Annotated in this window: 60 protein-coding genes; 14 read left to right on the forward strand and 46 right to left on the reverse strand. The window is 29.9% G+C overall.

All coding sequences use genetic code 11. From position 1 onward, the window contains the following. Positions 1–148: 148 nt before the first annotated feature. Positions 149–1,429, reverse strand: a complete 1,281-nt coding sequence (locus BN350_RS04335) for a PTS sugar transporter subunit IIC (protein ID WP_028042485.1) — start codon at positions 1,427–1,429, stop codon at positions 149–151. An 18-nt stretch (positions 1,430–1,447) separates the two neighbouring features. Beyond that, a complete protein-coding gene (locus BN350_RS04340) occupies positions 1,448–2,059 on the reverse strand; it encodes an AAA family ATPase (RefSeq protein ID WP_028042486.1) in 612 nt (203 codons plus the stop codon). Positions 2,060–2,115: 56 nt separating this feature from the next. Between BN350_RS04340 and BN350_RS04345 the strand changes: the two genes are divergently transcribed. Both BN350_RS04345 and BN350_RS04350 read left to right on the forward strand, forming a co-directional pair. After that, on the forward strand, positions 2,116–2,784 hold the full coding sequence (locus tag BN350_RS04345; RefSeq protein ID WP_028042487.1) for a MurR/RpiR family transcriptional regulator: 669 nt from the start codon (positions 2,116–2,118) through the stop codon (positions 2,782–2,784). Between the two features lie 149 nt (positions 2,785–2,933). After that, on the forward strand, positions 2,934–3,587 hold the full coding sequence (locus BN350_RS04350; protein WP_028042488.1) for a putative ABC transporter permease: 654 nt from the start codon (positions 2,934–2,936) through the stop codon (positions 3,585–3,587). Between the two features lie 483 nt (positions 3,588–4,070). Here BN350_RS04350 and BN350_RS04355 read toward each other — a convergent pair whose 3' ends face one another. From BN350_RS04355 to BN350_RS04370, 4 genes are all read right to left on the reverse strand, one after another. After that, entirely contained in the window at positions 4,071–5,273 is a 1,203-nt protein-coding gene (locus BN350_RS04355; RefSeq protein WP_028042489.1) for an Nramp family divalent metal transporter, read from the reverse strand. Positions 5,274–5,292: 19 nt separating this feature from the next. Next, complete coding sequence (locus tag BN350_RS04360; RefSeq protein ID WP_028042490.1) at positions 5,293–5,706, reverse strand: peptide deformylase; 414 nt, start codon at positions 5,704–5,706, stop codon at positions 5,293–5,295. 96 nt (positions 5,707–5,802) lie between these two features. Then, positions 5,803–6,243 (reverse strand): DMT family transporter, encoded by a 441-nt coding sequence (locus BN350_RS04365; RefSeq protein ID WP_028042491.1) that lies wholly within the window; start codon positions 6,241–6,243, stop codon positions 5,803–5,805. Then, positions 6,240–6,659 (reverse strand): DMT family transporter, encoded by a 420-nt coding sequence (locus BN350_RS04370; RefSeq protein ID WP_028042492.1) that lies wholly within the window; start codon positions 6,657–6,659, stop codon positions 6,240–6,242. Before BN350_RS04370 ends, BN350_RS04365 begins: the two co-directional genes overlap by 4 nt. A gap of 80 nt (positions 6,660–6,739) precedes the next feature. Here BN350_RS04370 and BN350_RS04375 point away from each other — a divergent pair, with 80 nt between their 5' ends. Beyond that, positions 6,740–7,414, forward strand: a complete 675-nt coding sequence (locus BN350_RS04375; RefSeq protein ID WP_028042493.1) for a cyclic nucleotide-binding domain-containing protein — start codon at positions 6,740–6,742, stop codon at positions 7,412–7,414. Between the two features lie 143 nt (positions 7,415–7,557). Here the strand turns inward: BN350_RS04375 and BN350_RS04380 are convergent, their stop codons facing one another. The 10 genes from BN350_RS04380 to BN350_RS04425 form a co-directional block, all read right to left on the reverse strand. Further along, the gene (locus tag BN350_RS04380) at positions 7,558–7,941 is read right to left on the reverse strand and encodes a helix-turn-helix domain-containing protein (protein WP_028042494.1); all 384 of its coding nucleotides are present in this window, start codon (positions 7,939–7,941) and stop codon (positions 7,558–7,560) included. A 249-nt stretch (positions 7,942–8,190) separates the two neighbouring features. Further along, positions 8,191–8,730: a hypothetical protein gene (locus BN350_RS04385; RefSeq protein ID WP_028042495.1), complete on the reverse strand. Its 540-nt coding sequence runs from the start codon at positions 8,728–8,730 to the stop codon at positions 8,191–8,193. 59 nt (positions 8,731–8,789) lie between these two features. After that, on the reverse strand, positions 8,790–9,329 hold the full coding sequence (locus tag BN350_RS04390) for a dihydrofolate reductase family protein (protein WP_028042496.1): 540 nt from the start codon (positions 9,327–9,329) through the stop codon (positions 8,790–8,792). Between the two features lie 37 nt (positions 9,330–9,366). After that, positions 9,367–10,344, reverse strand: coding sequence for an aldo/keto reductase (locus tag BN350_RS04395; protein ID WP_028042497.1), 978 nt, complete (start codon positions 10,342–10,344; stop codon positions 9,367–9,369). A gap of 3 nt (positions 10,345–10,347) precedes the next feature. Continuing rightward, positions 10,348–10,920: a histidine phosphatase family protein gene (locus BN350_RS04400; RefSeq protein WP_028042498.1), complete on the reverse strand. Its 573-nt coding sequence runs from the start codon at positions 10,918–10,920 to the stop codon at positions 10,348–10,350. Next, on the reverse strand, positions 10,917–11,723 hold the full coding sequence (locus tag BN350_RS04405) for an MBL fold metallo-hydrolase (RefSeq protein WP_028042499.1): 807 nt from the start codon (positions 11,721–11,723) through the stop codon (positions 10,917–10,919). The genes BN350_RS04400 and BN350_RS04405 overlap by 4 nt, the downstream gene beginning before the upstream one ends. Positions 11,724–11,825: 102 nt before the next feature. Further along, positions 11,826–12,398: a TetR/AcrR family transcriptional regulator C-terminal domain-containing protein gene (locus tag BN350_RS04410; RefSeq protein ID WP_049945510.1), complete on the reverse strand. Its 573-nt coding sequence runs from the start codon at positions 12,396–12,398 to the stop codon at positions 11,826–11,828. A 3-nt stretch (positions 12,399–12,401) separates the two neighbouring features. Beyond that, on the reverse strand, positions 12,402–13,604 hold the full coding sequence (locus BN350_RS04415; RefSeq protein WP_081652841.1) for a GGDEF domain-containing protein: 1,203 nt from the start codon (positions 13,602–13,604) through the stop codon (positions 12,402–12,404). Further along, positions 13,601–14,770, reverse strand: a complete 1,170-nt coding sequence (locus BN350_RS04420) for a GGDEF domain-containing protein (RefSeq protein ID WP_028042502.1) — start codon at positions 14,768–14,770, stop codon at positions 13,601–13,603. The genes BN350_RS04415 and BN350_RS04420 overlap by 4 nt, the downstream gene beginning before the upstream one ends. 103 nt (positions 14,771–14,873) lie before the next feature. After that, positions 14,874–15,509, reverse strand: coding sequence for a GNAT family N-acetyltransferase (locus tag BN350_RS04425; protein WP_028042503.1), 636 nt, complete (start codon positions 15,507–15,509; stop codon positions 14,874–14,876). Between the two features lie 80 nt (positions 15,510–15,589). Here BN350_RS04425 and BN350_RS04430 point away from each other — a divergent pair, with 80 nt between their 5' ends. Next, positions 15,590–16,387 carry a MerR family transcriptional regulator gene (locus BN350_RS04430; protein WP_028042504.1) on the forward strand — a complete coding sequence of 266 codons (798 nt, stop codon included), beginning with the start codon at positions 15,590–15,592 and terminating at the stop codon, positions 16,385–16,387. A 13-nt stretch (positions 16,388–16,400) separates the two neighbouring features. On the opposite strand, the gene BN350_RS04435 is transcribed toward BN350_RS04430, so the two are convergent. The 8 genes from BN350_RS04435 to BN350_RS04475 form a co-directional block, all read right to left on the reverse strand. Further along, entirely contained in the window at positions 16,401–16,754 is a 354-nt protein-coding gene (locus BN350_RS04435) for a hypothetical protein (RefSeq protein WP_028042505.1), read from the reverse strand. Between the two features lie 170 nt (positions 16,755–16,924). Further along, positions 16,925–18,649, reverse strand: coding sequence for a fructose-bisphosphatase class III (locus tag BN350_RS04440; RefSeq protein WP_028042506.1), 1,725 nt, complete (start codon positions 18,647–18,649; stop codon positions 16,925–16,927). 47 nt (positions 18,650–18,696) lie between these two features. Next, positions 18,697–19,947, reverse strand: coding sequence for a zinc-binding dehydrogenase (locus BN350_RS04445; RefSeq protein WP_028042507.1), 1,251 nt, complete (start codon positions 19,945–19,947; stop codon positions 18,697–18,699). Between the two features lie 14 nt (positions 19,948–19,961). Continuing rightward, entirely contained in the window at positions 19,962–20,891 is a 930-nt protein-coding gene (gene pfkB / locus BN350_RS04450) for a 1-phosphofructokinase (RefSeq protein WP_028042508.1), read from the reverse strand. A gap of 2 nt (positions 20,892–20,893) precedes the next feature. Further along, positions 20,894–21,601 carry a PTS sugar transporter subunit IIA gene (locus BN350_RS18480; RefSeq protein WP_049945511.1) on the reverse strand — a complete coding sequence of 236 codons (708 nt, stop codon included), beginning with the start codon at positions 21,599–21,601 and terminating at the stop codon, positions 20,894–20,896. After that, positions 21,588–23,621 (reverse strand): BglG family transcription antiterminator, encoded by a 2,034-nt coding sequence (locus BN350_RS04460; protein WP_028042509.1) that lies wholly within the window; start codon positions 23,619–23,621, stop codon positions 21,588–21,590. The genes BN350_RS18480 and BN350_RS04460 overlap by 14 nt, the downstream gene beginning before the upstream one ends. 12 nt (positions 23,622–23,633) lie before the next feature. Further along, the gene (locus tag BN350_RS04465; protein ID WP_028042510.1) at positions 23,634–24,995 is read right to left on the reverse strand and encodes a PTS mannitol transporter subunit IIBC; all 1,362 of its coding nucleotides are present in this window, start codon (positions 24,993–24,995) and stop codon (positions 23,634–23,636) included. 254 nt (positions 24,996–25,249) lie between these two features. Then, entirely contained in the window at positions 25,250–27,019 is a 1,770-nt protein-coding gene (locus BN350_RS04475) for a hypothetical protein (RefSeq protein ID WP_028042511.1), read from the reverse strand. A 298-nt stretch (positions 27,020–27,317) separates the two neighbouring features. Here BN350_RS04475 and BN350_RS04480 point away from each other — a divergent pair, with 298 nt between their 5' ends. The 3 genes from BN350_RS04480 to BN350_RS04490 all read left to right on the forward strand — a co-directional run bounded on the left by BN350_RS04480 (position 27,318) and on the right by BN350_RS04490 (position 31,482). Beyond that, the gene (locus tag BN350_RS04480; RefSeq protein WP_028042512.1) at positions 27,318–28,034 is read left to right on the forward strand and encodes a LytR/AlgR family response regulator transcription factor; all 717 of its coding nucleotides are present in this window, start codon (positions 27,318–27,320) and stop codon (positions 28,032–28,034) included. Further along, positions 28,034–29,392: a sensor histidine kinase gene (locus BN350_RS04485; protein ID WP_028042513.1), complete on the forward strand. Its 1,359-nt coding sequence runs from the start codon at positions 28,034–28,036 to the stop codon at positions 29,390–29,392. Before BN350_RS04480 ends, BN350_RS04485 begins: the two co-directional genes overlap by 1 nt. An 830-nt stretch (positions 29,393–30,222) precedes the next feature. Next, positions 30,223–31,482 (forward strand): methionine gamma-lyase family protein, encoded by a 1,260-nt coding sequence (locus BN350_RS04490; protein WP_028042514.1) that lies wholly within the window; start codon positions 30,223–30,225, stop codon positions 31,480–31,482. Here the strand turns inward: BN350_RS04490 and BN350_RS04495 are convergent. The 8 genes from BN350_RS04495 to BN350_RS04525 form a co-directional block, all read right to left on the reverse strand. Further along, on the reverse strand, positions 31,479–32,225 hold the full coding sequence (locus tag BN350_RS04495; RefSeq protein WP_028042515.1) for an SDR family NAD(P)-dependent oxidoreductase: 747 nt from the start codon (positions 32,223–32,225) through the stop codon (positions 31,479–31,481). The two genes, BN350_RS04490 and BN350_RS04495, sit on opposite strands and share 4 nt — an antisense overlap. 18 nt (positions 32,226–32,243) lie before the next feature. Beyond that, positions 32,244–32,801 carry an elongation factor P gene (efp, locus tag BN350_RS04500; protein WP_028042516.1) on the reverse strand — a complete coding sequence of 186 codons (558 nt, stop codon included), beginning with the start codon at positions 32,799–32,801 and terminating at the stop codon, positions 32,244–32,246. Positions 32,802–32,875: 74 nt separating this feature from the next. Beyond that, the gene (gene pnuC, locus BN350_RS04505; protein WP_028042517.1) at positions 32,876–34,102 is read right to left on the reverse strand and encodes a nicotinamide riboside transporter PnuC; all 1,227 of its coding nucleotides are present in this window, start codon (positions 34,100–34,102) and stop codon (positions 32,876–32,878) included. A 962-nt stretch (positions 34,103–35,064) separates the two neighbouring features. Next, the gene (locus tag BN350_RS04510; protein WP_028042518.1) at positions 35,065–35,403 is read right to left on the reverse strand and encodes a hypothetical protein; all 339 of its coding nucleotides are present in this window, start codon (positions 35,401–35,403) and stop codon (positions 35,065–35,067) included. Positions 35,404–35,462: 59 nt separating this feature from the next. After that, a complete protein-coding gene (locus tag BN350_RS04515; RefSeq protein WP_028042519.1) occupies positions 35,463–35,963 on the reverse strand; it encodes a hypothetical protein in 501 nt (166 codons plus the stop codon). A gap of 219 nt (positions 35,964–36,182) precedes the next feature. Next, positions 36,183–36,350, reverse strand: coding sequence for a hypothetical protein (locus BN350_RS20555; protein WP_155849093.1), 168 nt, complete (start codon positions 36,348–36,350; stop codon positions 36,183–36,185). A 145-nt stretch (positions 36,351–36,495) separates the two neighbouring features. Next, positions 36,496–37,221: an SMI1/KNR4 family protein gene (locus tag BN350_RS04520; protein ID WP_028042520.1), complete on the reverse strand. Its 726-nt coding sequence runs from the start codon at positions 37,219–37,221 to the stop codon at positions 36,496–36,498. Between the two features lie 16 nt (positions 37,222–37,237). Then, entirely contained in the window at positions 37,238–38,017 is a 780-nt protein-coding gene (locus BN350_RS04525; protein WP_028042521.1) for a helix-turn-helix domain-containing protein, read from the reverse strand. 235 nt (positions 38,018–38,252) lie between these two features. Here BN350_RS04525 and BN350_RS04530 point away from each other — a divergent pair, with 235 nt between their 5' ends. The 5 genes from BN350_RS04530 to BN350_RS04550 all read left to right on the forward strand — a co-directional run bounded on the left by BN350_RS04530 (position 38,253) and on the right by BN350_RS04550 (position 41,237). After that, entirely contained in the window at positions 38,253–38,732 is a 480-nt protein-coding gene (locus BN350_RS04530) for an MGMT family protein (protein ID WP_028042522.1), read from the forward strand. A 213-nt stretch (positions 38,733–38,945) separates the two neighbouring features. Further along, positions 38,946–39,356, forward strand: coding sequence for a DUF3788 family protein (locus BN350_RS04535; protein WP_028042523.1), 411 nt, complete (start codon positions 38,946–38,948; stop codon positions 39,354–39,356). A 66-nt stretch (positions 39,357–39,422) separates the two neighbouring features. Further along, entirely contained in the window at positions 39,423–40,007 is a 585-nt protein-coding gene (locus tag BN350_RS04540; protein ID WP_028042524.1) for a GNAT family N-acetyltransferase, read from the forward strand. 44 nt (positions 40,008–40,051) lie between these two features. After that, positions 40,052–40,495: a PH domain-containing protein gene (locus tag BN350_RS04545; RefSeq protein ID WP_028042525.1), complete on the forward strand. Its 444-nt coding sequence runs from the start codon at positions 40,052–40,054 to the stop codon at positions 40,493–40,495. Next, on the forward strand, positions 40,485–41,237 hold the full coding sequence (locus tag BN350_RS04550) for a GNAT family N-acetyltransferase (protein ID WP_028042526.1): 753 nt from the start codon (positions 40,485–40,487) through the stop codon (positions 41,235–41,237). The genes BN350_RS04545 and BN350_RS04550 overlap by 11 nt, the downstream gene beginning before the upstream one ends. Positions 41,238–41,536: 299 nt before the next feature. On the opposite strand, the gene BN350_RS04555 is transcribed toward BN350_RS04550, so the two are convergent. Next, complete coding sequence (locus tag BN350_RS04555) at positions 41,537–42,994, reverse strand: glycoside hydrolase family 1 protein (RefSeq protein WP_028042527.1); 1,458 nt, start codon at positions 42,992–42,994, stop codon at positions 41,537–41,539. Positions 42,995–43,061: 67 nt separating this feature from the next. On the opposite strand from BN350_RS04555, the gene BN350_RS04560 reads away from it, so the two are divergent. Then, positions 43,062–44,255: a helix-turn-helix domain-containing protein gene (locus BN350_RS04560; protein ID WP_028042528.1), complete on the forward strand. Its 1,194-nt coding sequence runs from the start codon at positions 43,062–43,064 to the stop codon at positions 44,253–44,255. A 12-nt stretch (positions 44,256–44,267) separates the two neighbouring features. Here BN350_RS04560 and BN350_RS04565 read toward each other — a convergent pair whose 3' ends face one another. The 6 genes from BN350_RS04565 to BN350_RS04590 all read right to left on the reverse strand — a co-directional run bounded on the left by BN350_RS04565 (position 44,268) and on the right by BN350_RS04590 (position 50,315). After that, entirely contained in the window at positions 44,268–45,149 is an 882-nt protein-coding gene (locus tag BN350_RS04565) for an ROK family protein (RefSeq protein ID WP_028042529.1), read from the reverse strand. Continuing rightward, the gene (locus BN350_RS04570) at positions 45,146–46,558 is read right to left on the reverse strand and encodes a 6-phospho-beta-glucosidase (RefSeq protein ID WP_028042530.1); all 1,413 of its coding nucleotides are present in this window, start codon (positions 46,556–46,558) and stop codon (positions 45,146–45,148) included. The genes BN350_RS04565 and BN350_RS04570 overlap by 4 nt, the downstream gene beginning before the upstream one ends. After that, positions 46,542–47,840 (reverse strand): PTS sugar transporter subunit IIC, encoded by a 1,299-nt coding sequence (locus BN350_RS04575; RefSeq protein ID WP_028042531.1) that lies wholly within the window; start codon positions 47,838–47,840, stop codon positions 46,542–46,544. Before BN350_RS04575 ends, BN350_RS04570 begins: the two co-directional genes overlap by 17 nt. A 235-nt stretch (positions 47,841–48,075) precedes the next feature. Next, on the reverse strand, positions 48,076–48,852 hold the full coding sequence (locus tag BN350_RS04580; protein ID WP_028042532.1) for a protein-ADP-ribose hydrolase: 777 nt from the start codon (positions 48,850–48,852) through the stop codon (positions 48,076–48,078). Further along, entirely contained in the window at positions 48,849–49,691 is an 843-nt protein-coding gene (locus BN350_RS04585; RefSeq protein ID WP_028042533.1) for an SIR2 family NAD-dependent protein deacylase, read from the reverse strand. Before BN350_RS04585 ends, BN350_RS04580 begins: the two co-directional genes overlap by 4 nt. 15 nt (positions 49,692–49,706) lie before the next feature. After that, positions 49,707–50,315, reverse strand: a complete 609-nt coding sequence (locus BN350_RS04590; RefSeq protein WP_028042534.1) for a pyridoxamine 5'-phosphate oxidase family protein — start codon at positions 50,313–50,315, stop codon at positions 49,707–49,709. A 166-nt stretch (positions 50,316–50,481) separates the two neighbouring features. Here BN350_RS04590 and BN350_RS04595 point away from each other — a divergent pair, with 166 nt between their 5' ends. Next, positions 50,482–50,805: a winged helix-turn-helix transcriptional regulator gene (locus tag BN350_RS04595; protein ID WP_028042535.1), complete on the forward strand. Its 324-nt coding sequence runs from the start codon at positions 50,482–50,484 to the stop codon at positions 50,803–50,805. Here BN350_RS04595 and BN350_RS04600 read toward each other — a convergent pair. The 7 genes from BN350_RS04600 to BN350_RS04635 form a co-directional block, all read right to left on the reverse strand. Then, complete coding sequence (locus BN350_RS04600) at positions 50,802–51,368, reverse strand: flavin reductase family protein (protein ID WP_028042536.1); 567 nt, start codon at positions 51,366–51,368, stop codon at positions 50,802–50,804. The two genes, BN350_RS04595 and BN350_RS04600, sit on opposite strands and share 4 nt — an antisense overlap. 274 nt (positions 51,369–51,642) lie before the next feature. Then, positions 51,643–52,581 carry an AEC family transporter gene (locus BN350_RS04605; protein ID WP_028042537.1) on the reverse strand — a complete coding sequence of 313 codons (939 nt, stop codon included), beginning with the start codon at positions 52,579–52,581 and terminating at the stop codon, positions 51,643–51,645. Between the two features lie 197 nt (positions 52,582–52,778). Beyond that, the gene (locus tag BN350_RS04610; RefSeq protein WP_028042538.1) at positions 52,779–53,489 is read right to left on the reverse strand and encodes a DNA alkylation repair protein; all 711 of its coding nucleotides are present in this window, start codon (positions 53,487–53,489) and stop codon (positions 52,779–52,781) included. Continuing rightward, the gene (locus tag BN350_RS04615) at positions 53,486–53,887 is read right to left on the reverse strand and encodes a polyketide cyclase (protein WP_028042539.1); all 402 of its coding nucleotides are present in this window, start codon (positions 53,885–53,887) and stop codon (positions 53,486–53,488) included. The genes BN350_RS04610 and BN350_RS04615 overlap by 4 nt, the downstream gene beginning before the upstream one ends. A gap of 11 nt (positions 53,888–53,898) precedes the next feature. Beyond that, positions 53,899–54,741: an AraC family transcriptional regulator gene (locus BN350_RS04620; RefSeq protein ID WP_028042540.1), complete on the reverse strand. Its 843-nt coding sequence runs from the start codon at positions 54,739–54,741 to the stop codon at positions 53,899–53,901. A gap of 182 nt (positions 54,742–54,923) precedes the next feature. Further along, entirely contained in the window at positions 54,924–56,582 is a 1,659-nt protein-coding gene (locus BN350_RS04625; RefSeq protein ID WP_081652843.1) for a glycoside hydrolase family 13 protein, read from the reverse strand. 424 nt (positions 56,583–57,006) lie between these two features. Further along, positions 57,007–57,480: a pyridoxamine 5'-phosphate oxidase family protein gene (locus BN350_RS04635; RefSeq protein ID WP_028042542.1), complete on the reverse strand. Its 474-nt coding sequence runs from the start codon at positions 57,478–57,480 to the stop codon at positions 57,007–57,009. Between the last annotated feature and the right edge of the window lie 191 nt (positions 57,481–57,671).

The following is a 57,671-nucleotide window of genomic DNA, read 5'->3' on the forward strand; positions in this document are numbered from 1 at the left end:
CATTATACAATAATTGCTTATAGAAAACAATTATAAATTCTAAAAATACCCTCCTACTTCTATATACGCAAAAAATTATCATTTTTCTTTTTTTATTTTCAAAAAAGTTAAAAAAATAGAGATTTCTGAATAGAAATCTCTCTTAACCTTATTCAACACCCTCTTTTTCAGCTAGTGACTTCTCATAAACTTTAAAGAACGGATAATAAACAGCAACACTAATCGCAATTAATACACACATAAAGATAACATTTCTAAAATCCAATGCTGACAAGAACCCTTGTGCAAAGAATGGTGTAAATGAAGGATCGATAATATACCCCATATTTACAAGACCAATACTTTGAACAAATGCACCTAAGCCAATTGAGATACATGGCATTAATACAAAAGGAATTGCTAAAATTGGATTTAAGACAATTGGACCACCAAAAATAACTGGTTCATTTATACCACAAATTCCTGGAACAACACTTAATCTTCCGATTGATCTTAAATGTTTAACATGTGAAAAACACATTAATAAAACTAATCCTAATGTATTTCCTCCTCCACCAAGAACAGCATAACGATACATCTGTAAGTTCATAACATGAGTTGCACTTTGTCCAGCATTTACCAATTCAGCGTTTAGTCCAGAATTCGTTATTCCTAGAGTAAAGACAATTGGGAAAATAATTGAAGAACCATTAATTCCAAATAACCATAGAATATTAGAAAAAGCAAAGATTCCCATAAATGCCCATACATTATCAACTCCAGAAATAGCTGGAGTTAAAATACTCATAATCAATTCAGGTAACGCTTTTCCAGATGCTCCCATAACAATTAAATTTAATCCATAAATGATAATAATATTAGCTGCTAGTGGTAATAATGAATTGACGAAGTTTGTTACTGCAGTTGGAACACTTTCTGGAAAAGTAAAGACAACTTTATTCCCAACAATACGACAAATTTCAACTGATAATAAACCAATAATCAAAGCAACAAATAAACCATCTGCACCTAAGTAAGTCATTGATAATTGACCCTCTTTAACTGGTGCTGCAATCATTAAAAATACACACATAGAAATAATTCCATTAATGGCTGCTTTCATTTTATAACTTTCAGCCAAACAATAACTCACCCCAAAGGATGTGACTAACCCAATCAGTCCCATTGTCATTGTATATGGAATTGTAATCATATCATAATTAGCAATTGCCCATTGTTTCCAACCAATCAAAGCTTTTAAGAAAATATTTCCAGTATTCAAATCAACAAGATCCAAATTAATTGGTGGATTGGCTACAATCAAAAATATAGATCCCACAACAATTAAAGCTAATGACATCATCATCCCATTAGAAATAGCTTGAAGATGTCTTTGATTCCCTAATTTATTAGCAAGTGGTGCTAATAATTTCTCTAAACCATTAATCATTTTCTTTCTCTCCCTATCTTAAAATTGCCATCCGTTAAACTTAAATGCTGAATCCACAACATTTTCTGGATCATATTCTTCTAATATTTCTGCATATCTTTCTTTATAATCATTGTCAATTTCCTTTTGGGGAATCACTTTACTTGCTTCATTTAAGAAATGGAAAGAATCTCTACCCATTGCTTGTCCTCGTTGAGTGTGCTTATCTAAAGCGTAATCAGGTACTTCTGGGAATTTACCCATCGCAAAAGATTTAATACAAATATTCTTCAATAAATCACTAGATCTGTCTTTTTCGCATTGACACATATAACGAATTGCATGAATAAAATAAATTGGTCTATCACCATCTGCATATTCAAATTCTCTACTCATACGATATAAATTATTTACCATAATTGCAGCCATTGGATTACCCATACCAATATCTTCAACTGAGATTGTTAATAATCTTCTCCATAACTTTTCTTCTAATTGTGGAGATGAAACATAAAGTTCATAAGCAAACATACATGCCTGTTCTTCTAACCCTCTACGAATAGATTTTTGTAATGCTGAGATGACTTCATCGCCAGCATACCCATTTCTTGTTGTGATTTTTGACCATGGATCATACATTGTTTTTGCCATAATTTCTTGCCCCTTTCTTTTTTATATGACATAATTGTGCTAGGAGGTGAATTCTCATGAATATTGTACATTTATCAGAGAAATATGAATTAAATGACTTAGAACTTCAAATTGTTTCTTATATGAAAGATCATATGAACGAACTTAAATCAATTGGTATACGTCAAATGGCAAAAGATAACTATACAAGTACATCAACCATTTATAAACTTTGTAATAAGTTTGGATTTGAGGGGTATAGTGATATGATTTATCATCTGACATCTACCAAAGATACATCTCATGATTTTCATCATCGTTATCATGAATATCAATCCCAATTTTCTCAATTACTACAAGATACTTCGAAACGTATTGTTGTTTTTGGATTAGGTTTTTCAGCACCTATTGCAGAATATATGCAACAGCGACTCACACTACTCAATTATCAAGCTATGTGCGTTGTCCATATGGAAATGTTTAGCCAAATCTTCAATAAAGATACAATTTTAATAGTTATCTCATATTCTGGTAAAACACCACGCTTAAATGAAATAGTAGAAACTGCTTATCAAAATCAAGTTCCCATTATCAGTTTCATTGGTAATCAAGATTCACCTATTTTTAATTATTCTTCATTACCTGTACTCATTGGTCAATATGATTCTTTTTCTCATGATTTAAATCGAAAAAATACGTTCTTTGGTGAATCCATTATTGCCTTTGAAACATTACTATTTTCTTAAGCCATCCTCATTATACAAATAACGACAAACAAATTATATTGGTTTTATCAATAAAAAAACATGTTATGAAATTTATAACATGTTTTCTTATACCATTGCGTTCAAGCTCTTATATATGATATGATAATCTTAAAGAAAAGAGGGGTATCATGGAGGAAAAAATTTTTGCTAGGGGATATTGTTTTGCTAAAATATTTATATTCTTTGTACTAGGGTGTTTAATTGGTACATATTATGAAGAAATATTATGGTTTGTCAGATTTGGAGAATGGGTTAATCGTCAAGGAATGATTTATGGTCCGTTTAGTCCTATTTATGGGGTTGGTGTTGCCATATTTGTAGTCATATTAGGTAAGCATAATGATGAAAGAAGTTGGTTAAAAACTTGGATTTATGCTGCTCTTATTGGTGGTGGTACGGAATTTATGACAAGCTGGATTGCTGATGTATGTTTTGGAGTTATCTTTTGGGATTATTCACATATGTTTTTAAATATTATGGGACGTACAACATTACCTTTCATGGTAGGATGGGGTGTTGGTGGTATGATTCTTATGAAAGTCATCTATCCCTTTGTTTCAAAATGGGTTGAAAAGATTCCATATAAGATTGCTCATCCAATCTATATAATTTCAGTTATCTTTATTACCTTTGATCTCATTGTAACATATAGTGCATTTGGAAGAATGGCTTTTAGAGATCAAGGTAAAAAACCTTTTACATTTATTGGAGAAATATATGATAAAATTTATGATGATGAATTTATGTATAAGAAATTTCCTGTTATGAGTCCAAAAGAATAAATAAAAACATATATAAACTATATAAGGTTTTTTCTTACTTAAAGTAATGATATTTAAAAGAGATTTCAAAATCTATTGTATTCTTCAATATATTTTGAAATCTTTTATTTTTATTTATTCATAATAGAGCAAGAACCTACTTTTTTACTTAATACAAAATTCTTATCACTTATTTATTATTATAAACTTATAGTATAAGCGAGAAAAAACAATGAATAAAAGGTTATGCCTTCAATTTATAATTAGCAAAATAACTATATCTCACAGTTTACCAAATATATAAGACGTTTTTCTCGCTTTAAATTCCTTATTGATAATATTTCCAAAGAGAGTTACCTTCTGTCTCACTATCAAGGATAAATGCTTGCCACTATTGTTGTTGTGTTTGTAAATATATCATTTACTTCTCTATTTCACAAACTTCTATCAATTATTTCTTGATAATTTGTTGCTAAGTACCTTAAATATCCTTAAAATACTCATTTATCCTATCACTTCCATGATATTTTTGATACAGATAGCAATAGTTATCATCAAAATAACAACTCCCATACCATTACTTAACTTTCCATTACGATACTTACCTAGTTTCTTATCATTCATACATATCATTAAGAAAATAGCCATAATAGGCAATATAATAGCATTAGCACCTTGTGCAATTAATATTAATTCTGTAGGTGTAGAATGATTGAATGCGGTTAAAATCATACCAAATCCAATCACTACTAACCAAATGAATTGAAATCTCTTAGATTTCATATCCTGCTGTATACCTAATATACCACTTGTTGCATAAGCAGCTGCAAGTGGTGCTGTAATTGTTGATGTCAATCCTGCAGCAAATAATCCAATACTCACTAAGATAGTTGCAAAGTCTCCTAATATTGGCTGTAATGCTTTGGCTAAGTCACCACCACTTTGAATTTGTAATCCCGCACAGTTCGTAGCAGCAACAGTTACAATACACATTGAAACAATACCACCTAATCCAATTGATAGAAAAGTATCTATTCTAGCATCTTGAATATCTTCTTTATTCTTCCAACGTTGAGCAGCACTAGATGAATGAAGAAATAAATTATAAGGAACTACAGTTGTTCCAATTAACCCTACTACACTTAACCAATCAACATTATGAAAACTTGGAATAAATCCTTTCAAAACCTCTCCCATATCTGGTTTTGAAAGAATTGTAGTGAGAATAAATGCAAATGCCATCACAAATACCAATCCAGTTAAAAACTTCTCTATGTAATAATAACTACCTGAAAACAAAAGTACAATAGCAATGACTCCAATAATCAAAGCAATAGTTTTCATTGAAATTTGAGGTACTAGACTTTGAAAACCCATTGCTCCTCCAGTTAGGTTACCAGTTTCATAAGCAATATTTCCAATGAAAATAGCACTCACAACAATCATTGTCATAATCGTTCTGATACCTTTATGATGAATACGTTCTCTAATGTTTTCTCCTAATCCTTGACCCGTTACAATACCCAATCTTGCTGCCATTTCTTGAAACATGATAGTCGCTATAGTTGAAAACATAACCACCCATAATAAAGTATAACCATAACTTGCGCCTGAATTAGAACACACTGTAATTGTTCCCGGTCCTATAAATGCAGCTGCAACTAATGCTCCAGGTCCAATATTCTTTAATCTATTGATTAACTTCATTTATATCATTCCCTTTTCTTTAAATCAGAATTCCATTACAATGATCTATCTCATGTTGAATAATTTGTGCAGTCACATCACTAAAAGTCTTGATTTTTATTTTAAAATTCTCATCATAATACTGTACTTTAATTTTCTCATATCTCTTTGTTTTCTTTGTCCCTTGATGACATAAACAAGCTTCTTCTGCTTCGTAATGACGTCCACTTGTTTTCATAACAATAGGATTAATCATAACAAGTTCTTTACTATTATCCATAACAATAATAATTCTTTTATGTTCATTAATCATATTTGCAGCCATTCCTACACAAAATTCCTGACGGGAATGCATTGTATCTTTTAAATCTTGAACAATATATAGATCATCTTTTGTAGCTTCAGTTGATTGACCACTTAATAAAAATTGATCAGTAATTATTTCTCTTAACATAACTTTCTCCTTTATTATATCCATGAATATCTATTATTAAAATTCATGAATACTTATTATCTCTTTTTTCTTTATTATAACATATAATTTAATTTCTCATAAACTTTCTTCATCTTTATCACTATACTGATACATCAATAATCCTAAAACAACAATTAAACATCCTATCAATTTATACATAGAAAACATATAATATATGAAATAATCTAATACAATACTAGTTGATAATTGAGCAATAAATGTAATAAGTGTTAATTTCACTGGTGAAATTTTTACTACTATAATATTTAAGATAAAGATATTGAAAACTCCAATAATTCCTCCAGTTAATAAGATAGGCTGATCATATATATATGAGAAATCTATATTCAATTCTACTCCAACCCCTAACACAATAAGCAGACTTGTGATCAATCCAGTCAGATAATTAAAAAATGTACTTTGATACACCCCTACTCTTTGAGATAAATAACTATTAACAGAACGACTCAAGACGATCGTTATACCTGTTAACATCGCACATAGAACTGATATCATAACATCATCACCCCTATACCTATCATCACAACAATAAGACTCATCATTTTAGATAGAGTCAACTTCTTTTTAATTGTTCCTAACCATCCTTGTTGTTCTAATATGAGGGATATTATCATTTGTCCTAATAAACCTAGCGCAGTTAATAATGCTGCCCCTAACTCTCCTACTGTCATCACATTAAAAACAACAGTCAAAACACCAATCACTCCTCCACTATATAAAATCAATGGAATATGTTTTTGAAAAGAAATCTTCTCCTTTTTAATAACCATCATAACAACAAAAGTACATAATCCAATAAAATGAATAACAACAGTAGATACATAGACACCATAATAATCAGATAAATGTCCATTAAAAATGTTCATAACAGTAATAATCATTCCACTGATTAACGCTAATAATATAATCATATTCTATCCTCCCATTGCATTATAAGCGTTATCTATTGATTTCTAATAGGACATATGTCATATTAGATATGGTGATATTAATGAAAACAAAAGAACTCTATATAAATCTGTTAAGAGATAATCATATCATGAATGAATCAAGCTATCAATATTTTGAATTATATCAATTTCATAAAGGTGAATATCTTCTCATGCAAGGTCAAAGATTAGATTATTTATATATATTAGTTGAAGGTAAACTTAAAATTAGTCATACAACAGCTAATGGTTTAACTATTTTAAATTGTTTTGCTTATCCTATTTACATTCTAGGTGAGGTTGAGTTTTTAAATCACAAAGATGTCATTAACAATATTTATGCGTTAGAAGATACATATTGTCTACGTCTTTCTATTGAACTTTATCAGGAAATCTTATTTCATGATTCTATTTTTATGTGTTATCTAGCTAAATCCATTGCTTATAAATTATATAATACAAACCATAATTCTTCTATTTCTTTAAATTATCCTGTTGAAAACAGATTAGCTTCTTATTTGGTGGCTTGTGAAAAAGAGGGAGTCATAGAAGATAACTTTGTTTTAGTTGCTGAGATGATTGGTTGTAGTTATCGACAGTTGCAAAGAGTTTTAAATAGTTTTTGTCAAAAGAAATATGTTAAAAAAATAAAAAGAAGTTGTTATGAAATACTTGATGAAAGTATTTTAAAACAACTTAGTAAGGATTTGTATTTATTGCAAAACAAATGGGAGTAGGCTCCTCAAACATAACAATTATACATTTGAGTTTCTTTGCTTGCGAGAGTGGGAAACTCAAAAGAATCAGTTCTTATAAAACCCACTATATTTATATAAAAACTTATAGTCTATATTCTAGATATATCTATTTTTGATATTGGTTACATTTTAAGAAAAATGATAATGCTCATCATTATAGCAATAACAAAAATAAATATACCAGTTCCAATCAAATACCTTTTAATTGTAGTCATTTGATGAACATTCTCCAAAATCTCACTAACTTCTATTGACATATCTGCACCAGCTTTAGAACTATGTTGTGAATAGATGTCCATAGGGTCACTTTCTTTTCCTTTTAACAAATAGTCTGTTGTTACACCAAATATCTCACTTAAACGGATAATCTTATCACTATCTGGCAAAGACTGATCAGTTTCCCACTTTGATACAGCTTGTCTTGTGACGCTCATTAAAGAAGCAAGTTCTTCTTGAGAAATACCTTTTACATTTCGTAAATGAATAAGTTGTTTTGATACGCTCATGTTTATCCTCCTTATAATTCAGCCATTCTTGACTGTACCCCAATAATAGCGTTTTATGTAGTTGCAATCCACCTACTAGACCCACTCAATTAGACAACTTATAGTTACATAAAGCATAATTATTAGTCAAATTCCAGTTAGTAACTCGTCTTCTAAATCATATTATAGTTTCTACTAATCTGTCTATAAACTATATATTTATAAGTCTATTCATCTATAACACCTGTATTTATTCTCATGATAATTATTTCATGCATTTCTTTTATCTAATGAATTAATATAATTGTTAAATTGCTGAAAAGTTAAACCTGGCTCCACTTCATAGAATTCAGTTGTTGGACTTGCTTGACCACCTCTTATTTTAACATAATAATCAGTTAAAAATTGAACGGCTGCTTCTTCACTTTCATATTCATGAATACCTACTCGATTTTGATTTGGATGTTCTAACTGAAATGTTTTTCCTTGATATTGATATAAGAGAAAACAATGCATATGTTCATCTTCTTCTAGATTTCCATAATCGTCTGGTTCATAGATACGACAACAAAACATTTTATGTGGAATATGAATTTGATTAAATAGTTCATTCATAATAGCAACTTGATCTATACATGTCCCTAATCCATAGTACAGGCATTCCTGAACAGTGCGTGTAACATATTTTCTTCTAAAGCCTTTCATTTCATCTAAATGTTTCTTTCCATCTATATCAACCCATCCATAATGAATATGCTCCTGCATAAATATTAAGATATCTTTTGGTGTCATTATTTCTTTAATTTCCATACCATCCCTCTTTTCTTTTATAAATTATAGCATAATACAGAAAAAAGATATAATTTTCATTATACCTTTTCTCTAAATTCATAGACTAAATCTGTTATTCCATTATAGCTTTTTGTCTTGATTAACTTTAATTTAATTTCAGAATCATTTTCTGGAAACAACCGAATACCACTACCTAATAATGTAGGTATAACTGATATATATAAACAATCAATCAGTTGGTGGTGCAAACACTGCTTCACAATATTTGCACCACCACAAATCCATATGTCTTTTCCATCTTGATGTTTTAAATATTGAATAAAATCATATAAATCTGATTGGATAAAATGAATGTTATGAATATCTTCTTTCTTTTGATGAGTCATTACATAACTCATCAATGAATCATATATCCAAATATCTGGTGATAGTTGTGTAATAATTTGATGATATGTATTCCATCCCATAACTACAGTATCTATCCCTTGAATGAACTCCTGATAACTTTGCATATCATCTAATTCTGGGCTTTCACCTGCAAGCCAATCTACATTTCCATCTTTATCAGCAATATAGCCATCTAAACTCATCGCAATAAATAATATTGTTCTACGCATCATTGAACCTCCTTAGGTCTATTCTACCCAGATTCTTTTATTGATGTCCAACAATTTGATGAGGCACATAGTATTCTTCTAACAAAGTCATATCTTCATCAGTTAATTTAACATCTAATGCCCCTACAAAATCATCCAAGTATTTTTCTTTAGTAATTCCTACAATTGGTGCAGTGACTCCTTTTTTCCATAACCATGCTACAGCGATCTGTGATCTTGTTGCCTGATGCTTATCAGCAATTTTTGTGACTGCTTCAACAATCTTTTTATCAGTATCTTCAGTGCTATCATATTTGTTTTTTGCGATTTGATCTTCTTTAGCACGTTTGGAATCTGCATTCCAGTCACGTGTTAAACGACCAGCTGCTAATGGACTATAAGGCACTAAAGCGACACCTGAATCAAAACAGAATGGATTCATCTCTCTTTCTTCTTCACGATAAAGTAAATTATAATGTCCCTGCATAACTGAAAACTTTGTCCAATTATTCTTTTCAGCAATATATTGAGTTTTTTGAAATTGCCATGCAAACATAGAAGAAGCCCCAATATAATGAACCTTTCCATTTCTAACAAGATCATTTAATACACACATTGTTTCTTCAATTGGTGTCGTATAATCCCAGCGATGAATATATAATAAATCTATATAATCTGTTTGCAATCTTTTTAAACATTGATCAACCTCATGAAGAATAGATTTTCTAGACAATCCACTACCATTAGGACCATCATGCATTTTCCCACTAACTTTGGTTGCTATAACAATCTCCTCTCGTTTTGCATAATCTTTTAAGGCTTTACCTAATATTTCTTCACTTGCTCCTAAGCCATAAACATTAGCAGTATCAAAGAAATTAATACCTAAATCTAATGCCTTTTTAATGATTTTACGAGAATCTTCTTCATTTAATACCCATGAGTGAATCCATCTTTCAGGATCACCAAAACTCATACACCCTAAACATATTTTAGAAACATCTAATCCTGTTTGTCCTAATTTTACATATTCCATCATTTAATTCTCCTGTCTTATGACTTCTTTTAAAGTAAATTTATGATTGTCATATTCATATACAAATATACAGCAATTTCCAAATCCTTTTTTTAATTCTTCCATTGGATCCTGCCACGCTCTTAAAAAGTTAAAACATGCCCCACTATGAGAAACCACTAGTACACTTTGATGGTCTTCCTTTTTCATAACATCTATTAAAGTTTTTTTCATACGATCCCTAACATCATTGGAAGATTCACCACCGAATTGCAAATAGTATGTGATACATTCTTCAGGTGTTTGACAATTTAATCTTTCACTTTCACCCTCTAATTCTCCATAAAACATTTCTTTTAAACCTTTTAATCTGATATAGGGCATACCTGTTATTATTTCTAGTGTATCACTACATCTTTCACTGGTAGAACAATATGCATGATCAAAAATAATATGATGATCTTCAAAATATTTCTTGGCAGTTATAGCCTGCTGCTTTCCAAGTTCAGTAAGTGGTGAATCACACCATCCCTGAATCTTTTTTTGAACATTAAACAATGTTTGACCATGTCTCATTAAATAGAGAGTTTTTTTCATAACGTATAAACTTCTCCTGGAGCTAGGACTTGAATTCTTTGAGGATTAATAACTCTACCCATCAGTGTTTCTGGATTTCCATTAAATGGAGACATCTGTGGAGCATCTACACTTCCCCAATGAATACAAATTAAATCTGCATTTGGATAAGTATTGGCTAATTTGATAGCTCCCTCCAAAGTAATATGCCATTCATTATCAGCAAAATCAAAAAGTATAACATCTGGCTGTGGCATCTTTAAATGTTCTTCCAAGAGTCTTGAATCACCTGGCAACCAGATTGTTCCATCAGCTGTTTCAAACCAATAACCACAATAATCTTCTTCTTTCCATTCTCTATAATGATATTTGGAAGATTCATTTTGCCAGTTATGTTTAGCGGGTGTTAAAGTGACTCTAACATCATCTACTGTAAATGTTTCATGAATATTATGCCCTGTTCCTGGTATACCTTCTTCATTCATTACTTTAGCAACATAATGAGGAGCATGATAAGATTCACAAACCGATAACAAATCTTTACATGTTAGTCTACTAAAATGATCATTATCTATATGTGTAACAAGCAATGCATCAAGTGTTGATACATTTTCAGGAAGAATAGGCATATCAATCAATAGTGGCATATCAAACCCTTCTAACAATGGATCAATCATAATATTTGTTCCATGGCTATTCATCATAATTCCTGCTCCACCCAACCAACGAATTTCTGTTGCATTCATTTTTTCAAATGCTTCTTGTCCAAACTTCTGAGTCTGAGGGGCAACCGCCTGTCCTTTTTCATTTTTTAAGATTTCCATAAAAAGACCTCCCTTTTCACCTTTATTTTAGTCCATAATATAGGGAGGTACAATATACAATATATTTTTTATGTCCATATCTTGACAATTGCCTTTTTTTGTCTACTTTTTATAAGGATTTTTTATTGTTCGAGAATGTTCAAACAATTTCTCCATTCCAATACTTCTCATCTGTGTAATTAATTGTGCCATTTCTTCACAACTTGCTGGCATATCAGATAATATCCAAGATAATGTCATGTTACTAGAGGCTGTTGCATGATATTCCGTCGCAAAACGTAAAGCTTCTGGCATAGGTTCTTTACCATAAAGTTTTTGATGTAATTCCAAATCAAACTGTTTACAGTGCTCAAACATATAATCTTTTAAACAATTTTGATCATCTATCAAACATGCTTGTTTCATAAAGATATGATATGTCTTCATTCTTTGAAATGTATCAAGCAATGATTCATAGAAGTTCATTTGCGTATCTGCTTCATTATATAGAGGAATAATTTTATGAAGATATATATATTGAATGAGGTCATTTTTATCTTTAAAATGATTATAAAATGTTTGTCTGCTAACACCTGTATAAGTCAATATTTGTTGAATTGTTATTGTTTCAAGAGAATAAGTTTCACACAATTTTAATAAGCCTTCAGCTAATATTTCTTTTACATTGATAGCCATATTTTATAATCCTCTACTTTCATAATATTTCAGTTTATATTGATACATCTTTTGATCAGCTAATTGAATCAATTCTTTATAAGAATCACTGTTTCCTTGTACAACTCCATAACTAATTGATTTTTGACATGAATCTATATTATCCTTTTGAATAATTTGATTGGCTTTCTCTAATGACTGAGACATTTCTTCAACACTTAGTGAATAACTTAATAAGATAAATTCATCTCCACCATAACGAAACAAATCCACTTTAAATTCCTGAAACACATCCAAAATCAAATCAACTGCTCTCTTTAAATAAATATCTCCCTCTGAATGTCCTGATTGATCATTAATAACCTTTAAACCATTTAAATCAATAAAAGCTAATGTAATCTCTCCACCATAACTTGCATATTCTTCTAATCTTTGATCTAATAACTGACGATTATAACATCCTGTTAACATATCCACATAAGCAAGTCTCCATAATTTACCAATATCTTCTTTATCTTCTATTAACTGGTGTCTAATATCATGCTGTTTATCCATATATTCATTTAACGACGCAACGCGTAACGTATAAATATTAACAATCAATAAAATTATAATTGAAAATAATCCTACCTTAACTCCCCATATTTTCACTCCAATCAATCCTTCCATTTGACTATATGTTAATAACTGTATAATCAAAAAAACATATATACTAAACTCAATCCAAAAATAAAAACGTAAACTCTTTTTGTTTTCTATTATCGTTTTTATTTTTTCGGAAAAATGAATACGTCTTAAAATCCAAAATAATAAACCCATAAATAAAAAACCAAAAATAATTGGATAAGCTTTAAAAGAATTCAAGGTATTATCAAATTGACTTAATGGAACATTCATAATTATTGCAAAAAGACTTCTAAAAAAGATATTAGTTGCTAATCCCATAATGATACAAAACATCGATAATGTATAAGAGGTAAGAAGATTAAAAGATAAAACTTTATAAACTTCCATACCCAATATTATCATAAAAATAAGCCAATTAATAATAAGTGGTAATTCTAAAACACTTGCACAATAAAACCAAGCATAAACAATAATAAAACATAAAATGGATGACATATGAGATATCTTCTTATGATCAATTTCACTTGAAAACATAAAGAACTCATGACTAAATAAATAGTAACTGCTTATTGTTAAAATAAGTTGTAGTAAATTTGTCATTTATTATCACGTCGCTTTCTATGTTTATCATCATACATTTTTTGATCTGCAATCATAATATAATCTTCAACACTTTTTTCTTGATAAGAAATTCCATAACTAAAAGAAATATGATTTTCTCCATTTTGCAAAGATGTTTGTAAACTTCTCATACGTTCTTTAATATAGTCTAATTTCTGATTAAAAAAGACCAATAAAAATTCATCACCACCAATACGTGCTACATAACCAATATCTAAAAAGCTTTCTATACATGCATTTGCAAATCGCATAAGAACTAAATCTCCAAAACTATGTCCATAAGTATCGTTCAGTATCTTTAAACCATCTAGATCTATAAAAACACAAATTAATTCATCACCTTTTTGTATTCTTTCTTCCATAATAGAACAAACCTCTCTTCTACTATAGGCTTTTGTCAGAGTATCATGTTCACTCAAATGTTTAAGCTTTTGTTTTTCAAAATACTGTTGAGCCATTAATATTTCACTTTGTTCGTAATCTTTTCTGATAATCTCACTTTTTATAAAAACATAATTATAATTAGACAAATAATACATTAAAAACAATATTAGTAAATCTCCACTCAATAATAATAAGTACTCAATCTGTTGCATTTGATAATATTCTAATACAAATGCATCTATAATATTATAAAGAATACAAATCATCAAAAATCGTGTATAAATTATAACTTTAAAATGATCGTATCCATTATCCCATAAGAATTCAGGATAATATTTTAATAATATAAAGCAAACAAAATTATAAAATATAAATGATAAATTTAAAACAAGAATGCGTAAAAATGAATTATCTAAAGAATATGATAAATCTATACCTACCATTCCTAACAAACCAATACTTAACATTAATAAAGATATGTATAATAGATAAAGAAATATTGTTATATTTTTAATTGCAACATCATGATTATGATAAGGTACCACATTAAGTAACAACAAAACTAATAAACCAATCAAAAAAATTGGCAATTGAATCATTAACCATGCGCATAAAGAAATCCATATAATACGTAATACAGAACAAACAGTATGATAAAAATAATATTTTTTATCATATATTTTTATATTTATCATAATTTCATATAATTGAAATTCAGTTAATATACTTAATAGTATTAATGCTATTAATAGAAATATCATCTTTATCACACCACCTTTCATTTATTTTATTATACTATAGATTCATATTATTGATAATAAATTACACTTTTTTTCAAAAATTAAAACAAATCACAGAAATATATTATTTCTGTGACATATCATAATCATATAAGAAGAAATTCATTGTTGCAGTAATTTTTCCAATTATAAATTGGTGAGACTTTTCTTGACATCTTTTCATACCCTGATGTTCATAAAACTGATAGTTACAGCTTGTATCAGTGTAAAGGTAAAAATATTTGACATTATTAAGCTTCATATAATCTACCAAACGCGAAAACAATTCCTTGCCAATTCCTAGTCCCCTACACTCCTGGCTAATCGCAAAAAAAGATAATTCTCCTTGATAATCCATTTGACTTTCTCTTATAAGTTCTTGATCAATAATATTCACATTTTTAAATATAGATGAAATTCTTCTTCCCTCTTGATCACATAATAACTTTAAAATAGAAACAATTTGTTTCCATCGATAACGAAGTGGACATCTATGTTTTTGAATATTCTTACCCATAATAATTCCTATCGGACAATCTTTTATCGTAGCAACCTGTGTAAACGTTTGATTAGCTAAACAACTTGCTAAAAAGGCTTTAGCCATTTTTTTAGCAGTTTTTGGTCTACACATTTCATCATAGTGCCATGCTTCTCTAATAATATTTTCAATAAATATTTCATCACTTTTTTTAAACTCTCTAAATTTTATTTTTTCTTTCATAAATCATTCGCTCCTTTTCTTTTCCTTGTGTATAATAAGTATAAAGTATACAGTTACTGTAGAGTCAAGGAGGTTATTTTATGTTTCATAATTCCATTCCATTAACAACATCCCAATTTGCTAAACTACATCACGTTAATAAAAGAACATTGCATTATTATGATGAAATAGGGCTATTTTCTCCATTATATAAAGGTGATAATAACTATCGATATTATGATTATTCGCAAAGTATTGAATTTGAATATATTCGTATGTTAAAAGATTTACATATGAGTTTAGAAGAAATTAAAGTATATTTAGAACATCCTCACATTGATGATTTTATAGAAATTGCTGATGAAAAGATTGAAACAATTAATCAAGAAATAAAAAAACTGAAGGCTACAAAGACTGCCTTACAAAAGCGAAAACAGATGTTAGAGATATGTCCAAATATAAAAGATGGTGATATTCTTATAAAAGAACATCACCAGGATTATGTATTTATAACTCCAACGACTTTCCAGACAGAAAGCATAACAATTTTCAATCAATTAAAGGAATTACAAGACATTTCACCTTATCAAGAAAGTTTTGGAAGTTTTATATCTGTAGATAAGATTATGAATCATGTTTATGATGACTATGATGGGTTATTTATACCAACAAAAGGTAAGAAACCAAATATAATGACAAGACCATCTGGACAATATCTTTTCGCTTACTCAATTGGAGATTGGAAGAAGATACCACAATTATATGAAAAGATTCATCATTATATCAAAGTACATCATATTGAGCTCACTGGCTATGCTTATGAAATAGGACTCAATGAAATTGCAATTAAGCATATGAATGATTATATCACTGAAATTATGATTCCAATTAAGAAGTAATCATAATAACCATTTATTTTTCATGTTTCATTGTGTTATCTCTTTCTAAATACTCTACAAATGCAAATATAATAGAAATGACTGTAAGAACTGACACGATAAGTTCTGCCATATTATTTGCATAATCTGTGTCTTCTGGAACAAATGCACCTAAAGCTAAAAAGTATATACACCATATAAGACCCAATGCAAGGAAAAGAAATGTTATATATTTAAGAAAAATTGACAAGATATTAATAATTTTTCGTACTCTAATCTGTTGTTTTAGTGAATATTCTTTTTTCACTATCATCTTAATACCACCACACAAAAAACCAATGATGACTCCTACAGATGCTGCTCTACAAATTAAATAAAATAAGTTCATATGTACTCCCCTTTTATCTTGCTTTTAATTATTCCATTATATCAAGAAAAGTAAAAATAAGCACCATCGATTTCACTATTTCTCATAAATACGATATAACCACTTACTACAAATAAAATTCCCTGAATAACGTCTACTCATTAGGGGATTCATTATACTTATTAAGTGTTTTATTTTCTAAGTTTTAATAATTGTTTTAAATCATCTATCTGTTCTTGAATATGTTCACCATTTTTCGTATTTTTTACCAGTTCCTGATGAGCTCGAGTATAAATGATTTGTGAGTCATACTCAGTATCACAATCAGTATATGCACCTTCATGAATATGATGTGTTTTTAAACGCATGCCATGACTATTACTAATAAGAGTATACCCTGCGACTCCTGTCTTTTTTTGATTTTGTATACAAAATCCCCCATCAATAACAACTTGTTTCTTATGTTCTTGCAATGGTGATTCTCCATCTTTAACACGAACAGGTGTATGCCCATTAATAATCATACATTCCTCATCATATAAATGAAACTCATAAAGTATTTTCTCACATATTTCTTTTTGATATATATAATGATAATAATAGTCTTTGGTTTCTGTTTCTTTATGATCTAAGACAATTCTTCTACCACATATTGGTGATTTATCACCACACCACAAATACCATAAATAATCTACTGACTCTAGGTCTTTATATAGAAATGCTTTCTTAATATGTTCATTCACAAAATCAAAATAAGTTTTACCTTTTACTTTTTTTCCAAAACAAGTATGTTCATAAAATTGTCCATTTTCATCTAATGGAATACACCCATGTAATAATAGATTATGGTTCGTTCGTAAATATAATGATCCTTTTTGATATAAGAATTGAATATGTTTTTTTAAACGTGAACTATTCATAAAACTCCTTTTTAAATCAAACAGAATTTTTATCTCTTCTTCACTTAATAATTCTTCATGATTATATTTTAACCGATAATCCATATGAAGATGAGGATACTTATTGATAAGCTTTCTTTCTAATTTGATTTGTAAATCTAAACAATACTTTTCCATTGCTAGAGCCTGTTTATCTGCTGCATATTTTTGCATTGCTGCAATCATTAACTGTCTTAATGGAATCCCATATCCTTTCTCTAATAAATCAGTATTATGATAATGGATACAGTTTTTAACAACAGTAATAATACAAGCACTTTGACCAATACATGCACCCATCCATAATATATCATGATTACCCCATTGAATATCAACTCTTTGATATTTTATTAGAGCATCTATAATTTTATCTGGAGCTTTTCCACGATCATATATATCACCAAGTATATGTAATTGATCTATAGCAAAATATTTTATCAGTTTTGTTAAAATATCAATAAAGTCATCTTGTTCACCTAACTCAATAATTGAATCTATAATCTGTAAATGATAAACATATTGTTGATCTAGTTCATCTAATTGAGCATGTAATAATTCATCAATGATATCAGCATATTCACTTTCAATATGTCTTCTGACTCTGGTTCTTGTATATTTTGATGTCACATATCTAGATAAACGAATTATTCTTAGGATTTGTTGTTGATACCATATTTTTTCATGCGACTTTTTCAATTCTTTTTGAGGATAATATATTAAATAACAAAAGTCATTGATTTCTTGATAACTCATCTCATTATGAAATAAGAATATAGTTTTTTCTTTTATAACACCTGAACAATTATTCATTAAATGTTTAAAAGCATCATATTCCCCATGTAAATCAGATATATAATGTTCTGTTCCTTTAGGCAAATTTAAAATAGCTTTTAAATGAATAATCTCACGACAGATTGATTGAATTGTTGGATATTCTTTAGCTAGAATATCAAAATATTTTTGATTTATATTTCTCATACTATCACCTACTAAAAGAGGCTTATGTTACCATAAGCCCATGTATTTTATTGATAATAATTTAATAAGATTTTTTCTGCTTCACTATTCCATAAACCATTTGTTTTTTGAATAGATTCAGCTAATTGCTTAAACAAATCATTTGTTTTACCTAATTCTTCGAAATCATCAATAGCTGTTAATGGCATATTAATATGTGTATAAATAAGTTTTTTTCCACCTGGAATCTGTGGTAAATTCTTTGTGGTATCAACAACTGCATCTAATCCTCCAATATGTGTAATCATAACAGCTGTTTGAATTAATCCTTGTGCATCTTTATCAATAGCTTCTTTCATGTCATCAATTGTTCCACCTGTACTTCCTAAAATTCTATGTCTAGAATAATGACAGTTATAAAGATTCATTGATGCTGAGAATTCTGAATCAGTAGGTCCTGCAAATAAGTTTAAGTTACCATCGTATGCTAATAACTGATCACCCATTTCAGATACACCTTTTAATGGAACATAAACAAAGACATCATCATAACCTTGACCATCAGTTAAGTCCATTAATTCTTTGACTTGATCATCCATCTTTGCTGTATTCACATAATGTAGTTCTACTCCATGTTTTGCAGCCTCTGCTTCTGAAATCACTTCTCTAGCACGAGCAATTTTAGCATCATCTATATCAGTCACAACAACTCTTTTAGGTTTGTTTTCATATGTTAATGAATAACTTACAGCGCCTAATCCCATTGGACCACAGCCACCTAAAATAATAATATTTCCATTCATTTTTGTTCCCATAACATGGTCATAGCAACCTGGTACAGTATGATAATGTGTATGGAATCCAGAAATGACACAACACATTGGTTCAGCAACTGAAGCTGCAAAGTAACTATCTCCTTCAAATGTCCATAAACATCCTGCTTCAATGATATCATTAGGGAAAATACAATATTCACTGTCTCCTCCACACCATTTGTATGAATAACCTGGTGATTCCATTTGTCCTGGAATAGCTGGCTGTTGTGCAAATTTTTGTCCTGGTTTGAACTGATCTATCCATTTTTTACCTACTTTAACAATATCTCCAGCAAATTCATGACCTATAATAATAGGATTATCATAAACATCATTTGGAACTCTTTTATGGTTCGCTCCTTGTTTAACAGTCTTGTATGTTGACATACAAATACTATCAGAAACTACTTTTACTAAAATTTCATCATCTTTAATTTCTGGTAATTCAAATTCATCTAATCTTATATCATCAACGCCATATAAGCGTACTGCTCTTGTTTTCATATTTTTAATCTCCTCTACTTAAATTCAATATTGACTTCATTGATTAATTTCTCAACCATGGCTAAACATGGTGCCTTAGTTCCTTTTGTCATAACAGCGCCAGCCGAAGTAGCTACTGCTAATTTAATCAGTCGTACAAGTTCATAATTCTGTTCTATTCCATAAGCTAATGCCCCAACCATTGAATCACCTGCACCGACTGCAGAATGAGCAATAATTTCTAGTCCTGGTATACGTGCAACTTCATCATGAGTTATAAAAATAGCTCCTTTCGATCCTAACGAAATTACAACTGTTTCTATTCCCTTGTACAAAAGTTTTTTAGCATTTTCAATCAAATCAAGTTCACTTATATTTTCATCCAACCCAAAGTATTTACATAATTCATACTTATTAGGTTTGACTAAGTGAGGGCCGGCTTCAATACCATGAGTGAATAAATCACCATCAGCATCTAATATAACTTTAGCCCCTTTATCTTTAAGCAAAGTAATCAATTCTTTATAGATATCTCTTGGAACACCTAATGGAACACTTCCTGCTAATACAACAATATCACCAGCAAATGTCATTGCTAACAAATCACTTTTAAATTTCTGCAAATCATCAACATTAATTTCATCTCCTACTTCATTCAATTCAGTAAGATTCATATTTTCATCTAAAACCTTTAAATTCATACGAGTATTCCCTTTAACATGCATAAACTTATATTCAAGTCCCATATTATCAAGTTTTCTCTCAATCCATTCACCATTATCCCCAGCTATAAAGCCAGTACAAATAGATTGTCCTCCTAATTCTTTAATTGCTTTAGAAACATTAATACCTTTCCCACCAACATCAAGCATCACATGGTCTAAACGATTTAACCCATTACATACCATTTGTTTCACCTGTGCTGTTTTATCAATTGCAGGATTTAAAGTCACTGTTATAATCATCATTATTCTCCTTTTGTTAAGACCTCATAGATAAAGTCAATATCACGAGAAGAAACAATTTTTTCTACAGTATCCATATCACTCAGTTTTAATGCAATATTTGTTAAGATTTCCATATGGTCATTACCTTTTGCAGCAATCCCAATAACAATTCGTGTCAAATTTCCATTCCAATCTATTCCCTGTGGATAAATCATGACAGCAATTCCTGTCTGTTTCACATAATCCTTAACATCATATTCGCCATGAGGAATAGCTAAATCATTTCCAATATAAGTTGTTAAATCATGATCACGATTTAACATCCCTTGTATATAAGGTTCTTCAATATAACCTTTATCTTGTAGCAGTTTACCAACTGCAATGATTGCCTCATCACTACTGCAAGATGCACAGTCCAAGACAATTGATTCTTTTGCAAGAATACTATCATTATTAATCATCTTCATTATCTCCTTCGAAATGTCTTGAAGTCTCTTTTCATCTAGGAAATAGTCAATAGCAAATACTTTTAAATATCGATAAGCATGTTTTATTTGAGGAAGTAGTGCTCGCTGTGCAATAATAACATTACAATTCTTAGGTATTTCATATATTGAACAATTAGAAACATAGATTTGATCATTTATAAAATGTTTCATTAAACTTGCACCTAAGGCACTTGATCCCATGCCTGCATCACAGGCAAAATATACATTAATACGTGCCATTTGTTTCCTCCTTAATCATTTGAATAATCCAAGTCTGGAGGACTTCATGAAATTCATTTTGAATTTCCTCTTGAGTTCCAACCAATAACTTATCAAAAAATACTTTGTTTTCAATCAGCTGTGCTGATAGAAATGACATCATTCTTTTTTGTGCACTCGTCGCATGTTCAGGTATTAACATAAATAAGATAATTTTAATATTTTCAATATTTTCACCTGTAAAAATACTTTCATTTGATCTAATAATATGCACTAAACATTGTTCTACTAAATGTGTAGATGTATGAAGCAAAGCAAAACCAAAGTCTGGATATATATTACTTCCTTTTTCTTCTCTTTGTAGTATTTGAGTTTTTAAGAGAGGATTACTATTTATTGTTTGACATACTCTTTCTATGACTTTCTGTTTATTATAGTTATATGGAAAAGTGTATAATTGTATATCTTGAATCAATAATTTGACCATGTCTATTAATGCTATTAAATCATAGTGAGTTGATTGGAATTGACTGGTTAAATTGATTTGTCTACGTTCTTCAATAGCTTTTAAAACATGTATAACATCATTTTGACTCAAAAGAGGAGTCACGAATACTGCGCTTTTTATGTCAAAAGTTGAGATTAATAGTTCACACTGGTGGTGTCCTATATCAGAGATAGAAAGTGGAATAAGATGGACAAATTGATCAACAACACGTTTTAATCTAGCGATTAATAATGCTGATAGACCAATTCCACTACTGCATACGACACCTACTTGAATAGGTCTTAAATGAGAAACTTTATAACGTTCTATCGCAGCAGCAAAGTGTAATGCTAAATATCCAATTTCATCATTATTTAATTTATATCCATATGTTTCATCAAAAATAGTGCATGCTTTTTTTGTTATTTCAAATATTTCTAAGAAGTTTTCTTGTATTTGTGTAAGCATTGGATTATAGATAGGAAGATGATATTCTAAACGAACCAATGCTGGTTTTAAGTGCGCAGCTAAGCTTTGATATAGTTCATAATCATTGAAGAGATTATAACCATTTTCTTTAAATACATTAAGCATTTTAATAATGACATCATTATATTCTTCTACTGATGTATCTTGACTTAACATTGCTGATTTTGCACTTTGAAGATGAATGGCTATAAAAGCACATTCTGTTTCTTCAATATCAATATCAAATGCACGAGATAAATATTTAACAATGAGTTTTGCTTTTTGATAAGCTTTCTGATTTTCAATTAATGCAAATATTTCATGATTATCAAGTAATTGTTCTCCTATTTGTATACGACTCACTGCAATCATTAAATGGATGAGTAAGCCCATATAAGAACTTTTTGCTATAGAATCTAATTCTAATTCTTGACGATGTATTTTAAAGACTTCTACTATAGTTGTTAATATATTTGTATCTAATAATTTTTTCATATTAGAATTTTGTGTTGTTAATATTTGTTCCATCACATCTTTAACGTTATATCGATCAAAGTCAACATTAGCAATATGATGCTGGACAGTACTATTAATAATTGAAGATATAGCCTGTCTTCTATTTGTTTCGTTGGCTTCAATGCCAACACCATATCCTGGTTTTCTTATCAGATTTATTTGGAATTCTTGGAAAAATGATTCTAAGTCATCTAAATCATGTGAGATTGTGGCTTCAGAAACTTGAAATTTATTGCTGTAATAAAAGAGTTTTTGTATCTCCTTCATTCTGAGTAATTCTAGACAGAGAAGTTCTTGTCTTTCTTCTTTATCCATGTAGTCAATTTTAGATCCTTGAATGTCCATGATTAGATTTTGTTTATCTTCATCATGACCTATAATACGAATACCCTTTCCTTTTTTAGAAAGAATATCTAAATTGAAACTTTGTAAAGAGTCCTTGATTTGAGGAAGTTCACGCATAATCGTACGAGAACTCATTTGTAACTGTTCTGATATTTCATGATAAGTGATATAATCATCCCTTAACAAACATATAGATAAAATTTTTGCTTGACGAGATGAATACATACCCCTATCCTCCTATTTTAATTTTTCTACAATTTCATCATACTCATTACCACCCATAAAATTAGTAATTGGAAATACCACAACATTTGGTAAACCATCTTTTACTCTCCCTACAAGTGAAGTATGTGTCACAACAACTTCTGTATCTTTTGGAATATCATTAATTGCATAATGTGGAACTTCAATATCAATACCTGCTGCTTTTAATTTCTTTGTGAGTAACGCAGCTCCCATAGCACTTGATCCCATCCCAGCATCACAGGCAAATACAATCTTACGTAATTGATTATACTGAATTGCTTTTTCTTTTTCATCAATATTTTTCATGTTTTTAACTTGAGTCTGTGCTTCTTCTAAATTATCATCAGTATTTTTAGAAGCTTTTAAAATAACCGATGCTATAAACATTGTCACTGCTGTCGCAACAATGACACTTAATATAACACCAATGTAACTTGATTGATTACACATACCAAGTATTGCAATAATACTTCCCGGTGATGCAGGAGCATTTAATCCTGAATTAAATAATACATTAACGAAAATTCCTGAAGCTCCACCACCAATAACAGCCAATAACAATAATGGATTCATTAAGATGTATGGGAAGTAAATTTCATGAATTCCTCCTACAAAATGAATAATTGCAGCTCCAGGTGCTGAAGCTTTTGCAGAACCCTTTCCAAAGAAGCTGTATGCTAATAAAATTCCAAGCCCTGGCCCAGGATTTGCTTCCAATAAGAAGAAAATTGATTTTCCCTGTTCTAGAACTTCCTGCATGCCAATTGGTGAGAAAATCCCATGATTAATCGCATTATTTAAGAATAATACTTTTGCAGGTTCTACAATGATTGATACAAATGGTAATAAACTATTATCAACAAAGAACTGTACTCCTGCTTTTAAAATATCATTCAAAAATAAGCAAGCCGGATTAATTGCTAGACATCCGATAACTGCTAAGACAAAACCTAAAATACCAGCCGAGAAATTATTCACTAGCATTTCAAATCCTTGTGGAGTGTGATTTTTTAATAATTCATCTAATTTCTTAATCAGATATGCTCCTAATGGCCCAGCAACCATTGCTCCAATAAACATTGGAATTGGTGCACCAACTAAAACCCCCATTGTCATAATAGCACCAACTGTAGCCCCACGTTGTCCATAAACATTTTTACCACCAGTATAACCAATAAGAATTGGAAGTAAATACTTGTTCATAGGCTCTACTAAAGCTGCAAGAGTTTCATTAGGGAACCAACCATCTGCAATAAACAATGAAGTAATAATACCCCAAGCAATAAATACTGCAATGTTTGGCATGACCATAGCACTAAGTGCTCGTCCAAATTTTTGTAACTTTTCTTTCATAAATTGCCCTTTCCTTTCTGTAAATTTATCTTTACAACTCTTACTATACAAGCCCTTACAACAATTCTCAATTCATTGAATTTGAAGTTTGTCACTTGCCAAAATAGACAAAATTTAAGAGTCTTGCCCACCATAGCTTTTCACCAAATTTAGCCAATTAAAACTTTTTTCTATTATAATATATTTTCGCCAAATGAACTACTACAAAAAAATCGCTCTTTGTATAAGAGCGATGAAATCTAATATTTATTTTACTAGTTAACTTTCTTTTTATAGTTATATATCCCAATCAGCAATCCTACAAAAGCAGTTCCACTTAATATTATCCATTGATTGAATTTATTATTATCTCCTGTCTTTGGTATATCACTATTTTCTTGATTCTTTTTATTAATTTCGATTGGTGCTTTCTTATATCCACAAATTTCACATTCCTCATGCTTTAAACCTTTTTCGGTTATGGTTGCTTCTTTATCAACAACCCATTTGTAAGTATGAGGTGCTATACTTAATTTTTCAGCACAAATATTACATTCTTGCCAGTGATTGTTTTCATCTAATTTCCATGCACCTGTATCACATTGATGTCCCAATGCTGGTATAACCGTTGGTTGATCAATATGGATTTCACCATATTCATCAGAAAACAAATCGTCACATATTTCACATTTCCAATATTCTTCATGACCCACCTCTGTGCATGTTGCAGGTTTTTTTTCAACTTTTACTATACGATGTCTTAAAGCCTGCACTTCTCTTACGTCTGTTGCATTGTCACCACGTTCACAAACTGCAGTTTCTGTTCCGTTTTCTGTACAAGATACGTTATTATCACTCACATAATTAACAAACTTGTGAACTATATTTGGTTCATTTCCTTGATCTACTTTAATAGCATCTATCTCATTACAAATCACATGAATAATTCCATCGTTTATAATTTTGGCACTACCATTTTTAGTAACTTTAACACCACTTGCTAATGTGAGTTCTACATTTGGCATGATATTTAAATTTCTTCCGTCTGAAACTTGAAGATCAGTTTCCAATGTATAATTAGTTGCGTAAATCATATCTTTAGAATTTTTTAAAATATAACCTTGTAAATCAGCATTATTAGCTAAATTGAGAATTAAATTATCAGTACCCACACGCAAAATTTCAATATTCTTTGGTGTTATAAACTGAACATTTCCTACAAGTTCAGCTTGAGATGCATAAATTGGCATATCAGTATGAATGATAGAGTTTTCAATATAAAGTTTTCCATTATTTTGAGTCATTTGTTTTCCTTTAATGTATCCTGAATATCCAACACTATTTCCATAAGTCGTTATATCACTATTAATGAATTTCATAATAGGATCTGAACTATTTGAACTAATCCCTGTTACAAATAGTCCTCCACCACCTGCCTTACCAGGATAAACAATAATACGACTATCATAAACTTCAATCGATGCTCCTGCATATATAGGATTAAACGGATCACTAACTTCATTTGTTAATTTTAGTTCAACCTCTGCTCCATTTTTAGCAATAAAACTACTATTAATAACAAAGCCTTGTTTCCCGCTTCCATATAATCTTGTACCATCTACAATCAACGTATTTAAATTACCTGGACTCATACATATTGCATCTTTAATTGTCAAAGATCCAGCCCCAGTAAGTGTTATAGAATCAGTTAAAACAACACCATATGTATTTGGTTGCGAAAAAACACTTCCACATTTATCAAATACATTATCACCAACCAAATCCACTGTGATTTTGCCATTTGGTAATTTAACAGCTGAACCTCCTCCTTGTGTACCATGGATAGTTAAATCTGTTAATGTTAATTTTTTAGCCTTTGCATCCCATGTATATCCTGGTCCATCTGCATTCGTATCAGAATAATTTGTTAAATCAATTTCAGAGTCTAAACTGTTAGATGCAAATACAGGTATTGGCATGAGCATAAGACCTAAACAAAGTATTACGGCAAGCAACTGATTAAAATAAACAATTTTTCTTTTCATAACTCTTCCCTCCTTTTATCGTTTTTATTTAATGTTCATGGCATTGAAATAATTTAAAAGAGAGGGTGGTATGTTTTGTATGACCTATACTATAGGTCATACAAAGGGATCCCTTTGTTCAATGTTTGACATTAATTTGAAAACGATTTATTCCTTAAGAATATTTTGACAACTATCAGTCACATAATCAATAGACTTGGCTTAAACCGTTCTTTTATGTCTTAAGCCGTTATTTTTATGAGTTATTTTAGAAATATTCATGTTATAATAAATTATATAAATGGAAGGAGAGATACCCATGCTCATTATAATTTGTGATGACATTATATCTGATAGAGAAATCTTGCATAATTATTGTAATCACTATGCAAAAGAGAATAGAGTCCCTATGACTGTCATGGAATTTGAAAATGCTGGGACACTCCTTCAATGTCAAGATGCTCGATCAGCTGATGTCATGCTTCTAGATATTTATATGGATGGAATGTCTGGAATAGATGCAGCACATATATTACGCCAGAAAGGTTATCGTGGTGCATTGATATTGACAACAACAAGTCAAGATTATTATGCAGATGGCTATGATGTAGAAGCTATACATTATCTTTTAAAACCAATATCATATCAGGCTTTTTGCGAATCTATGCGTAGAGTCTATGAACGCATGAACACGATAACCAAAAAAATAAGAGTAACTTCAACCCGTAATACTTTTGATATTGATATTTCAGGTATTCAATATATTGAGGTCTATGGGCATAAAACATTTATACATACGATTAAAGGTGATATAAAAGTTAATCATTCTCTTGTTTCTTTAGAAGAACGTCTTGGAGGTGATCCATTCCTTAGATGTTATCGCTATTATATTATTAATATGGATTTTGTAAAAAGGATGAACGATGATAGTTTTCTGATGAAAGACAATAAAGAAATTCCACTTTCACGAGATGGTCGTACTGCCTTGAAAAATCGTTATATGTCTTATATATTTAAACGTATGGAGGCAAAATAATGGAATCAATATATCCAGAATACATAATTTCTGTCATTGAAGCTACTATGACTATGTTTTTCTGTCTCTACATAACACGTTATCAACTCAATAAAAAAAGATCTACTCTTCTTATTATTCTAATAAGTCTAGCAATTGTTGGCACTGCAGTAAGCATGTTTATTTCAATATTATTGGATAGTATATTATCAATTACTTTAGATTTCAGTACATTATCTCTGCCACTATGGCTTTTGATTGGTTATTTTCTATTACGTTGGGCAACTGGTGAACCCTCAACTGGTATACTTCTCATTTTGTTATTATCAATACAAGTCCTTCATTTATGTCGAAGTACAACGCTTTTAATTTATGGATTATTTTTTCCATCATTAGCTCAAGGCTCTTTTTGTTGGGTTGATATTTTAGGTTTTGGTATTCCTTCTATCTTATTTACTCAATTATTAGCTATTTTCTTTTCTAAACTATATAATAAGATTCGAGTATTGAACATTAAAAAATATATTCGCTTATGGATAATTCCTTTGTTTTTTGTTCTTCTTTATTTGCTTCAAACCAATTTTTATGCAATTGATGACTTTGTTTTAAGTAATGTTTTTCGTATCACGATTATCTTATGCGCCTTTATGACCTATTCGCAAATGATTGCTGCTGTTTTTCAGGCTTCAGAGACAGCCAAAGAAGCTGAGATGCATATTCAACTTGCTCATCAACTAGATTTGCAACAAGCACAAATGGAAGACATTGAAAATCACGCCAAAGAAATGAAACGTATTCGTCATGATTATCGGCAGCATGTATTGGTATTACGTGGCATGTTAGAAAAGGGCGCTATTGAAGAAGCCCTTCAATATCTTACCCATTATGAAAACACCCTTATTCAAGTCACTCAACCTCCATTATGTGACAATCTTACTGTTGATACACTATGTCGCCATTATGAAAAACTAGCACAACAAGCGAATATTCATGTTTCTATGATTATCTCACTCCCTAAAAAATCGAATATTGCGGATAGTGATTTTTCTATTATTTTAGGAAATCTTTGGGAGAATGCTGTAACTGCAGCTATCAATTCAAAATATTCAAAACGTTTTATTAAACTACAGATACAAACACAGCAAGAACAAGTTCTTATTCATATGGAGAATAGTTTTGATGGTATTATTTATGAAAAAGATAAACAATTTTTATCTAGTAAACCTCATCGAAATAAATCCGAAGGTGTAGGTATTACAAGTATTCAAGCTATAGCAACAAAATATGGTGGTTGGACTCATTTCTCTTATACATCAGATACTTTTATTGCTTCTATACTTTTATATTTTCAAGATAAAAACTCCTCCATACAAGACTGACAGTTGTCACTGCATCTGATACATAATATTGACAAATAGTTAAAACTGTAGACAATATTATTTTAAAGAGTCTAAAACTGAATAGATTCTGAATTGAATCCGGAGAAGTGAAAAATGCTATTAATTTTTGTCTGCAATTAAAATCATTATTATCTTTGGACAGGATAGAATTCGCTGTAGTAAGTGAGTTCTATCCTTTTTATTTCTATATAGGATGGGTATATAATTATTGTATAGGTAAGCTGTAAAGAGATTTTTAGAAGAAGACAGAAGAGCCACAACCACCTGTTTTTTAGCCCATCAATCACCCCACAGATTTTTTATTATCATACTGAATTGAATGCACAGTCTCATTTTCTGCAAAGGGTTTTGCAATTGCAGCAGTACTCTTCTCTTTGTTTTTTAAGACTTATGTATCATTAAATTGTAGAAACACCTCTAGCTTTAAATCCCAATCAGCTATTGTCATTGGGATATGCCATCTAGCCTTCCTTGTAGCATAGTCTAGTGTTTCTCCACACTTTTATTTTCATTAAAAATTCATAATGCAATAATCCAAAGGGTATGAATTTTGTTGTCATTAACCATAATCATAGCAACTAGTGGTAATTTTTTATTTGAGTTATACCTAACTTCTGATAAGACACCTTGAATCATGTTGTCAGGAATAATTTAACAATAAAATGATTTAATATCACTTATTTCAATCTTTAGTCTTTGCTTTATACTTGATGTTTTTTATTTCCTTCACTTATTTATATTTCTTCAATAGATATCAATACAAAAAATGTGTATAATAAACAATGTATTATTTAAAGAGGAGGTTTTGCATGATACTTGAACAAATAAATCCAGATCTACTTACTTTAGCTAAAGAATCTGATACAGTTTTACATGATATTTACGAAAAAATTGATTCCATTTGTCTAATAAATTCTAATCGAATCTTATCTGCTTTTATTGAAAATAAAGTTTCTTACTCAGATTTTAGTGATATCAATGGTTATGGAAACTATGATGAAGGAAGAAATAAGATTGAAAAGATTTTTGCAACTGTCCTTGGTTGTCAGGATGCTTTAGTACGGCCTCAAATTATGAGTGGAACAAATGCTTTATACATCACTCTTTCTGCCTTGTTAAAATATGGTGATACAATGATTTCATTGTCTGGTGCTCCTTACGATTCACTTCAAGAAATGATTGGCATAAGCGGAAATTCAAGTCAGTCACTAAAAGCTGCTGGAGTGAAGTATGAACAAATTGAATTAATTAATGATGATTTTGATGATCAAATGATTATTGAACGCTTAAAAGAAAAAAATATTAAATTAGTGGAAATTCAAAGATCTAGGGGTTATTCGCATCGTAAGTCGTTATCAATAGCAAAGATTGAAAGGATTATTAAAAAGATTCGTGAAGTCAATGAAAAAGTCATTATTATGGTAGATAATTGTTATGGCGAGTTAGTAGAAACCAAGGAACCAGGGCATGTTGGTGCTGATATTGTTGTTGGATCTTTAATGAAGAATCTTGGTGGTGGGATTGCTCCAACTGGAGGATATATAGCCGGTAATCAAGATTTAGTTTATATGGTAGCTGAAAGATTAACAGCTCCAGGAATTGGAAAAGATTTAGGAGCAAATTTCAATTTAAACAATGCTTTTTTTAAAGGAATTTTTATGGCCCCTAATGCTGTAAAAAACGCGTTAAAGACAGCTATATTTACATCTTATATGTTAGAAAAACTAGAATATTCTAATGTATCTCCTCGCTATGATGAACCACGAACTGACATTATTCAAACATTAGAACTTAAATCTAAAGAGAATTTAGTAAGCTTTACTCAAGGCATTCAACAAACTAGCCCGATTGATTCATTTGTCCATGTTTTACCGGCTCCAATGCCAGGATATCCTTTTGATGAAGTTATGGCTGCTGGTAGTTTTACTCAAGGCAGTACAATCGAATTAAGTGCTGATGCCCCAGTTATTGAACCATATACCTTATATATGCAGGGTGGTTTAACATTTGAGTATGGAAAATTATCTATTTTATTAGCATTATCAAATATGAAAAGGAAGTTGGATTAGCAACTTCCTTTTTGTCCACCATCAATTCGAATGACAGTATTATTAATAAAATCAGCTTCTTTGCTTACTAAAAACTTTACTAAATAAGCAACTTCTTGAGGATTTCCATAGCGATTAACCATGATTTTTTCAACTTCTTCTTTTAAAAATTGCTCATCATAACCATCCAGTTCACTTTCCGTACCAATGAAACCTGGAGCAATGCAATTGACATTAACAAAAGGTGCAAATTCAAAGGCAAGATTATGTGTCATAGAAATCAACGCCGCTTTTGATGCATCATAATCAATACACATTGGATAATAGGTATTGATGCCATTAGTCGAAGCGATATTAATAATTTTTCCATATTCTTGATCAATCATATGACGATAAACACGTTTACTACAATTGAATGCTCCTACTACATTGACATCTAATGTTTTTCTAAATTCTTCAGCATTTTTTAAATGGAATAAATTTGATAAATCTATAGCTGCGTTATTAATCAGAATATCAACACCACCAAGTTTTTCCTCAATCAAAGATACCATTTCATCTACTTTATCTTCCTTAGAAACATCTCCTGCAATAGCCAAACAACGTACTTCATAATTATCAACAATCATATCTTTTAATGCCTCAGCTTCTTTTTGAGATGTTAAATAATTAATGACAATATCATATCCTTGTTTTGCTAATTCTAAAGCAATAGCTTTGCCAATTCCTCTAGCCCCTCCAGTAATCAATACAATTTTATTCATAATTTTAAAAAGAGCTTATTAAGCTCTTCCAGCATACTTTCCATCAGTTGTAAACACAACGATTTTTTCTCCAGTATTAATGAACTGAGGAACACGCAATGTTAACCCTGTATCAGTAACGGCATCTTTTGTTTGGTTAGATGGTGCACCCTTGATGGCAGGATCGGTTTCAGCCACCGTTAATTCTACTTTTTCAGGAACAGATACTGATAACAATAATCCATCAAAGAACATTAATGAAACTGTTGAACCTTCAATAATATAATATTTATTATCCCCTACTTGATCCTCAGCTAATTCATATGTTTCATATGTTTCTAGATCCATAAAATAAAAAGTAGAATCTGCTTTATATGAATATTGCGCATCTTTTCTTGAAATATTTGCTGCTTCAAACTTAGTCGATGCATTAAAGTTTCTCTCTTGAATCGATCCAGTTTTTAAGTTTCTCATCTTTGTTTTTAAGATGGCTGCTCCTTTCCCTGGTTTTACATGTTGAAAATCCATAACTTGACAAGGATCACCATCAATAATCAAAGTTAATCCTGTTTTAAAATCACCTGCTAATATAGCCATATTTTCACTCCTCATCTTGCACATATTAATACATACTTTATTCTATCAATTTTAACATCATTACTCAAGACACATTACGATATTTGTGATTGTTTCTCTGTTGTATGTTCCTTAATATACCTATTCCACTTGATATAACCATATGTTGTATTCGTAAAATAGCCTAATTTTAGAACTAATAAAACATATTGTCCCGAAATAATATTGATAATAGCTTCAAGAAATGCACAAATATACCATGCAATCCACTGTTCTTGCAACCTAAAGAAAATAAATAATCCATTTGCAATCCCTACCGCTGAAGCGCAAGCATCAATATAGATAATAAATGTTTCTAATAATTCATTGTTGTAGAAATCCGTTGCAATATTTAAACCACTAATAAGATATCCAATGACAAACGTCCAAATAATGATTCCGATGATAACTAAAACTTCCTGATATCCTTTTAGTTTTCTGACTACTGTTAATTCATTTTCTTCATCATCCTTGTGTTTTGACCAATTTATGTAACTTATAATATCAATTGGCAGCCAGAAAAATAATGTTGTTGCCATTGTCGCAAATCGATACATTAATACTATGCATGTCACAATTTCAACAATTTCAACTAATACCGAAACAAGGAAATTATATCGTGATTGTTTAGAAATCAATAATTCACAAAGAATATTTAAGAATGTATCCAATAAATAGAGCAGCATAATGATAATTCCATTGACCCCATTAGCACTTTCTTCTGGGAAAAATACGGAAAAAATCGTTGCTAGAACCATAATTGAAATAAACCATGATTTTTCATATGTTGTAAATTGTTTTGCAAATAACATCATAATTAAAATAGATAACATCAAGATTAAAGAAGCAATTCCAAAGTTAAATAATGGAGCTAATTCATTAGCTCTTACTTGTTTGTAGGAATACTGCACTTCTTGATTGTTTATATTTTGGTGATCAAAATATAATTTTGTACCGTTTTCTGTTTCATATTCATATGCTGTCATTGTCATATCATCTAATTTAACATAATCTTCATATGAATAAGATATGATTAACTGTTTATCACCATTTATATAGGTAACATCACAAATCGTATTATCTTCACTATAGTCTTCTAAGCTCGTATCTCTTGTCATTTGGATACTTTGTTTAAACTGCATATTTTCAACCTTAGCATTAATATCAAACAAGCCATATCCAATTGATATAATCGAAGCAATACATAATCCTATTGAAAATATGACTTCTATCATTCTTAACCTTTTTTTAGGTTCTATGTTTATTTTTAAAAATTTAATCATACCAAACCTTCTTCCCCCTATATATTTACATTTTTAATACATTTACAACAACCTACCTTTGGGCATTGCATATAAATCTCCTTTAGACATTTGCAATAGGATATTTGAAAACATTGTGATTACAATATTAAGAGTATTTGTTCATAAGAATCTTGTATACCCTAATTCTTGACATATCCTTTAATTGTTTTCTCACTCGTATCCTTCCCTCAACTCAAAACAAAACATCCGCCACTCAAAAACTTCCACCCTATAATTCCTTTTCAAGTTCAGGATGTTCAGTAAATATGCATTTTGTCGTTATAATTTTTGTTGAACTATATTCAGATACTGATTGAATTAGAAAATGAACATGCTCTTGATTCGTTCTTATTTCTAGAAATGTAATCCAATCACCTTTCTATTCCCTTGCATATTTGCTTTAAACTCCTGTCCACATCTTGTGTTATCTCTACGTGACAATATTTTGTCGGGCATGCGAAATAGTAAACAAGATTTGAAACATTATGTGAGTTGTGTATAAATATACTATCTGACATTTATAATCACCCAAAGTTATTATATAACTTTGGGCACTACGCTGCAAGCAACGGAAAAAGACCCAGAAGTTAAAATATTGTTCAGAGCAACTTTTATCAACATACAGGAAAAGAATTAACTTCATTATTCCACTAACCTACTATCTCAATAACCCAACTCCAATTGGTTCCTTGCCCTCTAGATAATGTTATAGTCTCTACTGATCTGTCTATAAACTAATATTCATTTCATCCTCTAAAACATCTATACCATTATTATATTATAATTAGTAAGCCTATCAATTTAATAAGCAAATATATTTCATAAAAAAGTACCTACATAATTGGATTGAATTATTAACTATAACAAAACAACAAACTCAAAATAATATATGAAAAGACTTGCTCTGTAAATCTTTAACTAAAATGATTGAACGAATTTGTTCAATCATTTTTTCTTTTAATAAATTCAACAAATGCAAATATAATAGAAATCACAGTGAGAACAGAAACAATGAGTTCTGCCATATTATTAGCATACTCTATTTGACTAGGTACACATGCGCCTAATATTAAAAAATAAGTGCACCAGACTAATCCTAATATCAAACAAAGGGAAGTTATGTATTTCAACACAAATGATAAAGCACTTACAAATTTTTGATTTGCTATTGATCTTTCATTTGAATAATCTTTCTTCTTAAAAAACTTTAAACTTCCTACTAAAAATCCACCTATTACACCTACAGATAACGCTCTACATATCATATATAAAATATCCATATATTTTCCATCCTTTATATTCATAGTATATATAATAATAAGAGTTACTACAAACAAAATCAATTAAATAATGAATTTATCCATCGCTCTATAAATTCATCTATCAACTCTTTTTCTGAGATTTCATCATCATTAAAACCTAATCCATTGATAATACAACTGCTACTTATATATTTCTTTAGATTGGTTTCATATGTTTGATTACTCATTGCCCCAATCCAATATGTAGAAACTCTTTGATTTATAAAATCATACTGTTGTAAAAAGGTTACCATTTCTTTTGTAGGTTCATCATTAATTGGCGTATCATTAATCAAAATTATATCATAATGATGGATGTCTATAGATTCTATTGCTTGAAGATTCACAATATCTGCAAATATTTTTTGACTTATATATTCTGTTAATATGCTTTGACTTCCATAAAGATTGTGGGTTATTATCAAAACTCTTTTTTCTGTATTCGTATTTTGAATTTGAAAATCTCTTTGCCATTTTTGTAGAGTACAACCAGATAATATAAATATTGTTAAAATGAACAATCCAAACTTTGCTTTCATAATTTCCTCCATTTTATAATCATAATTTTATTATAAAATGAATCACAAATATATTTTGTCAGAAAATATAAATTAATATTATGATATAGTTCTATCTTATTATCGCTAAAACAATTAACCTATTATAGGGAACTACCCTTACATTTTCCTTTATACTCTTTATAACTATTAGATCCTTTATCTTTAAAATCCATCAATTTTATTGACTCTCTATTATATTTATATATAATCATCACAATCTAGTTTTGGCCGACTTCCTTGATTGACTTCGATTGCATCTGTTTCATTACAATTCACATTAATAGTTCCCTTATTTATAATTTTTTCATTAGAATCATTAGTAACTTTGACGCTACCAGATCCCGTTAATGATAAAACCAATAACATATCATGGTCTATGCGTAGAGCATATAAGCGAATGAATAAGATTCCTAAAAAATAAAAATAACTTCAAATCGTGATACTTTTGCTGCCTCTATTCTTTTGTATTTGTAAGAGAAAGATGAGATTGATTAATCAATCCCATCTATATTTATAGTTTCATTTGCTTGTACTCTTTCCAACGATCTTCCCAGTAAGATTCACAAAAATCCATATTGGATAGTTTTTCAAAATTCAATTTAACTTGATTATTTTTTTCAAATTCCTCTTCCAAAGTTCCTATAAAGTACCATTCTAATAAAGTTTCAAAATCCGGTGCTGCACATCTTCCATGAAGTAATCCATCATCTTCTAAATAACACTTTTGCCAATCAAATTCTTCATGATCAAACCAGACAATAGACCATGTTGATTGATCACTATAATCCACTTCTTGTTTAGCTAATTCTAAATCGATACAAAGCGGTCCCCATCCAGCACCCCAATCACCAATAGGAATAAGATGTAAATATGAACCTTGTGGTGCTTCACAACAGTCAACTGCAATCTCTCTAAATTCATCTATTCTTGCACTTAATGATGAGATATCTTTTATTGCATCAAGTATCAGCCATAGGATGTCAGGTTCTTCTTCAAATTCCTGATAAACAATACCATTGATTTCAAGTGAATTTTGACTTACAGTAGAACAAGGTAATTGATATGTTGTAAGAAATGCTTTGTAAAGGTTAGGTAACTGGATATTATATTTTTTCTCTAAATCATTTAAATCTTCTTCTGTTATATGAGCGCATTTTAACTCTCCTTTTATCCATCCTCGTTCCATGAGTTTTAAAAATGCTTTTTCTATAAATTCTTGTTCTAGTGATTTATTCATTTTTTCTCCTTTTTTATTAAAACTTATTTCTTATTTTATTTAGCAGCTTTGTTGTTATTTTATTCATGTGTTCTTCATTATAAACAAGCAATTCATAAGCATCTATCATTGCAATAGCATAAATAAACATAAAGAAACCTAATGATATAATAGGTAAAAATAAAGCAATCAACGTATTTTCATTCATATGATAAAAATCAGTCCCAATACGTACAAAGAAACCACATAACAAAGTTGAGGCAGGAAAGAAAATAAACATACAAATATATTTCTTTTTTACATGTCTATATTTTTCTTTCAATTCAATAATATACTTTTTATCAAAGATGAGTTTATAATGTTTTAAGGATTTATATTCAAAACCACTGTCAGTCAGTACAGCATATAAAATCATACTGATTCCAATAACAATCAAAACAACTGCTCCAAATAAACCATATATAGATTTTTCACCCAATAATAGAAATGGTATTCCTGATAAAATGATTAATGAAATTCCCAAAGCAATTGTCTTTGTAGATTGACTTTCATACATAAGCCATGATTCTGCTTTTTCTCTACTCACATAATAACCACCAGATGATACTTCTTCTATACATTCCTCTTCTTTTAATAAATAATCAATAGAAACATCAAACAAACGACCTAGAACTAATAATTTTTCTGTTTCAGGATATCCTTGATTATTTTCCCACTTACTAATAGCTTGTCTTGTTGTATTAATCTCATCAGCCAATGCTTCTTGTGACAAGCCTTTTTCTTTTCTTAATTGAAACAATTTTTCTCCGAAATTCATTATTCTCTCCTCCTTTATCTTGGTACTCAAATCTTAGCACAACAAGATCATTTCCTCTATATCTGTACAAAGGCAATTTGTTAACTTGAAGTTGCAATTGTGTTATTGAATATATTTGTTATCATTTTACTATGAATTTTATACTTTCACAACATCATAAAATAGTAAAAAATAAAAACCGTCTCATTGCATAACAATATAAATAACGCTATGATGATAGTAGGAGGTAATCATTATGGCTAATGAAGATAAGAAGGATTTTAATGCAATGTTACATAACAGCAAAGATATGCCAAAGTTCCAAATCATAACAGATGAAAAAAGTATTGAGAAATATGGTGGTGATAAAATGTACTTTGCCCCACCTATTGCGTATGATAAAATTATGAAACAAATTCCTTTTGGAAAAGTAACAACTGTTGGAGAAATACGTGAATACTTTGCTAAGTTAAATAATGCTGATTTTACTGAACCTATTACTGCTGGTATATTTGTTTCTATTGCTGCTTGGGCAAGTTATCAGCGTACAGAGGATATCACACCTTATTGGAGAACCTTAAAAGCCAATGGGGAATTAAATCCCAAATATCCCGGTGGTGTAGATGCACAAAAAAAGATACTAGAAGAGGAAGGACATACAATTATTCAAAAAGGTAGAAAAAATATTAAATATTATGTTAAGGATTATGAACAATTTTTATTGAAACTGAACTAAGGATCACTGCTCCTTAGTTTTTATCTATAAAGAATGCTATGACCTGTTTCATTCTGTCAACAAATAATGTTTATAACATGAATCTAAATAAGCAGACTTTTTCATTTATCGATGATATAATATCGTTATAGAAAATGACTTATTTTATTAAGAAGTTTAACAATGTTAATGGTTTTTTCTACCTTTATATTGGTAAATTAAGGAGATTATTTTATGTATGAAAGAATGTTGAATAAGCAAGTTGTACCAACACTGGAGGAAATGGTTGTGTATTGTGGAGAAAATGGTGAACGTTTTTCTATGATCAATGATTGGCTAACACAAATTTTTCATACTCAACAGAAAATTGTTTTTCCTTATGGAAATAAATATGGTTGGGGAATAGGACACTATAAAAATAAAAAACTTGTTTGTAATATATTTGCTGAGTCTGGATCATTTACAGTTATGATAAGATTATTAAATAAACAATACACTATGATTTATAATGACTTAAAAAAATACACCCAAGAATATATTGATAATAAATATTCTTGTGGTGATGGTGGTTGGATACATTATCGAATAACATGTCAAGATCATTATGAAGATATAAAAAAACTTCTAGAAATGAAGTGTTTATAATAATAATATATCTTACAGATGTCATATATATTTTAATAGTAATAAGTGTTGAGGAGAGAAAATAATATGAATACACCTACATTAGAAACAGAACGTTTAATTTTAAGAAGATTTACAAAAGAAGATATAGAAGCTCTTTTTCTTATCCTAAAGGATAAAGAAGTGAATCGGTTTTTACCTTGGCATCCTATAAAAAGCATAGAGGAAACAAAAAGATTCTATGAGGAAAGATATGCAGTAAAATATGTGGAGCCACAAGGTTATGCATATGCTATTTGTCTTAAAACAGATAATTTTCCTATAGGGTACATAAAGGTTGATATGGAGGAGCATCATGATTTTGGTTATGCTCTTCGTAAGGAGTTTTGGCATCAGGGTATTGTAACAGAGGCAGGAAAAGCTTTAATTGAACAAGTGAGAAAAGATGGGATTCCATATATCACAGCAACACATGATAAAAATAATCCAAGAAGTGGCAATGTCATGAAAAGACTTGGTATGAAATATTGTTATTCCTATGAAGAACAATGGCAACCCAAAAATATGACAGTTATATTTAGAATGTATCAACTCAATTTTGATAATAATGATGATTTTGTATACAAAAAGTATTGGAATGTGTATAGCCATCATTTTATTGAAGAATTCTAGTTGAAGTGAATGAGTCTCAACTTATTGAATTGGAGAGAAAAGATATGAAATTTAAAGGAAAAGTATCCTGGTGGTTTTATGCGATTATGATAAGTGTTGCTGTTATTTTAATACCTATTATCATTATGTCGCTTCTTGATACAGATATTATAGTATTTTTGATTAATTTTATTGTCTTGTTAGCTTTGGAATTATTTTGTATTCCCATTGTATTTCATAATTATATAGAATTACAAAATGAATCACTTCTTATTGTTTTTGGATTAACAAAAGTAAAGATTTCATATAATGATATCATCGCACTTACACCAACTCACAATCCATTATCTTCATTGGCTGCCTCTTTTGATAGAATCGAAATACAATGTAGAAAAAAGACTTGTTTAATGATTGCTGTTATTGATAAAGATACATTCTTAGATGAGATGAAGAGAAGAAATCCACATATAATTATTTATAGAAAGGAAGAACTAAAAAATGAATACTGAATTTATAAATTTAACTGAGGAAAATATTTCAAATGAGCATTTGTGTTGTATTATTCGTATGAAAAAACTTCATCCCGGTGTTGAAGCAAAACGCCAATGGCTTAAAGAAAGATTAAAAGAAGGACATACTTTTAGAAAATTGAATGTTAAAGGGACCGTCTTTATTGAATATGCACCATTAGAAACAGCATGGGTTCCAATAAGTGGTGAGAATTACTACTATATTTATTGTTTATGGGTTGTTGGTGAGTATCGAGGAAAAGGATATGCTAAAGAACTTATTGAATATTGTATTGCTGATGCAAAAGAAAAAGGAAAATCTGGAATATGTATGTTAGGAGCTAAAAAACAAAAGGCGTGGTTATCTGATCAATCTTTTGTGAAGTCATATGGATTTGAAATTGTTGATACAACTGATACTGGATATGAGTTACTTGCTCTCTCTTTTGATGGAACAGCCCCATTATTTAATCAAAAGGCAAAAGCATGTCAAATTGAAAATCAAGAATTAACTATTTATTATGATATGCAATGTCCCTTTATTTATCAATATATTGAAGTATTAAAAGAATATTGTGCAACACATGATATTCCTTCTTCCTTTATTCAAATTAATACATTACAAGAAGCAAAACAATTACCTTGCGTTTTTAATAACTGGGCATTGTTTTATAAAGGGCAATTTAAAACAGTGAATTTGTTATCTGTTGAACAAGTAAAAAAAATATTAGAAAAACATTGATATAAAAATTAAATAGCTCTATTCTTAGCAATAGTTATACTTGTTCATTATAAACAAGATAAATTTATGAAATATAGAAGAACATAGTCTTGTAGATGCTGAAAATAAGCCATAGATTAAAGAACTGCGTTCTAAGAAATAATAGAAAATTTCTATTTTATTATGGAGTTCCTAGCAAAGATGATAGTATATTTTTAAATGGAAAATCATTCATCAAACATCTTAAGTTGATGAATACAAATTCTGTATACAAAATGAAAGGATTACATCATTTAAAGTGTAATCCTTTTGACATATTATTATAAATCTTCTCCATGAGAAAGAATAACTTTTTTATACCAATAGAATGAATCTTTTTTAGATCTTTCTAATGTTCCATTCCCTTCATCATCCATATCTACATAAATCATACCATATCTTTTCTTCATCTCACCAGTACCTGCTGAAACCAAATCAATACATCCCCATGGTGTATATCCCATTAAATTAACACCATCTTCTTCTACAGCTTTCTTCATTTCAATAATATGGTCTCTCATATAATCAATACGATAATCATCATGAATAGATCCATCTTTCTCAACTTTATCATCTGCACCTAAACCATTCTCAACAATAAATAAAGGTTTTTGATATCTATCCCATAAAATATTTAAAGAAATTCTAAGCCCAGTAGGGTCAATAGGCCATTTCCATTCACTTTCTTTAAGATATGGATTCTGTGCCATATTAATTCCATTACCAAGTGACATGCCTGCATCTTTACGTGTTGTAACAACACCTGAGTTATAATAACTGAATCCAATATAATCAACACAACCATCTTTTAAGATTTGATCATCATTCTCTTCTTTAATGATTTGAATATTTTCTCTTTCTAAGAGTTTCAAAACATAACTTGGATAATATCCACGACATTGAACATCGCTGAAGAAATATTTTAAACGTCTTGACACATTTAACTCTAATTCAACATCTTTTGGATTACATGTTTCTGAATATGTTAGAATATTTGCTAACATCATACCAATTTGATTATTAGGATCAATCTCATGTCCTAATTGAACAGCCTTTGCACTAGCAATGAAAAGATGATGAAGCGCCTGATAATATTTTTGTGTATTCATTTCATGAATGCCTAATGTTGCATATCCACGTAATAGATTGATTTCATTAAATGTCATCCAATATTTGACTTTTCCTTTATAACGTTCAAAGACTGTTTGACAATATTTTAAGAAACATTCAATTGTGTTTCTTGATAACCAACCATCCTGATGTTGTGCCAAATATACTGGCATATCAAAATGATTAAGAGTAACAACTGGTTGTATTCCATACTTTAAACATTCATCAAAAACATTTTCGTAAAACTTTAATCCTTCTTCATTTGGCTCATCTTCATTTCCATTAGGGAAGATTCTTGTCCAAGATAAAGACATTCTATAACATTTAAATCCCATCTCTGCCATTAAAGCAATATCTTCACGATAATGGTGATAAAAGTCAACTGCTTTATGACTAGGATAATACATATTTGGGTCCAATGTTGCCTGATAATCGTGAGAAATAAACTCACTTTCATGTAAATAAATGATTTCATTATTATCATTAAGAAAACTATGTTTTCTTTTACGTGTTAAAGATCCATTTGTCTTTGTATCAGAAGTGGCTAACCCTCTACCACCTTCCTGATATCCACCTTCAAATTGGTTAGCAGCAGTTGCTCCACCCCATAAAAAATCTTTTTTTAACATATTTCTACCTCTTTTCTTTTCAATTTATTTCTTTTCATTGTAAAATAATAATGAAAGGATGATTTCTATGATACAAACAAAACATGAACTTATTCAATTGCTCAATCCTATTTATAATCATTTTCAATTACCTCTCTTTTTATTGTCAAAAGAACTCCTCATTATGGAATCACCTGACTCATTCTTTAAATTAGAAAATCACTATTTTCAAGAAATGATTCAAGAAAATCATATTAATGACTATAAAACATATATGCATTTTTATCATAATGCATCATTTCTTTTCTTTCCTTATGCTTTAGAAAATATATCATATATTTGTATTGGACCAATCTTTAATAAAAAACTCACACCTCAAGACAAACCATCAGAGTATTCATTTTTAAATCATGTGATTTCTCAATATACAATTAATGATTTTTTAAACTTACCTTATGTCCACCATAAAACTGTTGATTTCCTACTTTTTGTTTATCAAATTATTACAGGAGAGGTATTGGATGCTAATGTGCTTAAAAAGAATTATAAACAATCAAGTTCTCTACCTTTAAAACAAGAAGAATCTATGCAAAATGAAATCTTTGTGATTAGAGAAAATCCTTTACATGATTTTAGTTATTCTTATGAAAAAAAGATTATGAATTCTATTCAACAAGAGAATAGTACTCAAGCACGTATTTTAATGAATGAACTCATGCAAATTAAAGATGGACGTGAACTTGCCCCTAATCATCTTGTCTCAATGAAATATAAATTAGTTGCAGCAGTGACCTTGTTTACTCGATGTGTGATTGATGTTGGTGTTCCAATTGCTAAAGCATACACATTAAGTGATGTTTACATTAATAAACTTGATCAATGTCATACTGGTCAAGAACTCCATAAGATGATAAGTGATGCTATTGTTGATTTTACAAACTTAGTCAAACGATATAAGCATATTCAAAATCCTTATTGGGTAAAGTCTTGTAAAAATTATATTTCTCAACATCTACATATGACAATTACATTAAATGATTTAAGTGAATTAACAGGGATGAACCCAAGTTATCTCTCAACACAGTTTAAAAAAGTAACTGGTCAATCTATTAAACAATATGTTAATGAAAAGAAAATTCAAGAAGCACAGTTTTTAATTAAAAATTCTTCTTATACATTAGCTGAAATTTCTGATATTTTACAGTTTTCTAGCCAAAGTCATTTCAATAAAGTTTTTAAAAACCAAACAGGAAAAAGTCCTACTCAATATAAGAATACTTAAACGATGAAAGGGTTATCTTTCATCGTTGTTTTTATAATGATAATAAGCACCTAGCATATTGGCATCATTGCAATATTGACATTTCACAAGTTCTGCATGTGGAAAAGCAATAGGTAATCCTTTATAAAATTCATCCGATGCTTTTTGTAGTCCTTCAATAAACAATGGATTTTCACTGATACCTCCGCCTATACAAATACGTTCTGGATCTAATAGACACTGGATATTATGAAGTTCTAAAACGACTTCATCGCAATAATCCTTGAAGATTTTCTGACTTATCTCATCACCATCAGCAATCCAACTAAACACTTCTTTCCCATCACGTATATGACTGTTTTTAGCTATTGCTATTTTTTCTACTAAATTATTGACACTACCAATAGCTCCAAATAATCCTTGAGAATGATAGGTTTTAGGATTCTTACTGAAGATAACACTGACTTCACCGGCAATCAAATGACGTCCTTTATAAATTTCACCATTCATAATAATACCACCGCCAACACCAGTTCCAAATGTCAATACAAGTCCCTGTTTTATACCTCGCATATTTCCTGATACCATTTCTGCAATAGCTGCACATCTTGCATCATTTTCTATCTCAATAGGTAATTGAAATCTTTTTTCCCACTCTTTGACATCTGTATGATTATTATAAGTTAAGCTACCCCCTGCATGAATATATTTAGATTTAACATCTATGACACCAGGTAAGGAGAAGGCAATACCTTCTACCTCTCCCATTCCTTGAAGTTTCTTTTCAATTGTCTTTAAGAAATTTTCCTGTGTATCACGTGGTGTTGGAACTTTCCCTTGGGAGGTCATCACATCATCAATCATCAATGAGTGCTTGATGAAAGTTCCGCCAACATCAAATACCGCTATTCTCATAAATCCTCACCTTGGCTTGCAATCACTTGTTTATACCAGTCAAAAGATTTCTTCTTGCTTCTTTTTAATGATCCATTTCCTAAATCATCACGATCTACATAAATGAAACCATAACGTTTACTCATTTCACCAGTTCCTGCTGAAACCAAATCAATACATCCCCATGGTGTATAACCTATTAATTCAACACCATCTTCTAGCACTGCTTTTTTCATTTCTATGATATGTTGTCTCAGATACTCAATACGATAATCATCTTTAACATAACCATTTTCATCAATCTGGTCATTATAACCCAAACCATTTTCGACAATAAACATGGGAATTTCATAACGTTCATAGAAACGATTTAAAATATAACGTAATCCTTTAGCATCAATTTGCCATCCCCATTCACTTGTTGGTAAATAAGGATTTTTCACACCAGAGACAAGATTTCCACCTGTTGTTTCTACATGAGGATCTGTTGTTGCAGCTGATGATGAATAATATGAGAATCCAATATAATCGACACAACCTTTTTTCATTTCTTCTAAATCACCAGGTTTTATATCAACTTTAATTCCCTGTCTCTCTACATACTTTTGGATATAACGTGGATAATGTCCTCTTACTTGAATATCAGTAAAAGCAAATGTTCCATAACGCATTTTCTCTTCTGCCAATAAAACATCTTCTGGTTTTGCAGTTAATGGATATTTCACAAGTGTTAAAACCATACATCCAATTTTATTCTCGGGATCAATTGCATGGCCTAATTGTACTGCCTTGGCACTTGCTAAAAACTGGTGATGAGCAGCCTGGTAACTTCTTTGTTTAAAATCATCTTGAGTACGATCTAAGACACCAGCAATTTCTGGCATAAAAACAACAGAATTAATTTCATTAAATGTCATCCAGTATTTGACTTTGCCTTTATATCTTTTAAAAATCACTTCGCAGAAGTTTAAGTAGAAATCAATTAGTTGACGATTCGCCCACCCTCCATATTTTTGCGCTAAATATAAAGGCATTTCATAGTGAGAAATCGTTACAACTGGTTCCATTCCTCTTTTGATCATTTCATCAAATAAATCATCATAGTATTTTAAACCTTCTTCATTAGGTTCATCTTCATCTCCATGAGGAAAGATTCTTGTCCATGCAATTGATGTTCTAAAACATTTAAATCCCATTTCCTCAAATAGAGCTAAATCTTCTTTATATTGGTGGTAGAAATCAATGCCTTCATGATTAGGATAGTAAACATCATCTTGAATACCATCTGTAATATGACGAGATACTCCCTTTTTTCCAGCAGTCGCAACATCCATTAGAGATAAACCTTTTCCACCTTCTAAATATGCGCCTTCTGCCTGGTTTGCTGCAATGGCTCCACCCCATAAAAAATCTTTATCCAACTGACTCAAGAGATTCACCAGCCTTTGCTAACTGTTCTTCTTCATATGCTTTCTTATCAGCAATTCTAAAGAATGGATAATACATCAATGTATTAACTACTAATAAAAGTAGAACCATAATAAGTAGTGAAATTCCTCCTGCCATAAATGCTTTGACAAAGAACGGTGTTGTCCATGGCAATAATGACATTGCTGGATTATAAGTAAATGTAAAGATTTGTGTAGCAAGTAAGCCCAACAATCCCATTACTACATTACAGAAAACCATAGGAATAAAGAAAATAGGATTTAACATAACTGGCATACCAAATATTAATGGTTCATTAATATTAAATAGGTTAGGAATAAAAGCTAATTTTAACATCTTTTTATATCTTTCACTCTTAGCAGTAAACATAGATAAACACAAACCAATTGTATTACCATTACCTCCAAATGATGCAAACATGGAAACTAAAGTTAAAGTTAAATAAGTTAATGGTCTTCCTGCCTGTGCATCAGCAATATTTGTTAAAACTAATGTCATTTGTAAAGGAACAAAGGCACTATATACAGTATTTGGATGAATACCAAAGAACCATAATAAGTTAGCTGCAAAGTACAATAAGAAGATTGTTGGTAATGATAAACCAATCTTAATAATAAATGCCCCTATTGTTTGATCAAAGAAATTGAGAAAATTCCCATAAGGTGTATAACCAAATCCAACTCTTATAGCAAAAACAACTGCTACAATAATCATTGATACAAAAATAGGCTCAAATGATTCACTCACCATAGGTGGAACACCTTCAGGCATCTTAAACTTTAATCCTTTTCTTGATAAGAAATGAAACATATATCCGACAATAATTGCAAATATTAAAGCCACCAAAATACCTGTACCACTTAAATAAGTAACATTAAAAGCAGCGATATCTCCCTCTGCTCCTGCAACAGTTTGTGGAATAATTAATAAGAAACTTAATACTGATAAAACTGCACAAGATAAAGGATTATCTCCTTTTCTTTTTGCAAAAGCATAAGCAACAGTAAACGAAATATATAATGCTAAAACATTTAAACTCGCATTTGATATTGCATCAAAATGAGCCTTTAAACCAACACTTGTTAGCCAATCAGAATAACCATCAATAGGTAAATTCCCCAAAATAACAAAGATACAAACACCAAATGTAACAGGTCCAGTTCTCATAAAACCTTCTGCAACTGACTGAATAACATCATTGTTACTCATCTTTTCAGCTATAGGACCAATAAACTTTTGTAAAAACTTTTCTAACTTTTCCATATGTCCTCCTCAAATAATTGTTGAAATACGTATTTCTTATTTATCGACAACCATATTATATAAATTCACACATTTATATTTTATAGATTTTATAGGTTTTTTATAATTTTTATAGATTACTTTACCACTTCTTCACTCACGACATCACTATCAACAGTTTGTGGTAAACTTTCACTGGCTAGATATATGTCATGCCTGACACACCATGCAAAAATGAGGATATTTCATCATATCCTCATTTCTGTTCAATTTTAATTTCATGACTTAATATTTGATGATATATTTCTTCATCTTGATCACTAAAAACATTAAAAATAACTTGTTTGATATTTGAATGTTGTAAATATTTTTGAATTGTTTTCACAGCAATTTCTGCAGCCCTTTTAGGCGGAAAATGATAGACACCTGTAGATATACAACAAAAGGCGATTGATGAAAGATGATGATCTTCTGCTAATCTTAAACAACTTTCATAACATGATGCTAATAGAATTTCATCTTTAGTTGTAATAATATCTTTAATTATAGGACCTACTGTATGCAGTATGTAACGTGAGGGTAAATGATAAGCTTTGGTTATTTTTGCTTTACCCACTGGTTCTAAAAATCCTTGTCTTGTCATGATTTGATGACACTCATTTCTTAGTTCTATACCGGCATAGGTATGTATCGCATTATCAATACAATGATGTTCTGGTATAAAACAACCCTCCATCCTATTATTGGCAGCATTCACAATAACATCTACTTTTAATCTTGTTATATCTCCTTTCCAAACAATTATTCGTTGAGATTTATCTAATTCAACAATCCCTTTTTTATTTGTTTCTTCTTCTAACATCAAACCTTCAATTTCAATAAACTCCTTTGAAATAGGTGCTGCTTCTCGTATATTCACTAAAGAGCGATAAAGTGAAAAAAGTTCATCGTCAGTTGCCGGTATATCGATATTAATAGTCTTTTCTTTGAGTAAGTATTCTACAAGATATTTTAATCGTTCTCTTTGGTTCATAAATTTTCTCCTATCTTTTGAAGAACCTCATGAATATCTTCTTTAATTAAGAGTGATTGATCTCTGATTTCTAAAGGACAATCTATATCATAATTATTAATACAAATATAACTTGCTTTCTTATTATTTTGAGTATAATACCAAAAAGGATATTTAATAATAACTGGTGTATTATTACCTACACCTAGTTCTAAATAAACAATATGATGATTTTGATGCTTATTGATAAATGTTTCATATCTTAATTGAGCTTGATACCAACCTTCATCTTGAACAAAAGTTTCATCACTACGAAGATTCATCTGCATTGGTAAGCCACATTGAGGACAATAAGGAATTAATGATGTAGGTATTTTCATATGACTCTGTTGTGAGACCATTAATTTAACTATGTCTTCATTATCATATGTTTTTTGATGACAAGGCTTTGAACACTGCCATAATCCATAATCACCTTGTGTATAAAATAATCTCTTTTTATCAAAACCTGCTTTTTGAAATTGATGATCTACATTTGTTGTAAGAACAAAGTAATCCTTATCTTTAATTAATTGATATAACAGATAATATGTATCTTTAGGGGCTTGAATATAACGATTATAGTAAATGTATCGACTCCAATATGCCCAGAATTCTTCTAAGGTTTCATAAGGATAAAAGCCTGCTGAATACATATCACTAAAATGATATTTATTAATAAAATCAGAGAAATATTTTTGAAATCTTTCACCTGAATAAGTCAATCCTGCTGATGTTGATATTCCGGATCCCGCTCCAATCACTATAACATCGCATTCTTTAATTTCTCGAATTACTCTTTTCATAACATCTTTATTCATAATCTAACCCTTCTTTTAAATCATCTTGTGAATAGCATTTACAGGGCAATCTTCATAACACAATCCACAATGTAAACAATGAACTTGCTGTATAGTATAAACTTGATCTTTGTAAATACATTGTTGAGGACATATCCTTTGACACTTTCCACATTTTATACATTCTTTACCAATCACATATCCTCTTTTGATTTCTTTCTCTTCTCCCAATGAAAAATACATACGACAAATAGGATTTTGACTTAAATCAAAATATTCCAACTCACCCTTTTCTATACAAAATGCTTCTAAAATATAACGACTTTCTTGAGGATAAACACTCTGCATAGAAGGATTATCTATAAAAATACGGTCAATCCATTCTTTTTGATGATTTAACTTTTCAACAAAACCATGTAATCTTATCATTTCATAGTTTTGTGTTAATCCCGTAATAGCAATATATGGATTTATAATTAACTCTCTATAAAACTCTTTACCTCTAGCCGTACAAAAAACTAATTTCTTTGAATCCACATACATAACATCAATAATACGTACTCTTGGATGACCATTTTCATTGATCGTTGCTATAGAAACATCTTTAATTTGTCTTAATAATTTTAAACATCCACTTTTATTCATAAATTTCACCTATCTTCCTATACCTTAGTTATACTACCAAACAATACAAAAGAAAAGTACGCACTTCAAAGTGGTATAGGAACTTCAAAGTAACGAGTAATTGACTTTCTATCGTATAGTATATAAAATATACTTAATTACTATTAGATACAAGGAGGGATATCATATGCAAGATTTACCAGCGTGTCCTGTTGAGACTACATTATTATTAATAGGTGATAAGTGGAAAGTATTGATTATTAGAGATTTGCTATCTGGAACAATGAGATTTGGTGAACTAAAGAAATCTATAGGTTCTATTTCACAAAAAGTATTAACTTCACAATTACGCGCAATGGAAAAACAAGGTTTAGTTCATAGAGAAGTTTTTCCAGAAGTTCCGCCTAGAGTCGAATATTCATTAACAGAATTAGGTTATAGTTTAAAGCCTATTCTTGATTCTATGTTTGTTTGGGGTGAAAACTTCAAGAAAATAAAAAAAGCTGATTAAGGCTTTTTGAGATGTAATCCATCTTGAAATGCATTTCCTACTTTTTCACCAATCGATAAGTAATCATTATGAACTGGATCAAAGATAATCGGTTGTAATTTCATAGGGTCAATTTGACCCTTTTCATTTAAAATTCTTTCATCTGCACATACATTGACAATCTCTCCAATTAATAATTCGCTATCTGGATCATAACTTATGAATTGGCATTCTAATGTCATTGGAAATTCTTCAATAATAGGTGCATTGACAACCTCACTTTTCATAGTATGTAGATTTGCTTTTGTAAGTTTATCAGGTACATCATTTCCTGAAACAAGTCCAACATAATCTGCTTCTACAACATGTGATACATCAGCTATACTTACAGTAAATGCTTTTTGACTAAGAATATTTTTCATTGTTTTATGATTACTTGCAAGATAAAGGGCAATCTTTTTATAATCTGCAATACACCCCCAAGCAGCATTCATAGCATCAGCAACACCATCTTCATCATAACTTGCAATAATAAATACTGGTTGTGGGTATACAAATGGTTTTGCTCCAAAATTTTTTCTCATATAATAAACATCTCCTTTTCTATTTATATATTTCCTTCATATTACGCTTAATAACATATAAAATGAGTTTTATCCTAGTTGTCAGACTCATAATCCAAAGATTATAAAATCGGATGAAGATTTTTAACAACGTCTACTTCTTCACAACCTTTTACAGTACTCATTCACTAAGAACATTACTATTCTATTAATTGACTTTATTCAAAAATATGAGTTATGAATATCTCATTTCCACATGTCCCTAGATACGATTTTAGTCAAACAAATCAAACAATTATATCCATTCAAAAACTTTTAAAATATATAACCAAAAAGTGATTGAGAAACCACTTAATAATGTTGTTAACATGACAACATTAGCACTTAATACACCTGCATACCCCATATTCTTTGCCATTACAAAACAAGTGACTGTTGTGGCTGAACCTAACATAATTAATATTGCAACTAACTCTTCATTTTGAAACCCTAACATAATAGCGATTGGCAAGAAAATTATACAGAATCCAAATAATTTAATAAACGTGGCAATAAAAGCAGGCTTCATTTTTCCTAATGCTTTTTTTATATCAAAACTTGCACCCATAGCGATCAATCCCATGGGTGTTGCTAAAGCACTAACATTAGAAACTGTTTTTGATAAAATAGCTGGCATTGGTAGTTTTAATATTGACCAGACTAATCCAATAACAATACCTATTATAATTGGGTTTGTTATAATACCCTTAAAAGTTGTTTTTAATATATTTTGTGTATCTCTATTTGGCTGATAGTATGATAAAACAGTCACTGCCATAATGTTATATAAAGGTACACTTCCGATAATCATTAATGGTCCCATAACAGAATGACCATAAATGTTTTGAATTAATGCAACACCTAATAAAGCAGCACTACTGCGGTAAGATGCCTGTATAAACTCTCCCCTCAAACTTTTTTCCTTAAGTAAGGATGAAATCAATACAACAATCAGTATACTTAAAACTGTTACAAGAAAACAAAATGTAACAAATTTAAAATTCCATGCTTTTGCAAAATCTACAGTTGCCAAATCTTGAAATAATAAAACAGGTAGTGGCACAAGAAAAACAAATTTATTCATTTGTGATGCAAATGTTTCACTAATCCAACCTATCTTCTTTAAGACAATTCCTAATATCATCAACAAAAACACAGGAACTGTTGCATTTAAACTAAATATTAAACTATCCATAATATCCCCTCTTTATTTCAATTAACTATTAATATACTACAAATTTTCTATTATTTCTATAATGTATAGAAAAGTTCTCATATACATGATGTACATGAGAACTTTCTAATAACATGATTTTATAATTAGTCTTACATATTCAAGAAAAGAGATGCTTTCATCATTCCACCTTTATAATATAATCTTTGTTATGCTTGTTATTCCTTTCCCATCTTTGATTTCCGTGAAATTAATCTTGTTCGTCCTTTTGCCGCAACCAAATTTTCTAATTCTTTTAATGCATTTCTTCCTACCCATTGTTGATCTTTATTGGAAGATTGAATCAATTCATATGAAACAAGAATAGCTTTTTCATTATAATAGAAATCTTTTTTCCCTATTTCTTTAAGTGCATAGACAATTGCTTTTTTTACATAGATGCGAGAATCATTTGAATATTCAATAATATAGGATAAATAGTTAATCATAGTTTTTTCAGAAATATTTGAATCATAAATGATATGACTCCCTATCAATACAAAACCTGCCCGTTTTACATATGTTTTTTCTGATTTTACCCAATGAGATATAAAGTTTTCATATCCTTTAACCTTAATAATTAAGTTCTTACAAAGAAAGTTACATAAATCCCATGAATCTACTGTAAATATGAGTGATTCAATTTTCTGATAAGTCATTATGTGATAATCATATATGAAAACAGCTAGTAGTTTAGCTTCATGATACTCTGTATTCCATAATTCATCAGCTAAACAATTAGATTTTCCAATCTTTCTTGCTAGTTTTTTTAAGTCATGAGAAGAAACACCAATACTACAAGATTCAGGAATCCCCATTTTCACAACGTTTACCTTATATTTTTCAGATGATAATTCATATAACTGTTCTATAATTTCTTGACAGTTCATATGAGATTTAATGCTTTCTTTAAATCTTTGATATATAAGGATTGTTGCTTTTTTAAATATGCTTTTACAAATGGTTTCATGTAAAGTTTCTTAGCTTTAACATTTTCAGTAAAATCTATTGTCACTATTCCATCAGATTCACTTAGCAAACCCGTCCAATGTCCACTCATATTTTCATTTTCCATATCAAATTCATATCTTTGGTATGGAATAAATGCTGTTATTATAAATTGTGTTGGATATCCATCTTTTGTATACTCTATGAATCTTTTATCTGCTTCTGCAATTTCAATTTTACTAATATCACTACGCCATGTATAGTTTTCTAATGAAGTTATTGTCTCCCATACTTTTTTTATATCACATTGTAATTCTACTTTGATATTTGAAATACTCATCTTTTTTCTCCTTATTTTTTTATAACTGGAAGCCAATATTCATAAATAGCAGCGTTAGGATCAGCTTTAATATAAACTTCTATATCTGGAATATTTGCATATTGATAACCAGACGTGGGTAGCCACTCGATGATGACACGTCTTTCTAACTCCTGCAAACTTGTATTACTCCCCTGACCTGAGAAAACAGCCCAAGTTGTTGCTGGAATAAGATAATCATCAAAAGCATTATTAATCTTTTCAGATTTAACCGCAATCATATAACGCCAATCATCGAGATAATGAATACTTACTCCCAGTAATGCATAGGGGTCTTGATCCATAAGTTGACTTAATTGAACCAATGTTCCATCAGCAAGCGATTCATCCCATCTTGATGGAATATGCTTAAAATTCTCTGTAAGTTCTTTACTTAAAGGATAACTTTTTCCTATAATACGAAAACTCTCCTTTTTAAGAATTTTATAATTTAATGCTTCATTTCCTTCTATTGAAAATGTAAACTTAACTGTTGGGTAAGATTTTAAAGAACAATTGCCTTTTCTAACTAAAGAAGGTGCATAACCATGAACCGATTGAAAAGCTCGATTAAAAGCTGTTGGTGATTCATAACCATATTTCAATGCAATATCAATAATTTTAGTTTGACTTGTTTGCAAATCTACTGCTGCTAAAGACATACGACGTTTTCGGATATATTCATTTAATGACATATTTGTCATATATAGGAATGTTTTTTGAAAATGGTATGTAGGACAATCAGCTATTTGTGCTAATTGATCATAATTAATCTTTTCAGTTAGATGTTCTTCAATATATTCAATTACTTTATTCAAACGTTCTATCCATTCCATATAGCTTCTCCCTTTATTTTATTCTTATTCAGTTTACTTTTCCTCTCTTTTTATCATACATAAAAGAGAGTTGTTTATCAACTCTCATTAGACTACGAAAAGGAACAATTTCATTATTTTATTGATTTATTGTGCTAAATCTAGTCAGTAACTTGTTCTTTGGCTATTGTTATAAATTATACTTATTTTTGAATAACATATGCTCCATAAGGTGCAATATGAATAGTTTTCTGTATATCAATATGATGGTTTGAAATCAATAACTTTCCATCACTATATTCATGTAATGCATAATCATATTCATTTTCAGAAAAATTAGTAATAATTAATAATTTCTTATCTTGATATTCTCTTGTATAAATATATAAATCAGGATGTTCCTCTTCTAATAGAGTATATTTTCCATAAACAATAATAGGCATTTGATGTCTTAATTCAATTAATTTCTTGAAATATGAATAAATAGAATCTTGATTATTGATTTGTGATTTTGCATTAATTGTTTTATAGTTAGGATTTATTTTCATCCATGGAGTTCCTTGAGTAAATCCTGCATTTTCTTCATTGTTCCATTGCATAGGCGTTCTTGCATTATCACGACTATTTGCACATATACCTTTCATCATTTGTTCATGAGTTAAGACTTTCTTCTCTTGAACAAGTTCTTTATAAGCATTGAATACTTCGACATCTTGGCAATCATCTAATGATTGAAAAGGATAATTCGTCATACCAAGTTCTTCACCTTGATAAATATAGGGTGTTCCTTTAAGAAAATGAAGTGCAGTTGCTAACATTTTAGCAGAATCAGCCCAATATTTTTCAGTGTTTCCAAATCTTGAGACAGCACGAGGTTGATCATGATTATCCCAAAATAAACTATTCCATCCATAATCAGCTAACCCATATTGCCATTTTGTAAGTACTTTTTTTAATTGAACTAAATTTAATGGTATAGGTGTCCATTTCCCATATTCACCTAAATCTACATCCATATGTTCAAATTGAAATAACATGTTTAATTCATTTTCATAATCACCTGTATATTGTTTAGCCTGTTCAATCGAACAGGCTGTAATCTCACCAACAGTCATCACATCATATGAAGATAAAGCTTTTTGATTCATTTCTTTTAAAAATTCATGAATACGAGGTCCATTACTTACATATTTTGATGGACGCATATATTGTTGAGATTGTGGTAATACATCTTCAAATGTTTGTACTTTACTTATTTTATTAATAACATCCATTCTAAAACCATCAATGCCTTTATCTAACCACCATCTCATCATTTTATAAATTTCTTCACGTAAAATTTCATTTTCCCAATTTAAATCAGGTTGTTTTGATGAATAAAGATGCAAATAATACATATCCGTTGTTTCATCATATTGCCATGCTGATCCTGAAAATACAGATGCCCAATTATTAGGCTCTTTGCCATTTTTACCCTCTTTCCAAATATAATAGTCACGATATGGATTATCTTGAGTTTGATGACTCTCTATAAACCATTGATGCTCATCAGAAGTATGATTAACAACTAAATCCATAACAATTTTTATATTCCTATTATGAGCTTCCTTCAATAACATCTCAAAATCATCCATTGTTCCAAAATCCTTTGATATTGCTTGATAATCACTGATATCATAGCCATTATCAACATTAGGAGATTGGTATACAGGTGATAGCCAAATAATATCTATTCCTAAATCTTTTAAATAATCTAACTTTGAAATAATCCCTTGAATATCTCCTATTCCATCATCGTTACTATCACAAAAACTCCTTGGATAAATCTGATAAATAACACTTTCCTTCCACCAAACTTTCATAATCCACCTCTTTCTACTTTTAGAATACATGATATATAGAAAACTTACAATGAAATTTTATTGTTCTATTTCTCATATCTGGTTATATATGAAAACATAATTTAATATTGTATTCCACTTATTGTTATTATCATACGAACTTTTTTCAAAAAATTAAAAATAGAAATTTTTTGCGTATATAGAAGTAGGAGGGTTTTTATATGAGCAAGAACAAACAAGTCACAGATTTTAAGAATGATGTCCTTTTCAAATATTCACTAGGTCTCAACAACAATAATTTTCCCTATCATCAACATCATTAAGGACAAAATGTTCATATAGCGAATATGATCGCCAATAAGAATAGTGTTGAAGAAATAAAGTATTACATAGAAAACAATTAAATATATTTAATAAAAGCAGATATTTTCATACCTGCTATCATTTAATGAATATTATTTCTTCTCTTTCCAATCATATCAGTGACTTTCATTCTTAATACTGTTGTCACTTTAATCATATCAGTATTAAATTTGAAATCTTCAGCATGATATTGTCGCATTAATATCTTTAATGCATCATATTTATCCTCATCAGCAACCTCCTCAATGAGACCATGTCCAATAACACTCGCATATCCCATTGTACAGCTCATTCTTTCTTCATATAAAATGAAGTTATGATCACAATCCATTTCAAATGTTGCACGATTATCTTTTTTAATCAAATCTAATTTCTTCCCTGCTGTTGCACAATGGAAATATAAATAAACTTGATCTCCTTGTACATCTAATCCAAAATTTAATGGGACGATATATGGAAATCCTTCATCATTTAATGCAATTCTACAAACATCACATTTTTTTATAATTTCAATCATTTCATTAAAATCAGTTATTTCTCTATCCTTTCTTCTCATCTTTCTTTCCTCCTCTTATTTTCTTTTTTATTTATTACAATAACGTGTTCATACTAATCAGAAGATTTATTTTGCTAGTAAAATCATCAGTATCATTTAGAAAATTTTTCTCTGTCTGTCATTCTGCTAAGTCAACATATAAATTCTTCTTGATTTACTTACAAGATAACTTATTCCTTTTAAAAAGACAA

This window comes from Candidatus Stoquefichus massiliensis AP9 (genome assembly GCF_000455285.1).
In the GTDB taxonomy this organism is placed as follows: domain Bacteria; phylum Bacillota_I; class Bacilli_A; order Erysipelotrichales; family Coprobacillaceae; genus Stoquefichus; species Stoquefichus massiliensis.

Coding starts and splice junctions, on each gene's coding strand:
- BN350_RS04335 (WP_028042485.1), bottom strand. CDS start 1,429: ATGATTAATGGTTTAGAGAAATTATTAGCACCACTTGCTAATAAATTA.
- BN350_RS04340 (WP_028042486.1), bottom strand. CDS start 2,059: ATGGCAAAAACAATGTATGATCCATGGTCAAAAATCACAACAAGAAAT.
- BN350_RS04345 (WP_028042487.1), top strand. CDS start 2,116: ATGAATATTGTACATTTATCAGAGAAATATGAATTAAATGACTTAGAA.
- BN350_RS04350 (WP_028042488.1), top strand. CDS start 2,934: ATGGAGGAAAAAATTTTTGCTAGGGGATATTGTTTTGCTAAAATATTT.
- BN350_RS04355 (WP_028042489.1), bottom strand. CDS start 5,273: ATGAAGTTAATCAATAGATTAAAGAATATTGGACCTGGAGCATTAGTT.
- BN350_RS04360 (WP_028042490.1), bottom strand. CDS start 5,706: ATGTTAAGAGAAATAATTACTGATCAATTTTTATTAAGTGGTCAATCA.
- BN350_RS04365 (WP_028042491.1), bottom strand. CDS start 6,243: ATGATATCAGTTCTATGTGCGATGTTAACAGGTATAACGATCGTCTTG.
- BN350_RS04370 (WP_028042492.1), bottom strand. CDS start 6,659: ATGATTATATTATTAGCGTTAATCAGTGGAATGATTATTACTGTTATG.
- BN350_RS04375 (WP_028042493.1), top strand. CDS start 6,740: ATGAAAACAAAAGAACTCTATATAAATCTGTTAAGAGATAATCATATC.
- BN350_RS04380 (WP_028042494.1), bottom strand. CDS start 7,941: ATGAGCGTATCAAAACAACTTATTCATTTACGAAATGTAAAAGGTATT.
- BN350_RS04385 (WP_028042495.1), bottom strand. CDS start 8,730: ATGGAAATTAAAGAAATAATGACACCAAAAGATATCTTAATATTTATG.
- BN350_RS04390 (WP_028042496.1), bottom strand. CDS start 9,329: ATGCGTAGAACAATATTATTTATTGCGATGAGTTTAGATGGCTATATT.
- BN350_RS04395 (WP_028042497.1), bottom strand. CDS start 10,344: ATGGAATATGTAAAATTAGGACAAACAGGATTAGATGTTTCTAAAATA.
- BN350_RS04400 (WP_028042498.1), bottom strand. CDS start 10,920: ATGAAAAAAACTCTCTATTTAATGAGACATGGTCAAACATTGTTTAAT.
- BN350_RS04405 (WP_028042499.1), bottom strand. CDS start 11,723: ATGGAAATCTTAAAAAATGAAAAAGGACAGGCGGTTGCCCCTCAGACT.
- BN350_RS04410 (WP_049945510.1), bottom strand. CDS start 12,398: ATGGCTATCAATGTAAAAGAAATATTAGCTGAAGGCTTATTAAAATTG.
- BN350_RS04415 (WP_081652841.1), bottom strand. CDS start 13,604: ATGACAAATTTACTACAACTTATTTTAACAATAAGCAGTTACTATTTA.
- BN350_RS04420 (WP_028042502.1), bottom strand. CDS start 14,770: ATGATATTTCTATTAATAGCATTAATACTATTAAGTATATTAACTGAA.
- BN350_RS04425 (WP_028042503.1), bottom strand. CDS start 15,509: ATGAAAGAAAAAATAAAATTTAGAGAGTTTAAAAAAAGTGATGAAATA.
- BN350_RS04430 (WP_028042504.1), top strand. CDS start 15,590: ATGTTTCATAATTCCATTCCATTAACAACATCCCAATTTGCTAAACTA.
- BN350_RS04435 (WP_028042505.1), bottom strand. CDS start 16,754: ATGAACTTATTTTATTTAATTTGTAGAGCAGCATCTGTAGGAGTCATC.
- BN350_RS04440 (WP_028042506.1), bottom strand. CDS start 18,649: ATGAGAAATATAAATCAAAAATATTTTGATATTCTAGCTAAAGAATAT.
- BN350_RS04445 (WP_028042507.1), bottom strand. CDS start 19,947: ATGAAAACAAGAGCAGTACGCTTATATGGCGTTGATGATATAAGATTA.
- pfkB (WP_028042508.1), bottom strand. CDS start 20,891: ATGATTATAACAGTGACTTTAAATCCTGCAATTGATAAAACAGCACAG.
- BN350_RS18480 (WP_049945511.1), bottom strand. CDS start 21,601: ATGGCACGTATTAATGTATATTTTGCCTGTGATGCAGGCATGGGATCA.
- BN350_RS04460 (WP_028042509.1), bottom strand. CDS start 23,621: ATGTATTCATCTCGTCAAGCAAAAATTTTATCTATATGTTTGTTAAGG.
- BN350_RS04465 (WP_028042510.1), bottom strand. CDS start 24,995: ATGAAAGAAAAGTTACAAAAATTTGGACGAGCACTTAGTGCTATGGTC.
- BN350_RS04475 (WP_028042511.1), bottom strand. CDS start 27,019: ATGAAAAGAAAAATTGTTTATTTTAATCAGTTGCTTGCCGTAATACTT.
- BN350_RS04480 (WP_028042512.1), top strand. CDS start 27,318: ATGCTCATTATAATTTGTGATGACATTATATCTGATAGAGAAATCTTG.
- BN350_RS04485 (WP_028042513.1), top strand. CDS start 28,034: ATGGAATCAATATATCCAGAATACATAATTTCTGTCATTGAAGCTACT.
- BN350_RS04490 (WP_028042514.1), top strand. CDS start 30,223: ATGATACTTGAACAAATAAATCCAGATCTACTTACTTTAGCTAAAGAA.
- BN350_RS04495 (WP_028042515.1), bottom strand. CDS start 32,225: ATGAATAAAATTGTATTGATTACTGGAGGGGCTAGAGGAATTGGCAAA.
- efp (WP_028042516.1), bottom strand. CDS start 32,801: ATGGCTATATTAGCAGGTGATTTTAAAACAGGATTAACTTTGATTATT.
- pnuC (WP_028042517.1), bottom strand. CDS start 34,102: ATGATTAAATTTTTAAAAATAAACATAGAACCTAAAAAAAGGTTAAGA.
- BN350_RS04510 (WP_028042518.1), bottom strand. CDS start 35,403: ATGGATATTTTATATATGATATGTAGAGCGTTATCTGTAGGTGTAATA.
- BN350_RS04515 (WP_028042519.1), bottom strand. CDS start 35,963: ATGAAAGCAAAGTTTGGATTGTTCATTTTAACAATATTTATATTATCT.
- BN350_RS20555 (WP_155849093.1), bottom strand. CDS start 36,350: ATGTTATTGGTTTTATCATTAACGGGATCTGGTAGCGTCAAAGTTACT.
- BN350_RS04520 (WP_028042520.1), bottom strand. CDS start 37,221: ATGAATAAATCACTAGAACAAGAATTTATAGAAAAAGCATTTTTAAAA.
- BN350_RS04525 (WP_028042521.1), bottom strand. CDS start 38,017: ATGAATTTCGGAGAAAAATTGTTTCAATTAAGAAAAGAAAAAGGCTTG.
- BN350_RS04530 (WP_028042522.1), top strand. CDS start 38,253: ATGGCTAATGAAGATAAGAAGGATTTTAATGCAATGTTACATAACAGC.
- BN350_RS04535 (WP_028042523.1), top strand. CDS start 38,946: ATGTATGAAAGAATGTTGAATAAGCAAGTTGTACCAACACTGGAGGAA.
- BN350_RS04540 (WP_028042524.1), top strand. CDS start 39,423: ATGAATACACCTACATTAGAAACAGAACGTTTAATTTTAAGAAGATTT.
- BN350_RS04545 (WP_028042525.1), top strand. CDS start 40,052: ATGAAATTTAAAGGAAAAGTATCCTGGTGGTTTTATGCGATTATGATA.
- BN350_RS04550 (WP_028042526.1), top strand. CDS start 40,485: ATGAATACTGAATTTATAAATTTAACTGAGGAAAATATTTCAAATGAG.
- BN350_RS04555 (WP_028042527.1), bottom strand. CDS start 42,994: ATGTTAAAAAAAGATTTTTTATGGGGTGGAGCAACTGCTGCTAACCAA.
- BN350_RS04560 (WP_028042528.1), top strand. CDS start 43,062: ATGATACAAACAAAACATGAACTTATTCAATTGCTCAATCCTATTTAT.
- BN350_RS04565 (WP_028042529.1), bottom strand. CDS start 45,149: ATGAGAATAGCGGTATTTGATGTTGGCGGAACTTTCATCAAGCACTCA.
- BN350_RS04575 (WP_028042531.1), bottom strand. CDS start 47,840: ATGGAAAAGTTAGAAAAGTTTTTACAAAAGTTTATTGGTCCTATAGCT.
- BN350_RS04580 (WP_028042532.1), bottom strand. CDS start 48,852: ATGAACCAAAGAGAACGATTAAAATATCTTGTAGAATACTTACTCAAA.
- BN350_RS04585 (WP_028042533.1), bottom strand. CDS start 49,691: ATGAATAAAGATGTTATGAAAAGAGTAATTCGAGAAATTAAAGAATGC.
- BN350_RS04590 (WP_028042534.1), bottom strand. CDS start 50,315: ATGAATAAAAGTGGATGTTTAAAATTATTAAGACAAATTAAAGATGTT.
- BN350_RS04595 (WP_028042535.1), top strand. CDS start 50,482: ATGCAAGATTTACCAGCGTGTCCTGTTGAGACTACATTATTATTAATA.
- BN350_RS04600 (WP_028042536.1), bottom strand. CDS start 51,368: ATGAGAAAAAATTTTGGAGCAAAACCATTTGTATACCCACAACCAGTA.
- BN350_RS04605 (WP_028042537.1), bottom strand. CDS start 52,581: ATGGATAGTTTAATATTTAGTTTAAATGCAACAGTTCCTGTGTTTTTG.
- BN350_RS04610 (WP_028042538.1), bottom strand. CDS start 53,489: ATGAACTGTCAAGAAATTATAGAACAGTTATATGAATTATCATCTGAA.
- BN350_RS04615 (WP_028042539.1), bottom strand. CDS start 53,887: ATGAGTATTTCAAATATCAAAGTAGAATTACAATGTGATATAAAAAAA.
- BN350_RS04620 (WP_028042540.1), bottom strand. CDS start 54,741: ATGGAATGGATAGAACGTTTGAATAAAGTAATTGAATATATTGAAGAA.
- BN350_RS04625 (WP_081652843.1), bottom strand. CDS start 56,582: ATGAAAGTTTGGTGGAAGGAAAGTGTTATTTATCAGATTTATCCAAGG.
- BN350_RS04635 (WP_028042542.1), bottom strand. CDS start 57,480: ATGAGAAGAAAGGATAGAGAAATAACTGATTTTAATGAAATGATTGAA.